This window comes from Parendozoicomonas sp. 2304DJ65-17 (assembly GCF_058148445.1).
In genome coordinates this window covers 1-57,671 of the sequence record NZ_JBYVJV010000014.1, presented here as the reverse complement: position 1 = coordinate 57,671, position 57,671 = coordinate 1, and the positions used below count along the sequence as shown (strand labels likewise).

General features: G+C 48.4%; 56 protein-coding genes (1 of these 56 running past the window's edge). 23 read left to right on the top strand and 33 right to left on the bottom strand.

Features of this window, described 5'->3' with window-relative positions:
- Both ACY2RR_RS23220 and ACY2RR_RS23215 read right to left on the bottom strand, forming a co-directional pair.
- On the bottom strand, positions 1-3,200 hold the 5' portion of the coding sequence (locus ACY2RR_RS23220; RefSeq protein ID WP_490110585.1) for a transporter substrate-binding domain-containing protein. The gene continues 2,194 nt to the left of window position 1, outside the view; 3,200 of the gene's 5,394 nt are visible here — the first part of the coding sequence; the start codon lies at positions 3,198-3,200; its stop codon lies off the left edge, out of view.
- Between the two features lie 118 nt (positions 3,201-3,318).
- A complete protein-coding gene (locus tag ACY2RR_RS23215; RefSeq protein WP_490110584.1) occupies positions 3,319-4,437 on the bottom strand; it encodes an enoyl-CoA hydratase/isomerase family protein in 1,119 nt (372 codons plus the stop codon).
- A gap of 148 nt (positions 4,438-4,585) precedes the next feature.
- Between ACY2RR_RS23215 and ACY2RR_RS23210 the strand changes: the two genes are divergently transcribed.
- Genes ACY2RR_RS23210 through ACY2RR_RS23200 form a run of 3 tightly spaced genes read left to right on the top strand, consistent with a single transcriptional unit; the run spans position 4,586 to position 6,357 of the window.
- Positions 4,586-4,969, top strand: coding sequence for a hypothetical protein (locus ACY2RR_RS23210; protein WP_490110583.1), 384 nt, complete (start codon positions 4,586-4,588; stop codon positions 4,967-4,969).
- Positions 4,970-4,984: 15 nt separating this feature from the next.
- Positions 4,985-6,049 (top strand): DUF1521 domain-containing protein, encoded by a 1,065-nt coding sequence (locus ACY2RR_RS23205; RefSeq protein WP_490110582.1) that lies wholly within the window; start codon positions 4,985-4,987, stop codon positions 6,047-6,049.
- Positions 6,049-6,357 carry a hypothetical protein gene (locus ACY2RR_RS23200; RefSeq protein ID WP_490110581.1) on the top strand — a complete coding sequence of 103 codons (309 nt, stop codon included), beginning with the start codon at positions 6,049-6,051 and terminating at the stop codon, positions 6,355-6,357. The genes ACY2RR_RS23205 and ACY2RR_RS23200 overlap by 1 nt, the downstream gene beginning before the upstream one ends.
- Before the next feature lie 14 nt (positions 6,358-6,371).
- Here the strand turns inward: ACY2RR_RS23200 and ung are convergent, their stop codons facing one another.
- The 16 genes from ung to ffh all read right to left on the bottom strand — a co-directional run bounded on the left by ung (position 6,372) and on the right by ffh (position 22,295).
- The gene (gene ung / locus ACY2RR_RS23195; protein ID WP_490110580.1) at positions 6,372-7,091 is read right to left on the bottom strand and encodes a uracil-DNA glycosylase; all 720 of its coding nucleotides are present in this window, start codon (positions 7,089-7,091) and stop codon (positions 6,372-6,374) included.
- 24 nt (positions 7,092-7,115) lie between these two features.
- Positions 7,116-7,424: a PA3694 family proteiin gene (locus tag ACY2RR_RS23190; RefSeq protein ID WP_490110579.1), complete on the bottom strand. Its 309-nt coding sequence runs from the start codon at positions 7,422-7,424 to the stop codon at positions 7,116-7,118.
- Between the two features lie 61 nt (positions 7,425-7,485).
- Positions 7,486-8,202, bottom strand: coding sequence for a TetR/AcrR family transcriptional regulator (locus ACY2RR_RS23185; RefSeq protein ID WP_490110578.1), 717 nt, complete (start codon positions 8,200-8,202; stop codon positions 7,486-7,488).
- A 114-nt stretch (positions 8,203-8,316) separates the two neighbouring features.
- Entirely contained in the window at positions 8,317-9,852 is a 1,536-nt protein-coding gene (gene lysS, locus ACY2RR_RS23180; protein WP_490110577.1) for a lysine--tRNA ligase, read from the bottom strand.
- Between the two features lie 154 nt (positions 9,853-10,006).
- A protein-coding gene (gene prfB, locus ACY2RR_RS23175) for a peptide chain release factor 2 (RefSeq protein WP_490110576.1) occupies positions 10,007-11,102 on the bottom strand; the annotation gives its coding sequence in 2 pieces (ribosomal slippage) (positions 10,007-11,029 and positions 11,031-11,102; 1,095 coding nt in all).
- A 137-nt stretch (positions 11,103-11,239) separates the two neighbouring features.
- Positions 11,240-13,003, bottom strand: a complete 1,764-nt coding sequence (recJ, locus tag ACY2RR_RS23170) for a single-stranded-DNA-specific exonuclease RecJ (RefSeq protein WP_490110575.1) — start codon at positions 13,001-13,003, stop codon at positions 11,240-11,242.
- Between the two features lie 137 nt (positions 13,004-13,140).
- The gene (thrC, locus tag ACY2RR_RS23165; protein WP_490110574.1) at positions 13,141-14,541 is read right to left on the bottom strand and encodes a threonine synthase; all 1,401 of its coding nucleotides are present in this window, start codon (positions 14,539-14,541) and stop codon (positions 13,141-13,143) included.
- Between the two features lie 33 nt (positions 14,542-14,574).
- On the bottom strand, positions 14,575-15,876 hold the full coding sequence (locus ACY2RR_RS23160) for a homoserine dehydrogenase (RefSeq protein ID WP_490110573.1): 1,302 nt from the start codon (positions 15,874-15,876) through the stop codon (positions 14,575-14,577).
- Positions 15,877-16,087: 211 nt separating this feature from the next.
- On the bottom strand, positions 16,088-16,867 hold the full coding sequence (locus ACY2RR_RS23155; RefSeq protein WP_490110572.1) for a DsbC family protein: 780 nt from the start codon (positions 16,865-16,867) through the stop codon (positions 16,088-16,090).
- Positions 16,868-16,946: 79 nt separating this feature from the next.
- Complete coding sequence (gene xerD / locus ACY2RR_RS23150; protein WP_490110603.1) at positions 16,947-17,819, bottom strand: site-specific tyrosine recombinase XerD; 873 nt, start codon at positions 17,817-17,819, stop codon at positions 16,947-16,949.
- 112 nt (positions 17,820-17,931) lie between these two features.
- A complete protein-coding gene (locus ACY2RR_RS23145; protein ID WP_490110571.1) occupies positions 17,932-18,345 on the bottom strand; it encodes a nuclear transport factor 2-like protein in 414 nt (137 codons plus the stop codon).
- Between the two features lie 164 nt (positions 18,346-18,509).
- Entirely contained in the window at positions 18,510-18,863 is a 354-nt protein-coding gene (gene rplS / locus ACY2RR_RS23140; RefSeq protein WP_490110570.1) for a 50S ribosomal protein L19, read from the bottom strand.
- Positions 18,864-18,956: 93 nt separating this feature from the next.
- Positions 18,957-19,724: a tRNA (guanosine(37)-N1)-methyltransferase TrmD gene (gene trmD / locus ACY2RR_RS23135; protein WP_490110569.1), complete on the bottom strand. Its 768-nt coding sequence runs from the start codon at positions 19,722-19,724 to the stop codon at positions 18,957-18,959.
- Positions 19,725-19,741: 17 nt separating this feature from the next.
- On the bottom strand, positions 19,742-20,302 hold the full coding sequence (rimM, locus tag ACY2RR_RS23130; protein ID WP_490110568.1) for a ribosome maturation factor RimM: 561 nt from the start codon (positions 20,300-20,302) through the stop codon (positions 19,742-19,744).
- Positions 20,302-20,538 (bottom strand): 30S ribosomal protein S16, encoded by a 237-nt coding sequence (rpsP, locus tag ACY2RR_RS23125; protein ID WP_281646037.1) that lies wholly within the window; start codon positions 20,536-20,538, stop codon positions 20,302-20,304. The genes rimM and rpsP overlap by 1 nt, the downstream gene beginning before the upstream one ends.
- Positions 20,539-20,861: 323 nt before the next feature.
- Positions 20,862-22,295: a signal recognition particle protein gene (gene ffh, locus ACY2RR_RS23120; protein WP_490110567.1), complete on the bottom strand. Its 1,434-nt coding sequence runs from the start codon at positions 22,293-22,295 to the stop codon at positions 20,862-20,864.
- A 352-nt stretch (positions 22,296-22,647) separates the two neighbouring features.
- Here ffh and ACY2RR_RS23115 point away from each other — a divergent pair, with 352 nt between their 5' ends.
- The 4 genes from ACY2RR_RS23115 to ACY2RR_RS23100 all read left to right on the top strand — a co-directional run bounded on the left by ACY2RR_RS23115 (position 22,648) and on the right by ACY2RR_RS23100 (position 26,630).
- Positions 22,648-23,976 carry an AAA family ATPase gene (locus tag ACY2RR_RS23115; RefSeq protein ID WP_490110566.1) on the top strand — a complete coding sequence of 443 codons (1,329 nt, stop codon included), beginning with the start codon at positions 22,648-22,650 and terminating at the stop codon, positions 23,974-23,976.
- A 101-nt stretch (positions 23,977-24,077) separates the two neighbouring features.
- Entirely contained in the window at positions 24,078-24,872 is a 795-nt protein-coding gene (locus ACY2RR_RS23110) for a cytochrome C assembly family protein (RefSeq protein WP_490110565.1), read from the top strand.
- Positions 24,873-24,884: 12 nt separating this feature from the next.
- Positions 24,885-26,141, top strand: a complete 1,257-nt coding sequence (locus ACY2RR_RS23105; RefSeq protein WP_490110564.1) for an HlyC/CorC family transporter — start codon at positions 24,885-24,887, stop codon at positions 26,139-26,141.
- Positions 26,142-26,201: 60 nt separating this feature from the next.
- Entirely contained in the window at positions 26,202-26,630 is a 429-nt protein-coding gene (locus ACY2RR_RS23100; protein ID WP_490110563.1) for a hypothetical protein, read from the top strand.
- Positions 26,631-26,638: 8 nt separating this feature from the next.
- Here ACY2RR_RS23100 and ACY2RR_RS23095 read toward each other — a convergent pair whose 3' ends face one another.
- Positions 26,639-27,172 (bottom strand): gamma carbonic anhydrase family protein, encoded by a 534-nt coding sequence (locus tag ACY2RR_RS23095; RefSeq protein ID WP_490110562.1) that lies wholly within the window; start codon positions 27,170-27,172, stop codon positions 26,639-26,641.
- Between the two features lie 165 nt (positions 27,173-27,337).
- Here ACY2RR_RS23095 and ACY2RR_RS23090 point away from each other — a divergent pair, with 165 nt between their 5' ends.
- Positions 27,338-27,904 (top strand): hypothetical protein, encoded by a 567-nt coding sequence (locus ACY2RR_RS23090; RefSeq protein WP_490110561.1) that lies wholly within the window; start codon positions 27,338-27,340, stop codon positions 27,902-27,904.
- A gap of 15 nt (positions 27,905-27,919) precedes the next feature.
- On the opposite strand, the gene ACY2RR_RS23085 is transcribed toward ACY2RR_RS23090, so the two are convergent.
- From ACY2RR_RS23085 to ACY2RR_RS23075, 3 genes are all read right to left on the bottom strand, one after another.
- Positions 27,920-29,308, bottom strand: a complete 1,389-nt coding sequence (locus ACY2RR_RS23085) for an outer membrane protein transport protein (RefSeq protein WP_490110560.1) — start codon at positions 29,306-29,308, stop codon at positions 27,920-27,922.
- Between the two features lie 180 nt (positions 29,309-29,488).
- Positions 29,489-30,112, bottom strand: a complete 624-nt coding sequence (locus ACY2RR_RS23080; protein ID WP_490110559.1) for an NUDIX hydrolase — start codon at positions 30,110-30,112, stop codon at positions 29,489-29,491.
- 133 nt (positions 30,113-30,245) lie between these two features.
- Entirely contained in the window at positions 30,246-31,142 is an 897-nt protein-coding gene (locus ACY2RR_RS23075) for a class I SAM-dependent methyltransferase (RefSeq protein WP_490110558.1), read from the bottom strand.
- Positions 31,143-31,275: 133 nt separating this feature from the next.
- Here ACY2RR_RS23075 and ACY2RR_RS23070 point away from each other — a divergent pair, with 133 nt between their 5' ends.
- Complete coding sequence (locus ACY2RR_RS23070) at positions 31,276-31,806, top strand: NUDIX hydrolase (RefSeq protein ID WP_490110557.1); 531 nt, start codon at positions 31,276-31,278, stop codon at positions 31,804-31,806.
- A 9-nt stretch (positions 31,807-31,815) separates the two neighbouring features.
- On the opposite strand, the gene ACY2RR_RS23065 is transcribed toward ACY2RR_RS23070, so the two are convergent.
- On the bottom strand, positions 31,816-32,136 hold the full coding sequence (locus ACY2RR_RS23065) for an NGG1p interacting factor NIF3 (protein WP_490110556.1): 321 nt from the start codon (positions 32,134-32,136) through the stop codon (positions 31,816-31,818).
- Positions 32,137-32,153: 17 nt separating this feature from the next.
- Positions 32,154-33,293, bottom strand: coding sequence for a 1-acyl-sn-glycerol-3-phosphate acyltransferase (locus ACY2RR_RS23060; protein ID WP_490110555.1), 1,140 nt, complete (start codon positions 33,291-33,293; stop codon positions 32,154-32,156).
- 286 nt (positions 33,294-33,579) lie between these two features.
- On the opposite strand from ACY2RR_RS23060, the gene ACY2RR_RS23055 reads away from it, so the two are divergent.
- Both ACY2RR_RS23055 and ACY2RR_RS23050 read left to right on the top strand, forming a co-directional pair.
- A complete protein-coding gene (locus ACY2RR_RS23055) occupies positions 33,580-34,068 on the top strand; it encodes a tetratricopeptide repeat protein (protein WP_490110554.1) in 489 nt (162 codons plus the stop codon).
- Positions 34,065-34,298: a putative signal transducing protein gene (locus ACY2RR_RS23050; protein ID WP_490110553.1), complete on the top strand. Its 234-nt coding sequence runs from the start codon at positions 34,065-34,067 to the stop codon at positions 34,296-34,298. Before ACY2RR_RS23055 ends, ACY2RR_RS23050 begins: the two co-directional genes overlap by 4 nt.
- Before the next feature lie 37 nt (positions 34,299-34,335).
- On the opposite strand, the gene ACY2RR_RS23045 is transcribed toward ACY2RR_RS23050, so the two are convergent.
- Positions 34,336-35,112, bottom strand: coding sequence for an MBL fold metallo-hydrolase (locus tag ACY2RR_RS23045; RefSeq protein WP_490110552.1), 777 nt, complete (start codon positions 35,110-35,112; stop codon positions 34,336-34,338).
- A 202-nt stretch (positions 35,113-35,314) separates the two neighbouring features.
- Here ACY2RR_RS23045 and ACY2RR_RS23040 point away from each other — a divergent pair, with 202 nt between their 5' ends.
- On the top strand, positions 35,315-37,306 hold the full coding sequence (locus tag ACY2RR_RS23040; protein WP_490110551.1) for a DUF2939 domain-containing protein: 1,992 nt from the start codon (positions 35,315-35,317) through the stop codon (positions 37,304-37,306).
- A gap of 153 nt (positions 37,307-37,459) precedes the next feature.
- Positions 37,460-38,083 carry a LysE family translocator gene (locus ACY2RR_RS23035; RefSeq protein ID WP_490110550.1) on the top strand — a complete coding sequence of 208 codons (624 nt, stop codon included), beginning with the start codon at positions 37,460-37,462 and terminating at the stop codon, positions 38,081-38,083.
- A 16-nt stretch (positions 38,084-38,099) separates the two neighbouring features.
- Here ACY2RR_RS23035 and dinG read toward each other — a convergent pair whose 3' ends face one another.
- Together dinG and ACY2RR_RS23025 are read right to left on the bottom strand one after the other, a co-directional pair.
- Positions 38,100-40,247, bottom strand: a complete 2,148-nt coding sequence (dinG, locus tag ACY2RR_RS23030) for an ATP-dependent DNA helicase DinG (RefSeq protein ID WP_490110549.1) — start codon at positions 40,245-40,247, stop codon at positions 38,100-38,102.
- Positions 40,248-40,358: 111 nt separating this feature from the next.
- Positions 40,359-40,649, bottom strand: coding sequence for a DUF1145 domain-containing protein (locus ACY2RR_RS23025; protein ID WP_490110548.1), 291 nt, complete (start codon positions 40,647-40,649; stop codon positions 40,359-40,361).
- A 125-nt stretch (positions 40,650-40,774) separates the two neighbouring features.
- Between ACY2RR_RS23025 and ACY2RR_RS23020 the strand changes: the two genes are divergently transcribed.
- From ACY2RR_RS23020 to ACY2RR_RS23010, 3 genes are all read left to right on the top strand, one after another.
- Positions 40,775-41,260, top strand: a complete 486-nt coding sequence (locus tag ACY2RR_RS23020) for a YchJ family protein (RefSeq protein ID WP_490110547.1) — start codon at positions 40,775-40,777, stop codon at positions 41,258-41,260.
- Positions 41,261-41,699: 439 nt separating this feature from the next.
- On the top strand, positions 41,700-42,683 hold the full coding sequence (locus tag ACY2RR_RS23015) for a TAXI family TRAP transporter solute-binding subunit (RefSeq protein ID WP_490110546.1): 984 nt from the start codon (positions 41,700-41,702) through the stop codon (positions 42,681-42,683).
- A gap of 194 nt (positions 42,684-42,877) precedes the next feature.
- Entirely contained in the window at positions 42,878-45,472 is a 2,595-nt protein-coding gene (locus ACY2RR_RS23010) for a TRAP transporter permease (protein WP_490110545.1), read from the top strand.
- Here the strand turns inward: ACY2RR_RS23010 and ACY2RR_RS23005 are convergent.
- Positions 45,469-45,912: a hypothetical protein gene (locus ACY2RR_RS23005; RefSeq protein ID WP_490110544.1), complete on the bottom strand. Its 444-nt coding sequence runs from the start codon at positions 45,910-45,912 to the stop codon at positions 45,469-45,471. The genes ACY2RR_RS23010 and ACY2RR_RS23005 overlap by 4 nt on opposite strands.
- 263 nt (positions 45,913-46,175) lie before the next feature.
- On the opposite strand from ACY2RR_RS23005, the gene ACY2RR_RS23000 reads away from it, so the two are divergent.
- Positions 46,176-47,153 carry an NADPH:quinone reductase gene (locus tag ACY2RR_RS23000; RefSeq protein ID WP_490110543.1) on the top strand — a complete coding sequence of 326 codons (978 nt, stop codon included), beginning with the start codon at positions 46,176-46,178 and terminating at the stop codon, positions 47,151-47,153.
- Complete coding sequence (locus tag ACY2RR_RS22995) at positions 47,146-47,529, top strand: SemiSWEET transporter (RefSeq protein WP_490110542.1); 384 nt, start codon at positions 47,146-47,148, stop codon at positions 47,527-47,529. Before ACY2RR_RS23000 ends, ACY2RR_RS22995 begins: the two co-directional genes overlap by 8 nt.
- On the opposite strand, the gene dinB is transcribed toward ACY2RR_RS22995, so the two are convergent.
- A complete protein-coding gene (gene dinB, locus ACY2RR_RS22990; RefSeq protein WP_490110541.1) occupies positions 47,504-48,616 on the bottom strand; it encodes a DNA polymerase IV in 1,113 nt (370 codons plus the stop codon). The genes ACY2RR_RS22995 and dinB overlap by 26 nt on opposite strands.
- Positions 48,617-48,724: 108 nt before the next feature.
- Here dinB and ACY2RR_RS22985 point away from each other — a divergent pair, with 108 nt between their 5' ends.
- From ACY2RR_RS22985 to ACY2RR_RS22975, 3 genes are all read left to right on the top strand, one after another.
- Positions 48,725-49,336 carry a lysophospholipid acyltransferase family protein gene (locus ACY2RR_RS22985; RefSeq protein ID WP_490110540.1) on the top strand — a complete coding sequence of 204 codons (612 nt, stop codon included), beginning with the start codon at positions 48,725-48,727 and terminating at the stop codon, positions 49,334-49,336.
- A 53-nt stretch (positions 49,337-49,389) separates the two neighbouring features.
- Complete coding sequence (locus ACY2RR_RS22980) at positions 49,390-50,070, top strand: response regulator (protein ID WP_490110539.1); 681 nt, start codon at positions 49,390-49,392, stop codon at positions 50,068-50,070.
- 97 nt (positions 50,071-50,167) lie between these two features.
- Positions 50,168-50,641, top strand: a complete 474-nt coding sequence (locus ACY2RR_RS22975) for a YfjT/YkfB family phage-associated protein (protein WP_490110538.1) — start codon at positions 50,168-50,170, stop codon at positions 50,639-50,641.
- Here ACY2RR_RS22975 and ACY2RR_RS22970 read toward each other — a convergent pair.
- The gene (locus ACY2RR_RS22970; protein ID WP_490110537.1) at positions 50,635-51,063 is read right to left on the bottom strand and encodes a hypothetical protein; all 429 of its coding nucleotides are present in this window, start codon (positions 51,061-51,063) and stop codon (positions 50,635-50,637) included. The two genes, ACY2RR_RS22975 and ACY2RR_RS22970, sit on opposite strands and share 7 nt — an antisense overlap.
- Before the next feature lie 258 nt (positions 51,064-51,321).
- On the opposite strand from ACY2RR_RS22970, the gene acs reads away from it, so the two are divergent.
- The gene (acs, locus tag ACY2RR_RS22965; RefSeq protein WP_490110536.1) at positions 51,322-53,274 is read left to right on the top strand and encodes an acetate--CoA ligase; all 1,953 of its coding nucleotides are present in this window, start codon (positions 51,322-51,324) and stop codon (positions 53,272-53,274) included.
- Here the strand turns inward: acs and ACY2RR_RS22960 are convergent.
- Positions 53,263-54,522, bottom strand: a complete 1,260-nt coding sequence (locus tag ACY2RR_RS22960; RefSeq protein ID WP_490110535.1) for a hypothetical protein — start codon at positions 54,520-54,522, stop codon at positions 53,263-53,265. The two genes, acs and ACY2RR_RS22960, sit on opposite strands and share 12 nt — an antisense overlap.
- A 122-nt stretch (positions 54,523-54,644) precedes the next feature.
- Here ACY2RR_RS22960 and ACY2RR_RS22955 point away from each other — a divergent pair, with 122 nt between their 5' ends.
- Positions 54,645-55,436: a PaaX family transcriptional regulator gene (locus ACY2RR_RS22955; protein ID WP_490110534.1), complete on the top strand. Its 792-nt coding sequence runs from the start codon at positions 54,645-54,647 to the stop codon at positions 55,434-55,436.
- 3 nt (positions 55,437-55,439) lie between these two features.
- On the opposite strand, the gene ACY2RR_RS22950 is transcribed toward ACY2RR_RS22955, so the two are convergent.
- The gene (locus ACY2RR_RS22950; RefSeq protein ID WP_490110533.1) at positions 55,440-56,258 is read right to left on the bottom strand and encodes an amidohydrolase family protein; all 819 of its coding nucleotides are present in this window, start codon (positions 56,256-56,258) and stop codon (positions 55,440-55,442) included.
- A 21-nt stretch (positions 56,259-56,279) separates the two neighbouring features.
- Positions 56,280-57,311, bottom strand: a complete 1,032-nt coding sequence (locus ACY2RR_RS22945) for a fatty acid desaturase family protein (RefSeq protein ID WP_490110532.1) — start codon at positions 57,309-57,311, stop codon at positions 56,280-56,282.
- Positions 57,312-57,671 lie beyond the last annotated feature (360 nt).

The window sequence follows — 57,671 nt, the reverse complement described above, 5'->3', positions numbered from 1 at the left end:
CTTTCCCACTCCTTCTGCTCTGTTATATCGATAATTGTCCCGATAGCCCGAAGTGGGTTTCCGGTCACGTCACGGCTGATGACCTTACCTTTCATACTGACCGTGGCATAACTCCCACTTCTGCACCGAAGACGGAAAACCAGCTGAAAAGGCAAATTACTGGAGCTGAAAACCCGCTGTATATATTGAACGACTTCCGTTTTATCTCCCGGATGAATCATCCGCCTCCAGGCAACTTCCGTTTCAGCAATATCACCCGGTCTATACCCAAGCATCGCCATATAGCGCGCGCTGTAATAAATACAATTGTCGGCAAGATCCCAATCCCACAAACCATCCGTAGCAGCATCCATTGCCAGTTGATAACGCTCTTCACTGGTTCGAAGGGCATCTTCTGCCTGCTTCCGGGAATAACTGATGGCCACAAGCTCACCCACCCGGCGCATGAGCATAACTTCATCTGCTCCCCAAACCCGGTCATAGGTACAAGTCTGGGCAAGAAAACCAATAACCTTGCCAGCCTGAAGCATAGGCACATGGATAACAGAGTGAGCACCCAACGTGCTCATTGCTTTGATAAATTTCGGGAAGTTGTTATTCAGCTGAGAAACCCGTACCTGACAAACACTGCCCAGCAACGGAGTTTTATAAAGATCGGTGTAATCTGAGCGGGTTAACAGACAAAGTTGCTCACTTTTGTCTTCGTTCAAATCGTGAAAACTTCCCACCCAGGGGACAGACAGACGAGAGCCTGAATTATCAATCATCACCACCCAACTGTATAACGAACTCTGGAAAGCGGTCAGTGTTTCCAGCGTCTCGTAAACAGCATTGTCGAGGGGACAATCCATAAACTGCCGGGTTATAGAGCTGAGAATCCGGTCATTTTCCGCCCGGGTGCGCAACATTCCTTCTACACGCTGACGTTCTGTGACTTCGCGGAATAATCTCCTGTTCCAGTACACAAACATAACCAGCACAGCCAAAACCAAAGCAATGGCAGCAAGCACTCCGGGATGAAGTTTGGCTGGAGCAACAGGGATATTGATCCATTTGTCTCTTATTGCCTGTTTTTCCTCTTGGGAAAAATCATTCAATGTTTTGTTGATAATCTGGGCAAAAACCGGATAGCCCCGGGTTGAGGCCAATTTTAATGTGTGTTGCAGCCCAGTGTCTCTGGCAACTTTTAAGTTGGTGATATTCAGCTGCTCAATCAGGTAGCTGGCCGAAGACAGGTTTGTAACCAAAACATCAATAGAGCCGACTGAAACCATAGTCAGCCCATCAGCTACGTTTTTTACTTCTGTCAGAACCAGATCTGGATACTTGGCTGCCAGATAAGTCTTCGTCCGATAACTTTTGACATACCCCAGATTTATACCTTTTAAATCCGTACCAGGAGCTATAGCAGGAAATGAATCTCTGGTTATGACAACGGTAGGAACATTCATCAGTGGCACTGAATACTCAACATCGTCATTCTGTCTGACAGCATCAAGACTCAGTACAGGGGCAATGGTTGCTTCGCCAAAGAACAGTCGTCGCTTACTCTCTTCCCAGCCGTGACTGAATTGAAAAGAGAATCTCACCCCAAGCTTCTTTTCAATAGCTTTCAGGTAGTCAACAGCTATGCCGTCAAGCTTCCCGTCCTCACTGGTAAACGACAATGGTGGCAAATCTGTCTCGACAACAACAGGGATAATAGGATTTTCACGCAACCACTGCTGCTCAGTATCCGACAACTGAAGAGATTTATCTGGCCCCCGAAAAAAGCGATATCGGTCCTCTTCAATCCAGCGAGCTTCAATTGCAACAAGCTCTGAAGGTGAAAGCTGGCTAAACCCTTTGTTTATTAAAGTTTTTAATTGATCCTGCTCAGTGCGAATGGCTGGACTCAGATCTTCCCTCAGCAGACTACTATCCACACTGGCAATATTTCGATTCAGGGAAGATTGCTTCAGAAGGTGTGAAATAGCGATTTCTTCAGCAACAAATGTTCGTATGGAGCCACTCGATAGAGCACGCACCATATCCTGATTTGACTCGAAAGGAACCAGTATCGATCCTGGCAACCACTTCTCAACAAACTCAGCCTGAGCAGACCCACCAACAACACCTATGCGCTGCCCGCTTAATGTGTTGTATCCACCAACAGGGCCAATATCTTTCCGGTAGTAAAACGTTGAAGCGATCACATAAGCCGGGTTGAGAAAACGAAGCCAGTCCCTTTGCTCTCTGGTTTTAGACATGGAGGCATAAATATCAACCTCACCATTCTCCAATGCCTGAATATTATGGCTGGCAGTTCCGGCCTTGAAGACAACAGTTGTTCCTGTTTTCTTAGCCCAGTTACGCCAGAGGTCTACAAACAATCCACTTGGTTCGCCAAGGGCATCAATAAAAGACAGCGGAGGAATATCTGAATCAACAGCAACAATAATGGGTTTAGCACTCTTATCCGGGTAGATAAGAGCATGGATCGTATCCCTCTGGTAAGCATCCCCCCACTTTGTCTCACCACTGTGTATGAAAGATTTGAGCCGTTCCTTCAATGCAATACTGTTGTCAGGGACTTTAACCACGTAGTTCAATCTGAGGCGAGCAGAAGGTACAGGTATAAAATCCTTCGTCAGACCACTTTCACCCAAAAAGGCGTCAGTGGAGTTGCGGTTACCAAAAAGCCACTGGACTTTCCTTTGCTGAATACTATCCCACAGTTCCTCAACACTGGAGACTTCCAGGAGCTGCCATTCGGGATGGTTTTTCTTTAACCAAAGAGAGGCCGGGCCTCCCGTCCATACAGCAACAGTATCATTGTGCTCTGGCGTAGAACGCTGCAGGTAATTCTCTCTATAGAGTTCAAGAGGGGTAGTGGCCAGAACTGTCTGCCCATTACAGTGCCCCTCTTCGCAGAACATCGTTTGAAGATCACTCCCCCCGGAGCGGACTGACTCTCCCGCCAGCTCCCATGTGGCAAACGCTTTCTGATGCACCGGCTGATTGTACTTACTGGTCCACTGCTGCCAGTAACCATCCATCATACCCAGAGTAATCGTTACCTGGTCATCAGTAGAAAGAAAACCATTAGTAAAAGCGACCCTAAGAGGGGGATTGCTCTCAGCCCCTACAAGGCAGGAACTCACAAGAAGAGTCAGGAAAACAAAATACCGAAAAGGGAAACGGACACGCCCAGCCCCCATTCTGCTCTTTTTTATCATCAGAACCACAGGCAGAATCACAATAATCGCAGGCTAGTTTATAAGAAACTCGCCACCTGCTGGTTTAATAGAGATCAATAAACCAACAGGTGACTTTGTTTTACATTTCTTTCAAAGGATGCTGACCGCCGGACCAGGGGGAAGAAAAGTAGGGGGAAAGGTCAGAGGCCTTCACGTCATTCAGGCTCGCAGGAGTCCATTTGGGAGAACTGCCTCTTTCCAGCAGCAGTGCCCTGACACCTTCAGCAAAGTTAGGACCTCTCAAACAACCAACAGCCATTTCCAGCTCCATCCTGAAAACATCAGCAAGAGACAGGTGCTTTGACCGTTCCAGCTGTTCGAACACAAGACCAGCCGTTAGCGGGCACCCTTTTTCAAGGGAATCTCCCGCCCGCTGCCACCAATCTCCAGACTGGTTTCTGATGTTGCTCAAGACTTCATTAGGCGTTTCGGCATCCGTAACCTTTTGAAGATCATCAAAATTTTCCTGAATCGGCGAAACAGGCTTGGCCACAGATTGCTGCTTTTCCAACGCCCGGAGTAAACTTGTCAAAGCCCGGTGGTTAGCCTGCTCCGCGCTCTGCCACTCTGTGCTCTTCATCAGATTAATAACTTCCGGTAAAGAGTCGCTCTCAAGCAAGCGGTCAGCAATTCCACAGAACAGTGCATCACTGGCATTCATACGTGTTCCAGTCAGACCAAGGAACAATCCTGTACGGCCAGGCATTCTCCCGAGAATCCAACTCCCACCAACATCCGGGAACAAGCCGATAGATACTTCCGGCATTGCCAGCTTTGATGAGGGTGTGACCACCCGGTGCGATGCTCCAGCCATCAGGCCTATACCACCACCCATGACAATACCGCTACCCCAGCAGAGTACAGGCTTTGGAAATGTATGAATCAGATGGTCCAGCCGATATTCCCGGGAGAAAAATGCCTCCCCATAAGGGTTTGGTCCAAAGTCGCTTTCAATGACAGAAGCGTGAAGCTGGCGGATATCCCCACCGGCACAGAACGCCTTTTCGCCCGCGCCATCAAGTACAACCACAGCGACATCGTTATCATTTTCCCATTGCTGGAATTGTTCATGCAGAGCATCAATCATATCCAGTGTCAGAGCATTCAAACTGGCCTGAGCATCTAGAGTGGCCCGTACAATTTTGTGCCCGGAGACACTGGCATATTCCTGAAATTGAACCTGACAGTTTTTTGTCATTTTTAAAACCTCTCCCCCTCTACGGCAACCATGTGCCATTAGGCCAGTCACACCATAGCCTTTCAAGGTCGGAACCGGCCAAGCCATTAAAGAGCTGCCGTAGAAACGCGATAAATGATTGAGAATCCAAAACTGGAGCTGTAGGACAATGCCTGTTTCCTGCGAGATGAGTCAGGAGAAGACCAAATCAAAGTCAGAGCTTCTCTGTGATCAGATTGACGAAATAATCAAGCAAGCCCAGAAGCAGGTCACTTCCTTTGAAAAAACCAAGGAAGAGTTCGAGTTTGAACCCGGCCTGCTTAAAAAAGCGATGAGCATGAAGCTGGGCTCTGAAGAAGATATCAAGCAGGTTGCCTCTGAAATGAAGGCCTGGAAGACGGAAGTCAAAACTGAAGTCAAATCCGCGGTTATGGCCAAGAAGCAAGAGCTGAGGCTTGAACGCAAAGAGCGTCGCAAAAATCTCAAGCAACCTTTGGCGGAAAAGAAAGCCACAACCAAGCGCACCAAGAAGAAGCGCGGCGGTTTCATTTAATCAGGAGACAGTGGCATGAGCGGTATTCAGACTGGCGGCCAGAATATTGGTGGCATTCAGCAGACAGGGCTGCAGGGTGTTGACCTTAATGACAAACACCTCAGCATCGGTGACCTGAATACACTGGTTATGCTGGAGCGCTCAGAAATTCTGGATAAACAGATCAGGGACCAGATTGGCCTGGTCCACAAGAAAAACGAACAAATCCGTTCACTGAATCAGATTCAGTCGAAACTCCTGAATCACAAAACCACCACCACAGCAGTGAGTGAAAACACCTGGACCGTTGACCACAATAAAGATCCCAAAGAAATAGCCCTGGATAACGGTTACAAGATTCAGATTCATGGCAAGGACGAAAGTTTCACTATCATGGACGCCAACGGTAATACGACCAAGATCTGGGGAGACCCACACGTAAATGAGGGCGATCGCAGCGGTAACAAGCAGTGGGACTTCCAGGAAGATGCCACATTTATGCTGGATGACGGTACCAAAATCACAGTAAAAACCAAGGACATTGGCCGTAGGGATAAAAACGTTTTTGCTGATGAACTCATTATCACCAAAGCGAACCAGTCCATTCACGTAACAGGCATAACAGCGAATGATCCCCAGATAGGAAAACCGGAATTGAACGGTGCACAGCTGGATGCGGCCACCAATGATGGATATATTTTCAAAATGGGTGATCAGGCTGATGACTGGCTCTTCAATGGTGAAGAGATCAGTGGAGGCTTTAAGAACGTAACGGAAGGGCAAGGCGACTTAACTCACGAAGAGGTCGTGGAAGCTAACCAAACCATTCAGCAATTGCTCACGCCAGAGGAGCAGGCTCTTTTAGATGAATTGGGCATCACTGTTTACGACGCCAGTGGTTCAGGCATGCTGACCCCAGAAGAAATCTCCAACCTGACCGAACAGTTAAAGAGTACAAAAGAATCTCTCACCAGTACCTCTCAGCTGGATATGGTGCAGCTTCAATCCCTGACCGGTAAGTATGAGCAAACCAACTCACTGGCTTCCCAGGTTATGAAGCAGCAGTACAGCCAGGCCAAGGAAATCATACGGAATATCTGATGGCGACCGAAGGCAAGGATATCAGGGACGTTCTCGCAGACAGCGACAAGCTGATCAAAACCGGCGAGAACAGCCTCAAAAGAATGGAAAAGGTTCGCAAAGAACTTGGCTTGCAGGCTGGTGCCAGCAAAGAGTTTCTTGAGCATATTCCTGCCAACGCCGAAGAACGCCAGAAAGCCCAGAAAGAACTCAAAGAGTTTATGGACGGCGCAAACCTTGAACCCAATGAGGATTCAAAAGGCAATAAGAAAAAGAACAAAAAACGCAGCCGCCTAGCCAAAGCTATGAACAAACAGCTGCGTATCTGATCAATTCAACCTTTTTAAGCCATTACTGGCTGCTGCCCACCTTCCTCTACAGCGACTTCACTTAACTGCCAGTTCACTGGTGCCTGACCATGTTGCACCAGGTACTCATTGGCGCGGGAAAAAGGACGGCTGCCAAAGAATCCCCGATAAGAAGACAGCGGTGAAGGATGTGGTGATTTAATTACGCAATGGCGAGATGCATCGATAAAGTTACCTTTACGCTGCGCGTAACTGCCCCAAAGAATAAAGACAAGATTATCCCGGCTATCGTTCAGCTCCCGAATAATCCGGTCAGTAAACTCTTCCCAACCCTGCCCTTGATGGGATGCCGCCTGCTTATGCTGCACAGATAACACGGCATTCAGAAGCAGAACACCTTCACGAGCCCACTGCTCAAGAAAACCATGCCTGACCGGAGGAATACCAAGATCACTTTCCAGTTCTTTATAAATATTAATAAGAGACGGTGGCGGCTGAACACCCGGACGAACAGAGAAGCTAAGACCATGAGCCTGACCAGGGCCGTGATAAGGGTCCTGCCCCAGAATCACAACCTTTACGGATTCGAAAGGCGTCAGATCCATAGCCCGAAAATATTCCGAACCTTTAGGATATACGACCTTCCCAGACTGTTTCTCACTTACCAGAAAAGCCCGCAGACGCTGCATATACTCTTTTGAGAATTCGTCACCAATACGGTTCTTCCAGCTGTCTGCCAACCTGATATCAGGCATGCCTCTCTCCAAAAACAAGTACGCTTAATTTGAAATACAGGCCACTAGTCGTTTTTTTTGATCAACAACCATTCCTGTCAGACTCTTCGAAACCTTATCCACAGCATCCATCACCAGATATCCCTGCTCACAACGGGCAACAAAGTCTGCGGGCTTTGTAGAAACAGTCTGAGCAAGGCCAGGAGTATTAGCAAGCAGGGAAAATTCAGAAACATATAGAGCATCTTCAATAGAAGAATGCTTCACATAGCCGTTATTGTGAAGAACAAAGACGGTTCCCACAATCGAGATCAGCGCAACTAGAATTAATTGTATGGTGTTGTTTATTTTCATAAGGCCCTGCCTGAAATTCTGCAGGGCCATTTTATATGAGTGTAGGACTGGCAGGAAATATCTACTTTGCAACAGGCTCTTCGAAAACACCATGCAGCATATGCTGAAGGCCACGTCCGATAAAGTTGCGAATAGCGACTTCATCAAACTCACCGACTGGTCTCATCAAACCCTGATACTCGGCCGCAAAAATCAGCTCAGTCATCAAAGCAGCATCAACATCAGGTGCTTTGGAACCAGCCTCCGAGAACATCTTTCTCAGATCTGCATGAAGATACTCAGAGTGCTTACTGGCTATGGCTTTAAGGTTTTCATTACGCAAACATTCCAGACGAAATGCCTGTTCTGCCAGAAGGTAATCCCGGTGCTCCAGCAACTGGGTTCGCAAATATTGAACAACCAGATCAAGAATACCGCCAAGAACTGCTGAGCGTTTCTCTGGTACATTTCTGAGTTGGTGCAAAGCACCAATAAGAGTTTCTTCTGACTCATTCCAGAAGAAACGATATTTCTCAACGCCAACCTCTACAAACAGGGTAAAGGTGTCTGTAATCAGATCGGAAATATCTTTGAAATAATATGTTGTAGCCGATAAAGGAACATCAGCTTCCTTAGCCACAGCCCGGTGTCGAACGCCCCGTACACCTTCGCGAACAACAATCCGCAATGCTGCTTCAAGAATAGCTCTGCGGCGTTGTTCACTGCCTGCACGACTTGTTTTGCGACCCTGATACTTCAGGGACGGCGCTTTTTCAGATGCTTCTTTGGTTGCTTCCATCGGAAAAGCCTTTGTTATGCTGTGGTGCCCGACCCCCACACCTGGCCACCTGAGTGTTTTTATACCAGTCCTTCATCAAAGAAGGACTGGCAGATTCAGTCTCTGTTACCTGCTTTATGCTTCAGGACGCATATGGGGGAACAGAATCACATCACGGATAGACGGAGAATCAGTAAACAACATGGCCAGACGGTCAATACCAATACCTTCACCGGCAGTTGGTGGCAGACCGTATTCCAGTGCACGTACGTAGTCTGCATCGTAATGCATCGCTTCGTCGTCACCGGCATCCTTTTCGTTCACCTGCTGCATGAAACGTTCATGCTGGTCTTCCGGGTCGTTCAGCTCGGAGAAGCCATTGGCCAGTTCGCGACCACCGACAAAGAACTCAAAGCGGTCTGTTACGTGATGGTTGTCATCATTGCGACGAGCCAGCGGAGATACTTCAGCAGGGTACTCAGTGATAAAGGTTGGCTGCATCAGGCGATGCTCAGCAACCTCTTCAAAGATTTCCGTCTGCAGCTTGCCCAGCCCCCAGGTTGGCTTCACTTCGATACCCAGATCTTTTGCGACAGCTTTCGCCTGCTCAAAATCTGTTACCTGCTCCTCAGTCAGAGCGGGATTATAGTGCAAAATGGACTCAACCATAGTCATGCGCACAAAAGGCTTACCGAAGTCATATTCGTGAGTTTCAGTCACTTCACCTTCGCTGTTGCGAACAGTGTTAGTGATAACAGCTGTGCCCAGAATATCCTGCGCCACAGTACGCAGCATGTCTTCAGTCAGATCCATCAGATCCTTGTAGTCCGCATAAGACTGGTAGAACTCCAGCATGGTGAACTCAGGGTTGTGACGAACAGACAGACCTTCGTTACGGAAGTTACGGTTAATTTCGAACACACGCTCAAAACCACCTACAACCAGACGCTTCAGGTACAGTTCTGGAGCGATACGCATGTACATATCGATATCCAGGCTGTTGTGATGAGTAATGAATGGACGAGCAGAAGCACCACCAGGAATCACCTGCAGCATGGGAGTTTCTACTTCCATGAAATCACGGTCGGCCAAGTAGCGACGAATGCCTTCCACCAACTGAGAACGCACACGGAACACTTCCCGGGACTTTTCGTTGGTGATCAGGTCAACGTAGCGCTGACGATAGCGCATTTCGATATCGGCCAGACCTTTGTGCTTTTCTGGCAGAGGACGCAGAGACTTGGTCAGTAGTTCGAAGGTTTCAATTTCTACGAACAGGTCACCTTTGCCGGAACGCTGCAGATTACCGGAAATACCGATAATGTCGCCCAGGTCCAGAGTCTTGATCTCGGCCAGAACGTCTTTGTCCAGAGTCTTACGGTTTACGTAAGCCTGGATACGGCCAGTCATATCCTGCAGAACCATGAAAGCGCCACGGTTCAGTACGATACGGCCAGCAACACTGGCACGTTTACCCGCAGCTTCCAGGTCTGGTTTGCTCAGATCCTTGCACTCTTCCTGCAGGTTGGCAGCGTAGCTATCGCGACGGAAGGTGTTTGGGTAAGCATTGCGCTCTTTACGAATGGCTCCCAGCTTCTCACGACGCAGAGCAATCAGCTTGTTCTCGTCCTGCTGTTCACTGGAAACATCAGTTACATTTTCGTTAGACATTGACTCAGACCTGAAATCACGAAGCGGGGCTGCAGCTACAGCCCCGCTTCAGTAGATAAATTTCCTAATGGACAACATATTAAGCCGTCTTGGCATTCACTGCCATTACAACTCACTGTTATCCGGTAACACACCCGGCATTACAAAAGCCGGGTTACAGTCCCTGTTTGAGACTGGCTTCAATAAAGCGGTCAAGATCACCATCCAGAACCGACTGGGTATTCCGGTTTTCAACGCCGGTACGCAGATCCTTGATTCTGGAGTCATCCAGCACGTAAGAACGGATCTGGCTACCCCAGCCTATATCGGCCTTGGTCTCTTCCAGCGCCTGTGCTTCGGCGGAACGCTTCTGCATCTCCAGCTCATACAGTTTGGCCTTCAGCTGCTGCATGGCCTTATCTTTGTTCTGATGCTGGGAACGCTGATTCTGACACGCCGCCACAATACCTGTCGGCTCGTGGGTAATACGTACAGCGGAGTCGGTGGTGTTTACGTGCTGACCACCCGCGCCACTGGAGCGATAGGTATCGATGCGCAGATCCGCCGGATTAATTTCAATCTCAATGTTGTCATCAATCTCAGGGGATACAAACACAGAAGTAAACGACGTATGGCGACGACCACTGGAATCGAAAGGTGATTTACGTACCAGACGATGCACACCAGTTTCTGTACGCAACCAGCCAAAGGCGTATTCGCCAGTGAACTGAACAGTCGCGGATTTCAAACCTGCCACTTCACCAGCGGAAGCTTCAATGATTTCACATTTGAAACCTTTTGCTTCACCCCAGCGCAGGTACATACGCAGCAGCATATTGGCCCAATCCTGAGCTTCGGTACCACCGGAGCCGGACTGAATATCCAGATAAGCGTTGTTAGGGTCCATCTCGCCGGAGAACATACGACGGAATTCCAGTGTTTCCAATTGCGCTTTCAAGCTTTCAAGCTCGGCAACAACCTCTTCCACACCATCTTCGTCGTCTTCTTCAACAGCCATATCCAGCAGCTCGCGAGAATCCGCCAAGCCCTGATCCATGTTGTCGATAGTTCCAACTACACCTTCGAGCTGAGAGCGCTCACGTCCCAGAGCCTGGGCATTTTCCGGATTATTCCAGACAGCGGGATCTTCAAGTTCCCGCTCAACTTCTACCAGCCGGTCTTTCTTTCCGGCATAGTCAAAGATACCCCCTAAGAACGTCAGTACGCTCCGTCATATCCTTGATATCATTCAGGATCGGATTAATTTCCATTGCTGCTTCCAGAAACTCAGGATGGGTATTTTTGCAAATACCCTATTAGTAAAAATTAAGAGCGTAAATCTAACAGATCATAAACCCTGAAAAAATAGTCGTTTTTTCAACAACCATTATTTTTCAATAAATTGGGGCTATACGGGCTCCAAATGCTCAATCATCAACTGTACGCTTCTGCGTCCGCGAAACTCGTTAATGTCCAGTCGGTAAACAACCCTGACCTTGCCAGCAGAGGTATCCGGCCAGATTCGGGTATCAATATTGAACCAGATACCATCGACCCACTCTTCGCCGTGCTCGGGAACAAGTACAACCTTTAGATGCTTGCCGCCAACAAGTCGCTGATCTTTGAGAGTAAAAACACCATCAAACACCGGTTCAGGGAAGTTCTGCCCCCATGGACCAGCCTCCCTTAACACCTCAGCCGTTCCCAGGCTGATTTCAGATTCAGACAGCCCACCGTCGGTATAAAGAGAGGATTCCAGCTGTTCAGGTTTCAGCAGCCGTCTCGCTTCCTGATCAAAAGCTTCGGAAAACTGTTGATAGTCTTTTTCCAGAATCGACAAGCCCGCCGCCATAGCATGACCACCAAACTTAAGAATCAGCCCGGGATGGCGGGTAGAAACGGCATCCAAAGCATCCCGAACATGAAAGCCAGGGATGGAGCGGGCCGAACCTTTGATCTCTCCATCGTTCCCCGGAGCAAAAGCAATCACAGGGCGATGCATTTTTTCCTTTACCCGTGAGGCCAGAATACCAATCACGCCCTGATGCCAGTCATCCTGAAACAAGCACACTCCCCATGGCATTGCCGCACCATTAGTTTCAGATTTTTCTTCCAGCTCCAGTTTGGCTAAATCTCTCAGCGCCTCTTCTTTCATGCTGTCTTCAATTTCACGGCGCTCACGGTTTAAGCCATCAAGCTGACTGGCCAGATGACGCGCATGAAGAGGATCGTCAGTAATAAGCAGCTCAATACCAAGAGACATATCATCCAGTCGTCCGGCAGCATTCAGGCGGGGAGCCAGGGCAAAGCCCATGTCAGAAGCGATCAACCGGGCAGGCTCACGTTTTGCCACTTCGGCCAAAGCCAGGATTCCCGGACGTGCCCGGCCAGCCCGAATCCGGCCAATTCCCTGATGCACCAGAATACGATTATTAGCATCAAGCCCAACCACATCAGCCACAGTACCCAGTGCAACAAGATCCAGAAACGAAGCCATATTGGGTTTTGGCCGGGATTGAAACCAGCCTCTGGTTTCCAACACATTGCGAAGTTCACAGAGCACATAAAAAATCACCCCCACGCCAGCAGTGCTTTTGCAGGGAAAATCACATCCGGGCTGGTTGGGATTCACAATGGCATTTGCTTCTGGCAACTCATCCCCGGCCAGGTGATGATCCGTTACCAGAACTTTCATACCTGCAGCTTTGGCAGCCTTTACACCATCGATACTGGAAATACCGTTATCAACGGTTACCAAAAGATCGGGCTGTTGCTGCTTGGCAACATCAACAATGGCAGGAGACAAACCATAGCCATACTCAAAACGATTGGGCACCAGAAAGTCTACAAATGCAGCTCCCATTGATCGCAGTGCCAAAACTCCCAGAGCGGAACTGGTGGCACCATCAGCATCAAAGTCGCCAACAATTAGTATCCGCTGCCCACCGGTAATAGCATCAGCCAATAACCCTGCAGCCCTATCAATATCTTTCAGGCTTTGTCCGCTTTCCAGGTTTTGCAGATTACGCTGCAGCTCCTGCTCACTGGAGATACCACGAGCCTCATAGATACGCTTTAGAAGCGGGGAGATATTATCTGAAAAGTGAGTGGTTGCAGAACAAGGCTCAACCTTGCGGCGAACGATCGCAACGGATCGGGTGGTTACCGACATAGTGACAGGGTTTTCTCTGGAATCATGGATGCCTCACCATACTAACATGAACATATTTTATTTCCTGAGCAGGCACCTTCTAAAAGAAAAAAGGCGCAACTCAAAAAGAGTCACGCCTTTAGAGAGAACATAACACCTTAAAGATTCAGGGTGTTCTGAATATAACCATGCACCCCCTGCATATCATTTTTCAGGACATCGTACTTTTCAGGCCGGTCATGGAGATCTGCCAACCAAACAGGCAGCTCAGGTTCGCTCAACCCTGCACGAACAATCGCCTCCGGAAATTTCACCGGGTGCGCTGTAGCAAGAGTAACCATTGGGCTACCAGCATCAACGGTGCAAACACGGGAGGCCTTCACACCGATAGCTGTGTGTGGATCAAGCAGATAACCACTGCACTCATCAGACACCTGCTTGATCGTTGATACTACTTCTTCGTCAGAAGAGCGGTCACTATCAAACAAAGCTTTCACTGCCTGCCAGCGATTATTGTCGATAGAAATGGAACCAGTCTTATCGAACGCTTCCATCATCAACTTCAGCTGCGCGCCGTTGCGATCATGAACATCAAACAACAGTCGTTCAAAGTTGCTGGATACCATGATATCCATACTTGGTGACAGCGTTGGAGCAAGCTGTTCCTTGCTATAGCTGTTATCTGCAAAGAAGCGGTGGAGGATATCGTTGCAGTTAGTGGCAACAATCAATTTCTTAACCGGCAGCCCCATCTTCTTGGCAATGTAGCCGGCGAAGATATCGCCAAAATTACCTGTAGGTACGGAGAAAGAGATTTCTTTCTCTGGCGCACCAAGGGAAAGCGCAGCGTGGAAGTAGTAAACAACCTGGGCCATGATTCGCGCCCAGTTAATAGAGTTCACTGCCACAAGGCGACGCTTCTCGCCCAAAAACGCCTGATCAGCGAAGCTGGCTTTTACCAGCGCCTGACAATCATCAAAGGTGCCTTCAATAGCAATATTGTGAACATTGCCTGCCAACACCGTGGTCATCTGGCGGCGCTGCACTTCTGAAACGCGGTTATGAGGATGCATGATAAAAATATCTACATGCTCACAAGCACGGCAGCCTTCAATAGCAGCAGAACCAGTATCTCCAGACGTTGCACCAAGAATTACTGCTTTTTCACCACGACGCCCAAGAGATTCATCAAGAAGGCGCCCCAGAAGCTGCAGAGCAAAATCTTTAAAGGCCAGAGTTGGACCATGGAACAACTCCATCACCCACTCATTGGTATCTATCTGTGTAAGAGGAGCAACTGCTTTATGGCGAAATACGCTGTAAGTCTCGCCAACAATCTTTTGCAACTTTTCTTCGCTCAGGAAATCAGCAACAAAAGGACGAATAATTTCTACTGCCAGAGCGGGATAATCCAGCGCCGCCAGCTTTTTCATGTCCTCAGCAGAGAATTGAGGCAAAGATTCTGGGATATACAGGCCACCATCACTGGCCAGACCGGTCAGCATAACATCTTCAAAACCGAGTGCGGGAGCCTCCCCGCGAGTACTGATATATTTCATTATTATTTCCGGTATAAAACGTGTCTCTGAGGCTTAACCACTCAAATGCTCAACCCGAATATGTGCCACGGGGCCAGCAATATCATCCAACGCTTCCAGCTCTTTCAGAGCTGTGCTCAAAAGGCTTTCTTTAATTTCATGGGTGAGCAACACAATATCTGCCGTCCCATCACTTTCCCGCGCTTCTTTCTGCAACAGGGCATCAATATTAATACCGTGCTGCCCAAGAATTTCTGTCACACGCATCAATACGCCTGGGTGATCTTTTGCTCTCATTCGCAGATAGCAGGCAGCATTCACATCGGTAATTGGCAGTACAGGAACATCTTCCCCGCCGCTTAAAGCCGCTACGGGAGGAACAGCAGCACTCGGCGCATCAATCAGGCGAGCAATGTCGGCTATATCAGCAACCACGGCAGAAGCCGTTGGCTCACTGCCCGCACCGGCCCCGTAATAAAGAGTCTGACCAACAGCATCACCATCAATCAATACACTGTTCATCACTCCATCAACACTGGCCAGCAGGTGACTTTCTGGAATAAGGGTTGGATGAACTCTCAACTCAACACCCTGTTCTGTACGACGGGCGATACCAAGATGTTTAATGCGATAACCCAGCTCCTGAGCGTACTGCAGATCATCAGGCGTCACCTGACTGATACCTTGGGTGTAGGTTTTATCAAACGCCAGTGGTGTACCAAAAGCATTGGCAGCAAGAATGGCCAACTTATGAGCCGCATCAATACCTTCTACATCAAAGGTCGGGTCAGCTTCCGCGTAACCAAGATCCTGAGCCTTTTTCAGTACCTCAGAAAAAGGACTGCCCTTTTCCTTCATCTCGGTAAGAATAAAGTTACCAGTGCCGTTAATAATTCCGGCCAGCCAGTTAATACGATTACCAACCAGACCTTCGCGCAATGCTTTAATGGCAGGAATACCACCTGCGACACCGGCTTCATAGGCGACAACTACATTCTTTTCTCGTGCCGCAGCAAAGATTTCATTGCCATGCTCAGCAATCAGGGCTTTATTAGCAGTAACAACATGCTTGCCGTTTTCGATCGCGGTAAGCACCAGCTTTTTAGCAACATCATAGCCGCCAATCAGCTCAACAAGAATATCAATTTCAGGGTTGGTAGCGACTTCAAAAATATCATTGGTAACAGGTATACCCGTGGTGTCACAGGACGGATTAGGACGACGTGCTGCAATCTGTGCAACCTGCAGCTCTCGACCAGTACGGCTGGCAAGAATATCGGCATTACGAACAAGTACGTTGACCGTACCGCTGCCGACAGTTCCCAGTCCGCAAATTCCTACTTTCACAGGTTTCAAACTGATACCCCTCATATAGATAGCTTTGTTATTGCCTGACCGGATGTCTTCTGATTTTGAGCCGGTTGAGCTGTCGATGGTGCCAGATTATAGCGTTCACTGCAGAGGCACGATAGCCCGCAAATAAGGGATATAAAGCGTAAAAAAGAAAAAAAGCCTGCAAAATTCTTTGCAGGCTTTATAAAAAGACGTATTTACAAAACTCTAAGGTTTATAAACCCATCAACTTCAACAAAGAGCTGGCAGGCTGATAACCAGGAATGGAACGACCATCTTCCAGATAAATAGCCGGTGTACCACGAACCCCCAAAGAGATGCCCAGCTGATACTGATCCTCTACAGGGTTAGTGCAGCTTAATGTTGGAATTGAACCACCACTTTTAAGGGTGGTCATCGCCTGCTTGCGATCTTTAGCACACCAGGCCGAAACCATCTTGCCAAACGCAGGAGCTCGCTCACCACCACGAGGGAAGGCCAGATAACGCACCTCTACCCCCTTCTCATTCAACTCAGGAACTTCCTGGTGCAATTTACGGCAGTAACCGCAATCCACATCGGTGAACACATAAAGAATGCCTTTTCTCTCACCCTTAGGAGAAAACACAATCATATCTTTTGGATCAACAGCGGCCAAACGCTTGCGTACCTGCTGCTCGCGCACCTTCTCAGTCAGGTTATCCAGCCCGCCTTTGCGGATTTTCATCAAATCGCCGCCAAAAACATACTGACCATCGCCAGACACATACAGCAGCTCACCTGACTTCATTTGCACCTGATAGATTCCGCCAACAGGAGTCGCCTCAATGCTTTCCAGCACCAAGCCTTCATTAACCTGTTTCAGCCCTGCCTGAATAACCATTTCAACGGCAGCCAGCTTTTTCTTATCTGCCGGACTTTTCGCATCCTCCGCGACACTCAAGCCCGACATCAGCAGAGCCGGAATGATCAGAACCCGCAACGCTATTCTTTTTAAAATTGGCCCATTAAACATTGGCAACCTCGTTGTTATGCCGAAATCATTTTCAATTTTCTAACCATAGCAGGCTTAGGGACTATTGATGTTGAATGCCCTAACCCCGTGGATGATGCTCTGAATGCAACTGCTGCAATCTATGTTGCGCTACATGGGTATAAATCTGGGTGGTAGAAAGGTCACTGTGCCCCAGCAACATCTGCACAACCCGCAAATCCGCCCCGTGATTTAATAAATGTGTCGCAAAAGCATGTCGTAACACATGGGGGGAAAGCGGTTTATTAATCCCAGCGATCACCGCATATTTCTTAATTCTGTGCCAGAAGGTCTGCCGGGTCATAGCCTTGCCGCCACGCCCCGGGAAAAGCACATCACTCTGCACATCCTTTAAAAATCCGCCCCGGGATGAAACCAGATAGCGCTCCAGCCATTCACAGGCCGCCTGCCCCATCGGCACAAGCCGCTCTTTACTGCCCTTCCCATATATACGCAGAACTCCCTGCCGCAGATTCACCCTGGATAATTCCAATCCCACCAGCTCTGTAACACGCAAACCACAAGCGTATAAGAGTTCAAGCATGGCCCGATCCCTAAGGCCAAGATCAGTGCGCAAATCGGGAGCCTTTAACAAGGAATCAACATCATCTTCACTCAGCGTTTTGGGAAGAGAACGCCCATGACCGGGAGACTCAATTAACTGTGTGGGATTGGAAGAAATTCGCTCATTGCGCTGCAACCATCCATAAAACCCTCGAACAGAAGAGAGCAACCTCGCCGTTGAACGGGCACTGTAACCCTGCTCCGCACGCCAAGCCAGAAAGTTCTGCAATTGATCATGGGACAAATCGAGAAGAACAAGATCATTTTGTTTCAGCCACGAAGAAAGCTGAACAAGATCCCGCCGATAGGCCTGCCGACTGTTGTCGCTAAGCCCTTTTTCCAGCCATAAAAAATCAAGATAATCCGCCACCTCGTGAGAAAGACTTTCCTTACGAGCTGACGATGGTGAAAGAGTACTCTCAGGCACAATAGGCCCCGCCATTAGCAAGTGAGACTATTGTGCCTTATTTTCCAAAAAAACGTCAGGCAGGAACCACAACCTTGCCCTGCTGAACCAGCTTCAGCATTTCACCCATTTTCTGGTGCACAAGGTTGACGGCTTTGAGTGGGCGAAGCATCACTTTAAATTCAGTGATCAGGCCATCGGCATTCCAGCTGATCATGTCCACACCGTTAATCTGGATGCCATCAATCTCGGTGACAAATTCCAGCACAGCAAAGTCGTCACCCACCAGTTCTTTTTCATACTTAAACGGACCGGCAAGCAATACATGGGCTGCGCCCATAAGATACATACGGGTCAGTGCCTTGCCTTTTTGTGGTGTATGAACAACCGGGGAATAGAAAACCACATCATCCGCAAGAATCTCACCCAGGATGGATGGATTTTTAGTTTTGATGATTTCGTGCCACTTATCAATAACAGTCGCAGACATAAGAGAACCTGTTTTGTTCTGGTTATTACAGGAAGGTTCATTCTATGGCAGCAGGACAGGATTACCACACAAATATTCAATACAAAGAAAAAGCCGAAAAAGAAAAAGGCAGCCAATTGGCTGCCTTTTTCCCGTCGTTCTGTCGCAAAGCGATTAAAAATAAATTAGTTAAGCTTCTCTTTGATGCGAGCCGCTTTACCGCTCAGTTCGCGCAGGTAGTACAGCTTAGCCTGACGAACGTCACCACGACGCTTAACTTCGATGTTTGCTACCAGAGGGCTGTAAGTCTGGAAAGTACGCTCAACACCAACACCGTTGGAGATCTTACGTACAGTAAAGGCAGAGTTCAGGCCACGGTTACGCTTACCGATAACTACACCTTCGTACGCCTGCAGACGCTCACGGGTGCCTTCCTTAACGCGAACCTGTACTACTACAGTGTCGCCAGGTGCAAAAGAAGGAACTTCCTTTTGCATTTGTTCAGCTTCAAGCTGCTGAATGATCTTGTTCTTGCTCATTTGCTCTGTTGCTCCCAAGTCAGTCGAAATCGAGAACCCGCTCTTTAGTCAAGCGAGGATTTCAAAATTTGGATTTCAAAATCCACTGTCGGATCATTCACTGATTACCGGATCGTTATCCGCATCATGATAGTCACGAATAAACTCAGCCAGCAGCTGCTCTTCTTCACCAATCATCGTCCGACCTTCAAGAAGGTCTGGTCGTCTCAACCATGTGCGTCCCAATGACTGCATAAGCCGCCACTTACGGATACGCTCGTGGTTGCCGGAAAGTAAAACCTCCGGAACCGGTTTGCCTTCAAACACCTCAGGTCGGGTGTAATGAGGGCAGTCAAGCAAGCCTTCAGCAAATGAATCTTCCTGAGCGGAATCCTGATGACCCAGGGTGCCCGGTACAAAGCGCGATACGGCATCGATAAGTGTCATGGCAGGCAGTTCGCCGCCACTCAGGACAAAATCACCAAGAGACCATTCTTCATCAATCTCTTCGGCGACCAGCCGTTCATCTATGCCTTCGTACCGTCCTGCGACCAACACCAGCTTTTTCCTTTCAGCCAGTTCCTTCACTCCCGCCTGATCGAGTCTGCGACCCTGAGGCGAAAGATAGATTACAGTCGTATCAGGACCAGCAGCTTCCTTTGCTGCCTGTATTGCATCACGCAGAGGTTGAATTTTCATCAACATGCCGGGACCACCGCCATAAGGCCGGTCATCCACTGTCCGATGTTTGTCATGAGTGTAATCCCTGGGATTCCAGGTATTCACTTCAATCAGTTCATTCCTGACTGCCCGCCCGCTGACACCATGCTCGGTAATCGCAGACAGCATTTCAGGAAAGAGCGTTACAACATCGAACCTCATTTGCACTGGTTTATAACTCAAAAGTCCGGGTCCCAGTCGACCCGCATGAACCCTTCTTCAAGGTTCACTTCAGTTATCACCTGATCTTCCAGCCAGGGAATCAGACGTTCCCGCCTGTCGATGCTACCGCTGGCGCCACGCACCACCATCACATCATTAGCCCCGGTTTCCATCAAATGATGAACCTTACCCAGATTGACTTCGTTTCCGTCTTCATTCCGGGCTAAAACTGTCAGACCTTCAAGCTGGTGCCAATAGAACTCATCAGCCTTCGGTTCTGGCAGATCCTGACTGCTGACCAGGATTTCAGCGCCGATAAAAGTTTCGGCCTGAGTCCGGTCTACCGTCCCTTCAACAAGAGCTATAAGCCCTTTGCCGTGGGGGCGGCCGCCGTCAAGTTTAACGGTCTTTTCACGACCGTTAGGGTATCGCAATCGCCACTGCCGGTAGTTCAGGATGTTAGTCATGGGGTCAGTAAAGGAATACACCTTCACCCATCCCTTGATCCCGTATACCGCCGTGATACGCCCCATGACCAGAAGGTCTTCGGACGTTACAGCATCACCGGCAACAGTCATCAAGCGCTTTTCAGCAGTTGCTTAACGCGATCGCTCATCTGAGCACCCTGCTCAACCCAGTGGTTAACACGGTCAGTGTCAACACGCAGACGCTCTTCCTGACCACGAGCTTGTGGGTTAAAGAAACCTACACGCTCGATGAAACGGCCAGTGCTGGCGTTACGGCTGTCAGCAACGGTCAGATGGTAAAAAGGACGCTTCTTAGAGCCGCCCCGGGCAAGACGAATAGTTACCATGGAATAATCTCTTCCTGTGTAAGCATGCTTTGCAGCAAACAGCTTTTCGGCAGAACGACGTAAACCACCGCCAGAAAGTTTTTTAGCTTTTTACTTCAGGCAGCCATAGGCGCCTTAGGCAATCCGCTGAAATTCTCTCCGGACGAAAGAAGACCCGAGCCTTCTCCCGTAAAGGCGCAGTATTCTACGGTAATTTCAGCTTTATGCAATATAGGGAGTAAACCCGATAAAAACGAGTAGGACGAAAGGAGAATGTAGCAGAGATAAGTTGGGTTAGATGCGAAGCATCGTAACCCAACATTAAGGCAGGAAAGGTTCAGAGATTAGAAGGGGAACTTCTTACCACCACCGGGAGGCAGCATGCCGCCGGGGCCACCCATTCCTCCCATACCGCCCATACCACCGGGCATTTGACCTTTCAGACCACCAAGGCCGCGCATCATCTTGGCCATGCCGCCTTTGCCGGTCATTTTCTTCATCATCTTGGCCATCTGCTTGTGCTGCTTGATCAAGCGATTGATGTCCTGAATCTGAGTACCGGAACCTGCGGCAATACGCTTCTTGCGGGAACCGTTGATTACGTCAGGCTGGCGACGCTCTTTTGGAGTCATGGAGTTGATGATGGCTTCCATCTGAACAAACATTTTGTCTGTCTGTGGATTCTGAGCCATCTGAGCCATATTGCCCATGCCAGGCAGTTTATCCATCAGACCGCCGATGCCGCCCATGGTTTTCATCTGCTGCAGCTGATCCCGGAAATCTTCCAGGTCGAAACCCTTACCCTTCTTGAGCTTGGTGACCAGCTTGTCGGCTTTTTTCTTGTCGAGCTTACGTTCCGCCTCTTCAACCAGAGACAGAATGTCACCCATACCCAGAATACGAGAAGCGATACGATCAGGGTGGAAAGGTTCCAACGCCTCGATCTTTTCACCCATACCCAGGAATTTGATAGGCTTGCCAGTGATATGACGAACAGACAGCGCCGCACCACCACGGGCATCACCATCAGCCTTGGTCAAAATCACACCGGTCAGAGGCAGGGCATCATTAAAGGCTTTGGCGGTGTTTGCCGCATCCTGACCTGTCATGGCATCAACCACAAACAGGGTTTCAATAGGATTGATGGACGCGTGCAGATCCTTGATCTCACCCATCATGTCTTCATCGACATGGAGACGACCGGCAGTATCGATGATGACTACATCAACATGCTTCTTGCGAGCATCTTCGATAGCGTTACGGGCGATATCAACCGGCTTTTGATCTGAGGTAGATGGGAAGAATTCAGCACCCACTTCACCAGCCAGAGTTTCCAGCTGCTTGATTGCCGCAGGACGATAAACGTCAGCAGAAGCCACCATCACGGACTTCTTCTTGCGTTCCTGCAACCATTTAGACAGCTTGGCCACAGAAGTGGTTTTACCCGCGCCCTGCAGACCAGCCATCAGAATAACCGCTGGAGGCTGGGTGGCCAGATTCAGTTCATCATTGGCCGCACCCATCACTTCGATCAGTTCGTTGTTAACGATCTTGACGAAGATCTGGCCCGGGCTCAGGCTTTGCTGGACCTCGTGACCGATAGCCCGCTCACGGACACGGCTAACGAAATCCTTGACCACTGGCAGGGCTACATCAGCCTCCAGCAGGGCCATACGGACTTCCCGAAGGGTGTCCCTGATATTATCTTCAGTAAGCTTCGCCTGGCCGGTGACATGTTGGAGTGTCTTTGACAGGCGATCAGAAAGGTTCTCGAACATCCGGCGCTCTCTTGATCCTGGCGTTCATACAAAGCAGGGGATTATACCGCGACCTTAACCATTCCTGCACCCCGAATAACAATCACACACCCTTTGGATACAGGGAATACAACTATTACGCTCCTTATTACCAATACACACAGCAACTGAACACCCTAAGAAACAGAATGTGACTATGATTCCCACCTGATTTTCACCATCGGGAAAGTGAATGGTAAATAATGCGCCCCTGCTGCGAATTCTGGTGTGCCTGCTTTTTATAGGCAGTGTGCCTGCCCAGGCATTAAACCTGGATAAGTCCCCTAACCTTTCAGGCAAGCATACAAATGTGGTGGCAACCACCCGATACTTTATGTCTGCACAGCGTTTTTTTGATCAGCTGACACCACCCCAGATGGAAGAAGGAGCCGCGCGAGTTGTAACATATGAAGACGTCCTCGCTGCACGGAAAAAAACCAAAGAGCTCTTTGAAAGAAGGTGGGATGAATATTGGGAAAAGGCTCAATTTAAAACAGAGTCTAATTATATACTTCTGACATTCATGGCCATCCCCGCTTTTTTTATCGCCGGCCAAAATTACCCACAAATAAAGACACCAGCTTACCTTGCCTCTCTGGCAGTTGCCGGCATAGCAATTGCCAAATATATTTTCAGACACATACCAACCTTCGAAGCCGAAGAGGCCAGTCTGGTTTACGAGTACGGCAGCATCAAGCACTTTTTACCTGCCAATATACAAGCAACAGCTGAAAACGATCTGTTCTATGAGTTCTGGCAAACTCCTAATCAAGAACGGCTTACAAAGCTACACACTGCCATAAAAGTTATTTCAGGTTTTCCTCTTTACCGGAAATCTCTGGCCTACAATGACACCGCCGTATCATCTGCATTAAAGAATTACCCTGATGAGCTGCAGGGACAACTCAAACGCTTCACCCGCCAGGAAATTAAAAGGCAAAAAGCCGATACAGACGATCATAAGCATTTCCCTGGTTATTTCTATGGACCACCGGGCACAGGTAAAACCTTTGCAGCAAAAAAACTGGCTAAAGCCCTAGATGCAGAACTTATCTCCATTGACCTGGATGGCGCCGACCTCAGAGACATTATGGGTACGGATCTGCACTCAGAATCTCCTCGCCCGGGAAGACTACTGGCAGCCTTAACCGCTAAATCAGAGAACTCCGATATTAATTACGAGAACAAAATCGTGCTCTTTGATGAGCTCGACCGCCTACTAATCAGTGACGACAAAAGCTCAAGAGAGATCATCGGCTTTTTATTGAAACTGTTAGATCCGGACAGCAGAAAGTTTTACAGTCCTTACCTGAGAACCTATGTTGAACTGCCCGGAACCATCATCCTTACCGGCAATCACAGCCCGGAAGAACTGGTAGAAGCAAACCCTAAAACAGCCGCGCTTATATCACGCCTGAGCCCATTCCTTTTTTCAGGGTTTGAATCCGAAGCCAAAGAGGACATTGCCTTCAATTCAATTATCCCAAAACTGGAAATGAACCTGCTCGATGAAGGACATATGCCAGGGCATTACCTCTTCACTGAAACAGGAAGAGATCTTGTCCGGGCTTTTATTGCTACCGATGAAGATCCGGGACTAAGAAGCCTCAACAAATACATTCTCTCTATTTTCGAAGACAACCTGACCCACCCACTCCCCTAGTGGTGGGTCTACCCCCTCATAAATACACTTTCGTACACTGCACCTCTTCACCCCTGACACGGCTTATGCCAAACTCTCAAAACTATGGATAAGGTGAGCCAATGTCAGTAGAAGCGCCCAGCGCCCTAGCAATCATTCTGTATACTCTTAGCGCGCTTAGCCAATGGCTACGCATTAAGGGCAAGGACATAAATAAATTAGCTGTTCAGTTACTTGCCTTGGGTGGAGCCATCGCTCAGGCTTTCAGCATTTATTATGTTGTTCATACTAATGCGGGCATAAACCTGAACTTCTTTGCTGTAGGCTCTCTCAGCTCATGGATGGTTATTCTTATTATCCTGCTCAGCAGCATTCGCAAGCCCGTTGAAAACCTTCTTGTTGTACTGCTGCCGATGGCTATTGCTGCCATCGCTACCAGCGACCTGATTCCTGCAGAGTCAACCATTCTATCTAATCGCTCTGCCGGCATGGTTGCCCATATTATTGTTTCCATTCTCGCTTACAGCACATTAACTGTGGCAGCCTTCCAGGCTCTGCTGCTGGCGTACCAGGAAAATCATCTCAAACACCATCACCCCGTTGGCATCATTCGGGCATTCCCTCCCATGCAAACCATGGAGAAGCTGCTGTTTGAATTCCTGTGGGCAGGCCTCATCCTTCTGACTTTGTGTTTAGGCAGCGGATTTGCTTACCTGAATGATATGTTCGCTCAACATTTAGCTCACAAAACCATTCTGGCGGTTATGGCATGGATAATGTTCGCCATTCTCCTTGCCGGACGCAGCTTTATGGGATGGCGCGGACGCACCGCTATACGCCTGACCCTGAGCGGTTTCGCATTTCTGATGCTGGCATTTTTTGGCAGCAAGTTTGTCCTTGATCTGGTTATTAACTGAGAGCGCACCACCTTGAACGAAGCACCCATCGGCATACTGCTGGGCGTACTGGTTTTTCTACTGTTACTTTCCGCATTCTTTTCCGGCTCCGAAACCGGAATGATGGCCCTGAACCGCTACCGCCTGCGCCATATGGCTCGCAGCGGCAACAAAGGCGCCATTCGCACCAGTGAACTTCTTAAACGCCCTGACCGTTTGATTGGCGTCATCCTGATCGGCAATAACTTTGTTAACAACCTGTCTGCAGCCATCACCACCGTTATTGCCATTCGAGTGTGGGGTGACAGCGGTATAGCCGCAGCAACCCTTTTGCTGACACTGGCCGTTTTGATTTTCAGTGAAGTCACACCAAAAACACTGGCAGCCCTGCACCCGGAACGTTTTGCTTTTCCTTCATCGCTGATTTTGAAGCCACTGCTGTGGCTGCTGTACCCCATGGTGTGGGTTGCCAACACAATTTCCAATGGTTTACTTCGCCTGATGCGGGTTAACCCTGACAATGCAACAGGGGATCAGCTCAGCCACGAAGAGTTGCGTACCGTGGTAAACGAAGCCAGCACACTTATCCCCACACGCCACAAAGGTATGCTGAGCAACATTCTCGATCTGGAGAATGTGACGGTGGATGACATTATGATTCCCCGTAACGAGATTGTGGGCATCGATATCGAAGAAGGCATTGACGATATTCTCGACCAGCTGCGAACAGCACAGCACACCCGCATTCCGGTCTACAAAGGTGATATCAACAATATCATCGGCATTCTGCATATGCGCAATGTTGCCAAATTGCTGAACCTTGAAGAGATCACCCGTGCGGTTCTCCTCAATGAAACTTCCGATCCTTACTTTGTACCGGAAATCACTCCTCTGCATACGCAGATGATGAACTTCCAGAAGAAAAAACTCCGTTCAGCCTTCGTGGTTGATGAGTATGGAGATGTGATAGGTCTTGTGACACTGGAAGATATTCTGGAGGAAATTGTTGGCGACTTTACCACTGATGTAGACGACATCAGCCAGGATATCACCCCCCAGAAAGATGGCACCTATATTATCGACGGTTCAGCCAGCATTCGGGAAACCAACAAGTCTCTGTCATGGGAGCTCCCCATTGATGGCCCTAAAACCTTGAATGGCTTGATTACAGAGCATCTGGAAGAAATTCCGGAATCTGGTGTTTGCCTGCAAATAGACAGCTACCGCATGGAGATTCTGCAAATTCGGGATAACATGGTGAAAACTGTCAAGGTCTGGATGAAAGAATAAATCCAGAACAACGGGATCCCATCGGCTATTTTGAACTCTTTCACCAAAGAGCATCATGTCATGGTATCCCGTCAAACCCTCGTTTCATTCGCCTTACTTCTTGGCGCTTTTCTCTGCATCGGTTCTACCGCCTATGGCAGTGAAAAAACCTTTACCCATCAGGGGCTTGTTTCTTCAGAATGCAAAGAAGCCAGCTGTCCTGTCCATATTGTTGGCACCGAAGCGACCGTAGACTTCCACTTCCCGCTCTCCGGCAACACTACAAATAAAGGCGATACTCTTCACTTGTTTGCCGACCATAGCGGCCCCAGCTTTACGGTGGAAGACATCCATAAAGACCATATTCCCGGCTATCACTCCCTGAAGCTGGTTACGCCCCATATTCGTTCATTCTCAAAACATGCGGACGCATCCTGCAGCTGCTGTGAAGAGAATCGTAAGTGTATTACTTACAATCCTACCGGGTGCTACGGCCATCACTGCCTGTAAGGATTCAATCACAAAAAACGCTCATCAACTTTCAGCTGTTGCTTGAAGCGCTTGAAGTTCTGCACATAGTGCGCCGCAGACAGTTCCAGCATGGTTTTCTGCGGCGCCCCCACCTCTTTAACAATCTTGCCTGGGGAGCCCATCACAACAGAACCATCCGGAATAACCTTGCCTTCAGGAATCAGAGCGTTCGCCCCGATAATACAATGCTTACCGATTTTGGCACCATTCAAAATCACAGCATTAATGCCAATCAGGCTGTAATCACCAACCTCACACCCGTGAAGCATGACTTTATGACCAATGGTGACGCCTGTACCGATAGTGAGAGGGATACCTGCATCGGTATGAAGCACTGAGCCATCCTGTACGTTACTGTTTTCACCGATAGTGATGAGATCGTTATCACCACGCACAACCGCGTTGTACCAGATACTGGCATTATTCTTCAAAACAACAGACCCAATAACCGTGGCATTATCCGCCACGAACCAGTCCTCACCCTGAATATCAACAGCCTTCTCACCCAAACGATAGATCACGGTTACACTCCACCTTTCATTGCTCTCATGACGTTACACGACTTGCACTAAGGTCACAAACCTTCCATCTCAGACACAAAACAAGAACCCCGAAAGCACATCTACAACAGATAAATACCAGCGAATCGCTATCTTTGCAGCTCTTGCTGAAAGGGGCTGCCCGCGATGAAAAAACTGGTTACTGCTATCGCCGCATTATGCCTATCCAGCTTTGCCGCCGGGGGGATTGTTAATTTCGAAGAGATCGCCCGACAACCACTAAAGATTTGTTCCGGAAACGAAGAGCGCAACAGAGGCTATTTTGAGTCACGCATTTTGGCAAAGGATCATCAGGTTCATATCAATGAAGGCCGAAAGGGTTTTACCCTGTTTCCAGATTACAGTTTGAGAACTGTGGATGTTTTAAACCTTTATACCGGAAGCCCTGGCGGCTATATCGCCTGTTATAGCCATGAGAGAGAAGGCAGCGCCTATCAAGTGCCCCGTACAAATATTTTTATTCATGGATTAATCAGAACAGCTGGCGTTTATGACCGATATACCTTCCGTCCATTTGCCGACCCCAGCGATAATATTGGGACATATGATTCCCATGCCAGCCAACTGTGCCGCCAGCATATTAAAAGCTGTGTAGATTGCTGGGCTGGGGGAGATACGGGAAGTTTTGTAGGAATTAAGGGAACAATTAATTCTGGCAAGCCATGTAAAACTGATGATCACCCAAAAGAGTGATCATCAGTTTCATTATCAAAAGCTCCAGGCAACCCCTAGACGCCCTTGCATAATATTCACATCAGCATCAACGTAAGCCAGCTGTGCAGTTAGCTCAATATCCTGATAAACAGGGTAGCTACCAAATATTGAGACACCCACGATGTTACCGCTGGTTTCAGCCTGAGAACTTCCAGTTGAATAATGGGAAACAGCGGCCTGCTGACCTGTTAACTCACCACCCAGACGCCAGCCAGAATCCGCAAGGTAGATGCCACCAAGAGCAAGGCCAAATGTATCTCGATAAGATACAGAGGCCTTCTGCTCGCCACCTGTAATATTCGCAACTTCTGCGGGGGAGAAAATTCTAGCGATCCTTAAATATTGGAGGTCAGGATCAACCTTAGCCTTTGTGCGATTATATGCACTGGAATCCGTCCATTTTATACGTCCCCACACCTCATAAGACTCATCTAAAACATGATCAATTCTCAACTGAAGCGATTGAGGAATAATCACTCTATAATCAACACTCCCACGTCTCACAGGGTCAAAACTTGCACTCCCCAACAAGGCTTGTCCAAAGACAGAAGGAAGCCCTGAATTACCTATATATCCTTCAAGAAACTCTACAAACTCTGTTTCAAAAACTTCTGAGTAGTGCCCTGTCATTTTATAGCGCTGCTCTGCAGAATAATCAGCACTCAGTCGAGTGCTATCATTTAGCTGCCAGGATGCGCCCAGCTCAGCACCAAACAATTCATCGGAAAGTTTATCAAAGCGAACATCAACATCATCGCCAGTGATACGCCCCTCACAGATATTTACTGGTACCCCCGGAGTAGAACAAAGGATAGCTCGTATCGCCTCATTATTAACGATCTCAAAATCTGCAGTGCTCGCATCTAACTTATTGCCTGAGTCGATTGTTAATTTCTGATAGAGAAGCTTTGCTGACAAGGACAGTGTATCTAAAGGCTGCCAAACAACACCCACAGACAGACCATAATCATCGCCACTATTTCCTTTTCCAGCATCAATTATTCCGGAGCCAGCTGGCAATACCAGATCATAAGCACCACTACCCTGCCCTGTCTGCACTTCCTGATCCTGACGATACAACGATGCATTTACAGCCCACTGGGAGTTCAAGGTGTGCTGCCAATCCAGAGACAGACGCACTCCCTTTTCCTGGAAGGAGTCTCCAGAAGTGCTGTCACCATATTTTGAATCTAACGAAACGCGAAAGCCTTCATAGTTATTATCAAAACGCGCCAGCGGCTGTTCCGCCAGTACCTGCGCAATTTGAGGCTCTGCCCCTTGCAATATGTAGTGTACGGTTTGACTGTTATCAGACGCTGCAACGCCAAAGGAAAGAGAGAAAAAGGAGGCAAGGCTTCCAAATGCCTTGAGAGAATACTTCACAATAGAGTCCATTTATTATTCTTGATCTTTAGTCGCAAATAAACGACCACAGACATCTATTTTAATTAGTTCAAAAAGAGTGGCATTGGCTGAATCAATCTTCCGGAATATTATTTTACGTCAATCAACAATTAAGCACTTCTTATAAAGTCGCCAAAAGGGCTTCACTGAACCATAAGCTCAGGCCCTGCGCGACCAGAGCCCATTTTCCACACGATCCCCATTAATCTGGGGAACATCCAGCGGAATCCCTGCATCGAGAGCCACATTCAGAAACTCCACCAGCATAATCGCAGTAAGGCCCCAGATCTGGTACTCGCCGTATTGCCACGCGGGAACGTGGAAAGTCATGTGGCGATAACTGAGCTTGTCGGTTCGCAAAGTATCCGCTTCGAGAAAATAGCTGACCGGCACCCGGAAGATACGATCCAGCTCATCAGGATTAGCCACCAGCTCAACACCAGAATCCACCACCCCAACGTAAGGGGTCACTTTAATGCCAAAGCGGGAGATTACGTCCCCTACAGGACCAATAAGATCAACACGCTCGGAAGGCAGGCCAATCTCTTCATGGGATTCTCTGAGGGCGGTATGGGAAAGATCATTATCTTCCGGATCTCTCTTCCCACCAGGAAACGCCACTTCACCGCTGTGTGTTTTCAAACGGCTTGAACGGCGAGTAAAAATAATCTCAGGCTCTTTCTCACTGCGAGTCAGCGCAATAAGAACCGCAGCCTCCGGCATATCCAGAGCCAGCTTTCTGGGAGAGTGTTCAGTTAACTGTTGTCTAATTGTATTTAACATATGATCGCGTGCTTCCGTGCCCGTCTTATTATAGTTGTCTTTTCTACTGCGCGGAGTGTGCAAAACTCTCCCCAATGATTCACTTCTTGAAAACATACTATCACCTTAACATGCCGATTCTGTGACAGCGACTTCAGATTCCCATCACCCGATACTCTCCAGCAACCATCGGGTCAATAAACCGAATAAATGAGAAGCCAGCGTTCGCCCTTTGATCCAGCTTTCGTGCCCGCTCCCGGAACACCAGCGGATTAACAATTTGCCGGCGCTTTACCGCAGCCAGTACAACACTGCCTTCTTCCGGCCCGTCCCATACAAACACATGAGGGAACTCCTGAATCACCTGATCGATATCTCTTTCGATACTTCTGCGGTCTCCGCGGAGTACCGCCATCATCACACCAGTCTCATTCAACCGTTCTCGAACAGAACGCAAAACCCCGGGCTCCCGAAGAGTTGGAAAAATGCCTGATAACCTGCGCCCTTTATCATCTGCAGAGAGTTGATCCAGATAAACAACATCATAGGTGCCTTCTGGACGACTGAGCAGATAATCCAGGTTTATATCCTGACGAACCGTTAACCGGTCATCAGAGCGCAAACCAAAATAAGTGTCTGCTGCTGAGATAATAGAGGGGTCGCTGTCGGTCACATCAATAAACTGTGCGGGGGTGAAACTACGAAGAAATTTGATCAAACCGATATTTTTCATGCCCACCACCATCACATGCCCCTGTTCAGGAGTAAGCAGAAAGGATGCCAACAATTCTCTGGTGTCGGACAACACCGGAACTTCCGGCTGCATAAGGTTGATCTGACTACCCAGTAACTCATCGCCATCGGCATGACGAAAGAACAGGGAGCGATAAACACCATCATCCACCACTCTCAATTTGTTCTCATTCAGTGCACTCTGCAGCGTAACACCATCGTCAGGCAGCCCTTTAAACCCATTAATACAGGCAGGACTCCCCGCGAACAGCGCTACAGGGAAAAACAGAACAACAAGAGCAAAAAACCTGGCCAACATACGGATAGGCACATCAACTGAAAGAACCGGAAACCTTGGACAACAACTTAACTCCGTGGTTCCCAGTCAACGGTATTGCCAATCTATTCGAATCTGGCACACTGAAATGGGGAGACAGGAGAACAGGGAAACCATGAATTTCTGCAGTGAATGCGGCACCCGGGTAACACTGATTGTTCCGGAAGGTGATGATAGGGAACGGCATGTATGCACCGCATGCCAGACAATCCACTACCAGAATCCAAAAATCATTGCCGGAACATTACCCGTAGTAGGTGACCAGATTCTGCTTTGCCGCAGGGCTATAGAACCCCGCAAGGGACTATGGACACTGCCAGCGGGCTTTATGGAAAATGATGAGTCCACGCTCGAAGCGGCCCGGAGAGAAACCTGGGAAGAGGCCTGTGCGCGCACCTGCCGTGAAGAGCTGTATACAGTTATCAGCATTCCTCTTATCAGCCAGGTTTATATGTTTTATCGTGCCGAGCTGGAAAGGCCGGAATTTTCCCCTGGGGAGGAAAGCCTGGAAGTTGCACTGTTCAGTGAAGATGAAATTCCCTGGGATGATCTGGCATTCCGGACAGTATCCCGAACACTGGAGTTCTTTTTTGCAGACAGAAACCGGGAACAGTTTGTTTTGCGGGATGAAGTTATAAGCTTTTAAAGCTCAGGATTAAACACAACTCCGGTCGTCGACTTTCCACACTTCAAAGGCCGGAGTTTCGTAGGGGTGTGTTTCTCGCAGAGCTGCTATTGCTGCATCTATCTTGTCATCCACACACACCATTTCTACCTTATATTCTGAAACTGTTTCCAGAGTGCCGCTCTGGCCGGTGTGCGGAAGACTCCCCTCAAGTGGGCGAAACTGCGAAACACCTTTGGTTTGCCAGCAGCCTTTGTCATAACGTCCGACATGACCAGCGCCAGCAGTAAACACTGCTTCCTTCACACTTTCCAAATGTTCTTCCGGAACAAGAAAGCAAAGTTTATACATAAGAAAAGTGCAGTACTTTACAGCCCAAGACTATTGATAGCCGGGTTTGCATAGATTTTTAAAAACCAGTGTTTGGCCTCTTCCGGGCACCTGTTCAGTTGTTGCTGGAACAAGGCTTCATGCTTGGCGAGCTCGGCCTCACCGAAATTATCACGCCAGCCGTCATGAACATCACGACTTTCCAGAATATCTTTGGCCAGCCAGTTAGAGGGCCAGAGATGGTAGAGAGAATGCATTTGCTGATCGATAGCCGTTGCAACATCCTGAGGTGTATCCAGCTCTGCAGATATCGGCTTGCCGAAAGCCACATGCATACGCCCTTTAAATCCTTCGATCCCGGTGACAATGCTGTTCAGATCTTCATCCTCCGCCTTACTGTACTCACCTTTCTCTTCCCGCTCCTGAAGCTCTGTCGCTTTAGCGACGGCACAGGGATCGTATTCGTAAGAGATAGAGACGGGGACAATATTCAGATGTTCAAGAAGCTCATTGAAGCTGCGTTTATCATGACGGAAGCTCATGTGGAGCATTTTCAGGATTGCGGTATCAGTACGGTCATCACCATCTTTCGCCCTCCCTTCACGGTGAGCCATCCAGACATCATGACCTTCAGCAATGGAGTGACTGATATAGGCTGACAGATTATGCAGAGCAAGCAACTTTTCTTTCCGCCCGGAGACAGAACGCTTAACAATAAAGCTTTTGTTAAGGCGCATAAGGTCACTGACATAAGGCCGGCTTAGCAGGTTGTCCCCTATCGCTATACGCGCCGTATCTCTTCCCGCTTTGAACAACGCATAGTTAACCAGCGCGGGGTCCATCACTATGTCACGGTGGTTACTTAAAAACAGGCAGGGTTTGTTATCGGTGAGATTTTCCAAACCAGACCAACTCAGGCCATTGGCGGTTTTCTCAACAACCTGCTCCAGGAAAGGGGCAATGCTTTGTTGCAGGCTATACACATCCTTTACATCAGCAACCATTTTCCGCACCTTCCAGCCAACCAGAGGCTGAAGCAGGTTGCGCAAAATAGCCGGCACATCGGGAAAATAAAAATGCCCAATAGCACCCAGCAGTTGGCGATTACTCACCAGCTGATTCAGTACTGGCGCCACCTCATGATCATCATAGGGGCGAATATCTTCAAAGGATTGCATAGGAAGCAAGGGGATCTGTGTCAGCTGTAACCAGCGCGTATTATATGGCTACCGACGTACAAGTTCTGTTTCAGCCAGTAGCCTTTGAGTATCCTTTGTAACAGTATGCAGTTAAGGCGTACACCCTTTTGCATGCACACGAACAGAAGGTACATGCTTAACGCCTGCTGCACAAATAGAAAGAACTGTTCACTCCTGCCGTTAGAGTTATAATCCCAGCAGGCTAAAACAGTCGCACAACAATGGTGCGCAATTAACAAGTCTTATAAGCCGTTGAGAGGGATTAATGAAATATCGCAACCGGTTTTTCGGTACGGCATCCAGCGTTACATTCACACTAGCACTTGGATTGACTCTGGCTACACCATCCCAGGCGGTTGATACCTCAAAGCAGCCTTCTGCAGAGGTAGTAGAGCTTAAAGCTGCTTCCAATAATGGTGATGTCGTCTCTACTCGCAAACTGGCTGATGCTTACCGCACAGGTCAGGGTATCGGTAAAAACCTGGAAACCGCTTTCAACCTCTATGCTGAAGCAGCACGTGCCGGAGATGCTGAAGCCCGTTACCGGGTTGGTAACGCTTACCACCGGGGTGAAGGAACTGACAGCAACCAGATTTCCGCATGGGTGTGGCTGACCCTGGCCACCGATAAAGATTCCTCAATCAAAGAGCAGGCTCTTACCTTAAGAGACAAAGTTCAGAACTCTCTGTCGGAAGCTCAGCAGAGCAGAGCTAGACTTCTGGTAGAAAACCTCGAGCAGATGTTGCCAAAATGATTAAAATCTATAGCCCTAAAGATGCGATGGAAGCAGAGTGTCTGAAAGATATGCTCACAAGCCATCATATTCACTGCCATGTGGGCGGTACCTTTCTTCAGGGAGCAACGGGTGAACTTCCCGCTCACGATCTGATTGGCTTATACGCAGATATTGCTGATGCTGACAGAGCCAAAGAGCTGATTGATGAGTGGCTGAAAGCCAGTCCCATTATGGATGATGACCAGTAAAGGGAAGCATTCTTCTGTTTCCCTTACAGCCAAACATTTACAAAGACACCTTCAGAGCTTCACGGATAAGATTCCGTCGGCTGATGTTGTAACCCGACAACCAAGACACCATTTCTTCTCTGCCAAGAATCCTGCGGGTTATGGCTGCCAGAGATAATCCGGCTTTATCCAGCTTTTGCGATTCGCTGCAAAGCCAGACCAGGTTCTGCAGCTTTTCTTCCATCGCTTTTCTTCCATCTTCCACAATACCGCGATGGGGGCAGAACAAGATTTCAAAATCCAGATCCAGAACCCGTCTGATACTGTCCATCAACTGATTCAGGTTTTCATCATTGCGAAACATTTTCAACGACTTGGAAACATAGAGATCGCCGCTGAACAGCCACTTCTGCTTCGGCAAAAAGAAAACCGTAAGATCTTTGGCATGACCCGGAACATGAACAGGAATGATTGGGCTGCCATCACTCAGAGTCATTTCTTCAGGGTAAGAAATCGTTTCCACTGGAATAGGCGAGCCCCAGATATACCGCTGTAGCGGCGGCACCTTATAACCCGCGGCCAATTTAGCCTGCGCCAGTTCTGGAGCAAAAGGGGTCACTCCGGTCATTTCCTTTATTCGGGAGCCATTACCACTATGGTCTTCATGGTGGTGGGTAATCAATAACTGACGAACAGGGCCACGCCCAATAAAAGCCTTTACCTCTTCCCACTGATTAGGGGGTCCACAATCAATCACGGTGTCGCCAATACGATAAATAATGAATGTGGTATTAATGCCCGCATCTATACGCCCTATGCGGATCCCTTCAACCACATGAGTTCCATCATCAAAATTATATTGTCCTCGGACCGGCATAGATTTCACTCATAAAACAGAATGCTGGCATCCTGAAGGATGACCAAACCAACAACAATGACTGAAAAGGTGAACAACAATGGCAGAACAGTTCACTTCTTTTCTTTGAAATCATGGCACCATTAACTACCAAAAATAACACACCACAAAGGATTGACCGATGCTCAAGAAAGGCAGTTTGCTATTGATAGTTATCGTCGCAATAGCATTAGTAACTCCCTACATTCTCACTTGGAGTTTTGTAAAAAGTCTTCCTGATATGACAGAGGAAGAAGTTTCACAACGGATTGATATTCCAAGATTCAAAGGCAGCTTAAAAGAATCACTGACCGGGTACATGTCACAGCAGACTGAAGATGCAGATCCAATGGCTCGTGCACTTATGTCCGCAATGCTCACTCCGATAGTCAATAAAACAGTTGATGCTTTTATGCAGCCCAGTGTTCTGGCAAAGCTGTTTGAAACAGGAAACATTAAGCAAACCGCCCAGAATTCAAAAAACCAGCCACCTTCAAATGATCAGGTAAACGAGCAAACTAAATCATCCAATCTTGAAATTCCATTGATTTATTTCACCAGCCTGAGCAGCTACAGAGTAAAAGTTGGCGAAGTGTTTTTAGATTTCCACTTAAACAACAACCATTGGCAATTAAGTGAGTTCCATATCGCTTCGGTAAAGACATCTCAAGAACCTGCGAATAGCCCTCAGTTAACTCCTGTGACTGCGACACAACCAATACAGGCACCGACGGATGAAATTGTCGATCAAGCTCTGCCTGCAACTATTTCACCAGAGCAAGTTGATAAAGCCTTCTCTTTATTGCAAACCTCTTTCTTCAACAGAATGCAGTTTAACAACGAGCTGAGCGTTGAAATTGATACCCTCTATATACCTAATGCATCAGGGTTGTCGGTATCTGCGAACTGGCAGCGAGTACTGGATAAAGCGGGCAATAATATTTTGCAGAGCGGAGAAACTACAGAGTTCACCTCCTGGAGCTTTAGTAACACGTCTATGACTGGTGATATCAAGCTGACAGCAAATCCCGGTTCATCCCAGATTGATAAAGCTGAAGGCATGGCAACCATTACTCTGCCAACCAGATTTCACACACTAAGGCTTACTGATAGCGATGCAGGAAACAGTCACTCTCTCGGTACCCTTGAAGTGATTATGCAAAATAACCGAGGCACTGGATCTCTTAGTCTGACAGTCAAAGGCAACAAAGAAGACCTAGACAACCTGAACGTTTTCGCCCTGAATAAAAACGGAAAACCACTGAAGCAAACATCAAGGATGACTGGTTCGTCACCAGCTTCACCTGATAACCCTGAGCTCATCAAAAGGGATATGAACTTTGAGTACAAAGGCACAATTGCCAGTGTTGCCTTGTTTTTAGCAGACAAAGCTGTAACCAAAACATTGCCAGTTCAAACTCATAACAAGCCAGAGACATTCTTTGGTGAACTGCGCAGCACCATAACAACAAGTCGTTACCAGGAAAAATACCAGCCGGCATTCTGCAGTTCTGCACAGCAAGCCGATTTAAATACACTCAAAGCTATTGCGGGAAGAAGTCATGCTGTTTTTGGGTTTAACACTCCTGAAGTCAGTCTCGATATGCCTGACTGCACTAATAGCAGCTATGCGAAAATCAAATGGGATGTTGAACTGTTTGATAAGCAGGGGCAAAAGATTGATTACTCTCCGGAAAATGGCATTCAAGAATATCGCTTTAAGCCTGTGGATATGACCGATAAGAGTCCAATCGACTTTCATAACGCTAAGGGAAAGTTCACTGTGGATTACCCTCTCACCATGGCGACACAGAGTTATGACCTGTCTTCAAACAATTCTTCTGTGACAAACCCAAGCAAAGACATTTATAGAGTAGAAATTAAGTCGGGGCAGCCTGCCAATGTTTTCAGCAGTGATGTTTTTCCTGTGCGCGGATATGACAGTGAAAACCGCATGCTGCAAACTCTGGACAAGCAGTATAAAAACAACAGCGTAACAGCTATTTTCTGGGGTACTCCAGCCAGAATTGAAGTTGATGTGATAAGTCAGCGCGAAACATTCACAGGGAATTTTGAGCTGCCACCAGCGCCTCTTCTCCCTGAAAAGTGCCAAGGCTTAGCAAACTGTTCCTGATAAAAGCAATTGAAGAACCAGAGCTTTATACTTTGGCTCTTCAATAGTTACCGATGAAAATATTCAGACAGACGAAACAAAGAATAAGTTTCTATTCTCTCGCCAATCGGCATATTCTCTAAACTTGTTCTCACATCAAATAAAGCACCCGATATGTCTGCCGAAGCTGCCATTACCTTTTTCATCGCCATTTTCATTTTCGGTATAACACCAGGTCCCGGTGTCTTTGCAATTCTGGCAAGAGCCATGGTGATGGGAAGCCGCAGCTGTTTCTTTCTCGCCCTTGGCATGTCGATAAGCGATATTATTTATTTAATATTCGCCTGCCTCGGCCTGGCGGCTGTTGCTCAGCACTGGGGGGAACTATTTACGGTTATTCGTATCGTTGGTGCTGCTTATCTTCTTTATCTGGGATACAAGCTTATCCGCGCTTCTGCTAATCCTGCCGAGGTGGCAGAGAACGCTTATAAAACCAAAAGATCCCAAGCCGCAAGTTTTATACAGGGAGCCTTGATTTCAGCGTCCAACCCAAAGGTCATTCTCTTTTATATAGCCTTCTTGCCAACATTTATGGATTTGACTGCACTCACTGCTGGAGATATTGCACTGGCAGCAGTTCTCACAATGATTGCGCTTATGTGTGGGCTGATGCTGATAGCTTTCTCAGCAGCAAAGGCGGCAAAACTTCTTAAAACTGAGAAAGCTGTAAAGCGGCTGAACTATTCAGCAGGCGGCATTATGATGGGTGCAGGTCTCTATCTGGCAGCCAGCCGTTAATCTACGAATAAAACTGTCAGGCAATTTCCCGGCGGTAGGGCGGCAGAGAATTTAACAGCGCCTGTCCATAACGCCGGGTCACCAGACGACGATCCAAAACAGTTATACGGCCTTTGTCTTGCTCCGTACGTAACAAACGACCACTGGCCTGCACGAGACGAACTGCCGCGTCTGGCACAGAAATTTCCATAAACGGATTACCACCACGAGCTTCAACCCATTCAGCAAGAGACGCTTCTACCGGGTCATCAGGAACAGCGAAAGGAATTTTGGCAATCACTACATGCTCACAGTACTTACCTGGTAAATCAATACCCTCCGCAAGGCTGGCCAAACCAAAGATAGTGTTCGGCTTGCCCTCATCAATACGCTCCCTGTGCAAACGCAACAACTCCTGTTTCGAGTAATCATCCTGCATCATTACCCGCTCGCGCTCCTCCCGACTGAGTCCGAAGAACACATCCTTCATCTGCCTGCGTGAAGAGAACAACACCAGAGTTCCCTGTGCGAGTTCCATCAATTTGGGAAGAGTTTCTATCAATTCATCGGTGTGATCACTGGCACGACTTGGATCTGAACTCATATCCGGAATCACCAGCGTACCGGCCTCATTATGATGAAAAGGACTTGGCACACTTTCACAGCGGCTTTCCGAAGGAACCCCGGAACGAATGCGATAACGGTCAAAACGCCCAAGGGCTGCCAGTGTTGCTGAAGTGACTACCGCTCCCCAGGCATGATTCCAAAGCACATCTCGCAACAAGCTACCAGCAAGAATCAAACTGCTGGCTACTGTTAAATCCTGTGCTCCGTTATATTCATTGTGCTCAATCCACCGGGCTGATGGTGGTTGCCCTTCCACATCAGGCTGACTCCAGGATAACCAGAGTTCCTGATTACCCTGCAAACGAGCAAGAAGAGAGCCAATAGGAGGAAGAATCTGCTCCGCCTGTAACGAGTCGACACCGGGGTCATCACCATCCAGAGCCGCCTTCAGCTCACTGACAATTCGATCCGCAAGATCGGAAGAGGCACTGAAACCAGCTTTCATCTTGCCGGCCATTTCCCGAATACTTTCTGGTACTACACCATCCGGCAAACGGTAAACCATAGATCGACCAGTTTCTGACTCATTCGCCGATTTGAAATCTGCAATAGATAGCAGAGCTTCACGCATTAAAGCCTGCTCGTCTTTTAATTCCTGAAACTTACCTTCCAGCTGCTCAAACCATTCACCAATCTTTCCGGGCAGAGCATGGGAACCCAGGATTTTCCCTAGCAATTTGGCCGATTGATCCAGCCAGCGAGCCGTGTCGTTTAACCGGGATTCATGGGCAAAGTGGCTGATAGCCTTATCTGGCAGGTGGTGGCCTTCATCAAAAATATAGAGACAATCTTTGGGAGCAGGAAGAATTGCGCCGCCGCCGAGCATCAAATCCGAGAGCACTAAGTCATGGTTGGTGATAATGACATCAACCTTATCCAGTGATGCTCGCGCCCGATAAAACGGACAACCATTAAAGTGCGGACATTTAGGCCCCGTACATTGAGCATGAGTGGAGGTCAGGGCCATCCAGTCCTGCTCATCTATGGTGTCTTTCCAGCTGTCACGGTCTCCATCCCAGGTACCGGAAGCCAGGTGGGTAACCATAGTTTCGTAAAACTGGGTGGATTCTTCATCCAGATCAATCTTAAAACCTTCCTCAGCAAACAAAGCCATTGTCGCCGAATTAGCCTGGGTGCTCTGAAGCAATGTGTCGAGTTTTTGGACACAGATATAACGCCGCCGGCCTTTTGCCAAGGCTACTGTGAATTTCAACCCGCTATGCTGACTGATTTCAGGAAGATCTTTATTAAGAATCTGTTCCTGCAACGCCACCGTGGCTGTGGCAATCACGAGGGTTTTATCTGCTGCCTGAGCGAGGGGAATGCCGGCAAGGGTATAGCCCACAGTTTTACCGGTACCGGTTCCTGCTTCAATCACACAGACCGCAGACTCTGAAGTGCGCTTGCCTTCATCATCCATATCAATCACGCCGATTGTCTTGGCAATTTCAGCAATCATGATTTTCTGTCCAAGGCGAGGCTTCAGTTCTTTTTTATCTAGGAACTGACTGTAGGCTTTCTGGATTGTCTGGCGAAGAGCCGGTGCCACCTGGGACATGAAGGAAACCGCAACTATGTAATCGAACGGGGAGGTAGCAGTATACCTCCACTGTATAAATGTGCAGTAGTAAATAATTTAAAAACCTGCCCGGAAAGGCAGGTTGGAAAACTAGGAAGAGGCTTCCATTGCTTTAACATCAGTCTGCTTTTGCAACATGACAGCCATGTGGAAAAAGCCAAAAATAAGAATCTTGATGTTATCTGATGCCAGATGTTCACTCATTTGGCGAATACGCTTTTGCCAGATAACCACCTCCAGCAAATGAGCGACGAAAACCAAACCGCCCAGGGCTGGAACAATCGTATCCAAAGGGGCTGGCCAGGAAGTAAAACCAGTGGAAATAACAGCTCCCCAAAAGAAAATGGTAACCAGCTGCCCAATCGCCAGCATTATCTTCATATATCCCCCGTAATCACTACCAATTTGTCGTTTTATTCCATCTCAACTCTGTACTGCTGCGCTGACTATAACCCGTGCATTATCCGTTTCACAAATGCATACCATCTGCTGTTATTCTTATAACTATGACTGAATTATCTTCATGCCCCTGTGGCTCAGAAACCGCTTACGACACATGCTGTGGCCCTCTTCACAAAGGGGAAGCCCGTGCGAAAACAGCTGAGCAGCTGATGCGCTCTCGTTATGCTGGCTGGTCCCTCGGTTTAATTGATTATTTGTTCAATACCACCTGGCCCAAGCAGCAGGCAGGCTTGAAACGGGATGAAATGCAGGACTGGGCAGACCGCACCCAATGGGTCAGCCTGTCAATTCTCGATACTATTGACGGTACAGAAAACGATGTTAACGGTGAAGTGGAGTTTCTGGCTCGCTTCCAGCTTCCTCCGGTTGAGGCCATCCAGGAACATAAAGAACGCTCCAGTTTTGTAAAAGAAAATGGCATCTGGTTTTTTGTTGATCCAACCCTGCCAATACAGTCAGTAAAAGCCCCAGGTCGCAATGATCCTTGCCCGTGCGGCAGTGGCAAGAAACACAAAAAATGCTGTGGATAAACTGACTTCCATCAACATTTCAAAAAAATAGTCCACGTACTATCCACCAGGGAGGATTATTTCCTCCTACTAGCATCCTGACTGTGGTCAGTGCCACGTTGAAAACGCAACAAAAAGTTGTATTTTGTACCTCACCCAATCAGCTTTTTGTTTGTTTTTTAAACACTTTACAGGCATCTGAAAACAGCCCGAGTATTCACTCTAGGTACTGCTTACTGTTAGGATGCAGGCATGGGTCAACATAGACCTAATTCAAAATTAGCGAAGATAGCGTTATTTAGGGTGCACATTTGGCATCAGCTCTTCGCAGACAAAGAGATACAGAGATCATTCTCAGCGCTCTCCGGAATTAGTCAGTATGCAGCACGAATGGATACTGACTGGATAACAAGCTTCAACCGGGAGCGAAATAACCATTAAAAAAACCGGGGGACATTATATGTCTTTACTGAAGAAACTCTCATTTGCGGCCATCGGTGCAGGTTTATCCGTTGCTGCTATTAGCACCCCTGCCACTGCGGCACAACAGCAATTTGTCACCATTGGTACCGGCGGCGTAACCGGCGTTTACTACCCTACTGGTGGTGCTATCTGCCGTTTGGTTAACAAAGGGCGTAAAGAGCATGGTATTCGTTGCTCTGTTGAAAGTACCGGCGGTTCTGTATACAACCTGAACACGATTCGCGCTGGCGAAATGGATATGGGCATTGCTCAGTCCGACTGGCAATACCATGCCTTTAACGGCACCAGCAAATTTGAACAGAATGGTGCAAACAAAGACCTGCGTGCTGTCTTCTCCATCCACGCAGAACCTTTCACAGTTGTTGCCCGTAAAGATTCCGGCATCAAGAACTTTGAAGACCTGAAAGGCAAGCGCGTAAACATCGGTAACCCAGGTTCCGGTCAGCGTGGCACTATGGAAGTGGTTCTGGATGCCTGGGGCATGAAAACCTCTGACTTCAAACTGGCCACTGAGCTGAAAGCTGCTGAGCAGTCCAAGGCTCTGTGTGACAACAAGATCGACGCCATGGTTTACGTGGTTGGTCACCCAAATGGCTCCATTAAGGAAGCAACTTCTTCCTGCGACACCGTTCTGGTTAATGTTCAGGGCCCAGCCATCACTAAGCTGATTAACGATGCTCCTTACTATCGTGTAGCCACTATTCCTGGCGGCATGTATCAGGGCAACCCTGAAGACACCACCACCTTTGGTGTGGGCGCAACTTTCGTTTCATCCACTAACACTCCCGATGCATCTATCTACCAGATCGTGAAGTCTGTATTTGATAACTTTGATGATTTCCGCAAGCTGCACCCTGCCTTTGCCAACCTGAAGAAAGAGGAGATGGTCAAAGATGGCCTCTCTGCACCTCTCCATGCCGGCGCTGCCCGGTACTACAAAGAAGCCGGTCTGCTGAAGTAACCCCGGTAATGGTTCCGGGATTAACCCCGGAACCATCTGCTCCTCATGCCCCCGACCTGCATGAAGGATTCACCAGTAACTGATCTGGATAACCTCCTCAGAGGTTACTGATGTCAACCTGGATTACCGATCTGACACGGTGCCATAAGCACTGTTTATTGCTTTTCGGTAACCCCTGGCCAGGGTAACGAACTATGTCTGACATACCCCTATCAGGACAAGAACATTTGCCTGACAACAAAACAGTTGAAAAAAGCGCGTCTGAGATTGTTAACGATGCTGACACCGGGGCTCGCAATCCCAGAGGTGTTGCTGCCCGCATTCTGACTGCTACAGCTCTTTGCTGGTCTTTATTCCAGCTGTGGTACGCATCCCCCTTACCTTTTGAGCTGAACTTTTTCATCCTGAACGACACTGAAGCACGCTCCATTCATCTTGCTTTTGCCGTGTTCCTGTCGTTTACCGCATTTCCTGCGTTCAAGCGCTCTCCCAAGAGACACATACCTATTCATGACTGGGTGCTGGCACTATTGGGAAGTTTTGCCGCCGCTTATATTTATATTTTTTATAACTCTCTTGCCGAGCGCCCCGGAGCGCCAATCACCGTTGATATTGTTTTTGCGGTTATTGGTATAGTTCTACTTCTGGAAGCAACTCGCCGGGCTCTTGGACCACCACTTATGATGGTTGCCGGTATTTTCCTTCTGTACACCTTTGCCGGCCCTTATATGCCGGATGTCATTTCTCACAAAGGTGCCAGCCTGAATAAAGCCATGTCTCATTTCTGGCTAACTACAGAAGGGGTTTTTGGCGTTGCTCTTGGTGTATCTACAAACTTTGTCTTCCTGTTTGTATTGTTTGGTGCCTTGCTGGAACAGGCTGGCGCAGGTCAATATTTCATTCGGTTATCTTTCTCTCTACTCGGACATTTGAAAGGCGGGCCAGCTAAAGCGGCTGTTGTATCTTCCGGTTTAAGTGGCGTGATTTCCGGCTCCAGTATTGCCAATGTTGTAACTACCGGAACGTTCACCATTCCGCTGATGAAGCGGGTAGGATTCCCAGCCACCAAAGCAGGTGCCATTGAAGTGGCAGCTTCCACCAATGGTCAGCTGACACCACCAATTATGGGTGCTGCGGCTTTCCTGATGGTGGAATATGTTGGTATTCCTTATATCGACGTTATCAAGCATGCCATCCTGCCAGCAGCTATTTCCTATATAGCATTGTTCTACATTGTGCACTTGGAAGCAGTGAAAGCAGGCATGGAAGGCATGCCTCGTGAACGCAGCCTGAGCCGTGCAGAATGGCTGCTGGTGTTTATGGGCAGCTTCCTGACCATGTGTCTTGTTGGCGCACTGGTTTATTTCGGCATTGGCTGGATAAAAGACGTTGCTGGCGATGCATCCCTGTGGGTTATCGGTGCACTGGTTTCTGCAACCTACATTATGTTGCTGTGGCTGGCTGCCAAATTCCCGGATCACCATGAAGATCATGAGCTGACCATCGCGCCACGCATTCGTACGACAGCCCTCAGCGGCCTGCACTTCCTGTTACCGGTTGTTGTGCTGATCTGGTGTATTGGTAAGGAGCGCTTGTCTCCTGGCCTGTCAGCGTTCTGGGCAACCATGTTTATGATTGTCATCATTCTTACCCAACACCCTATTCTTCGCTTCTTCAGTGGCGAATCTGAGGTGCTATCTGGGATTAGGCAAGGGATGATCGATCTGTTTAATGGCATGGTTTCCGGTGCCCGCAACATGATTGGTATCGGTGTTGCCACAGCAGCAGCCGGCATTGTTGTCGGTACCGTCACCCTGACCGGCATCGGCCAGGTTATGACCGAATTTGTTGAGTTGGTTTCTGGCGGCAGCGTGCTGTTAATGCTGATATTTACCGCAGTTATCAGCCTGATTCTGGGCATGGGTCTGCCAACAACAGCCAACTATATTGTTGTATCCAGTCTTATGGCACCGGTGATTGTCAGCCTCGGAGCTTCCCACGGACTGATCGTACCACTTATTGCGGTGCATCTATTTGTGTTCTATTTCGGAATACTGGCTGACGATACACCGCCGGTTGGCCTTGCAGCTTATGCTGCTGCAGCCATCGCCAAAGGCAATCCAATCCAGACCGGTATACAGGGCTTCACCTACGATATCCGTACCGCCATTTTGCCGTTTATGTTTATCTTCAACACTCAGCTGCTGTTGATTGATATTGGCAGTATCTGGGAACTGCTACTGACCATATTCAGCGCACTCGGTGCCATGCTGGTATTTGCAGCAGCAACTCAGGGTTTCTGGCTGACCAAAACCAAATGGTACGAAACTATTGGTTTGCTGTTGATTGCCTTTACCTTATTCCGTCCAGGCTTCTGGTGGGATATGGCTTGGCCGGAATACGAACAGCATCCGGGCAGCGCAATTACCCAACAGGTGATGGCTGTTAACCCAGGAGAAAACATGCGTTTGCGGGTTGCCGGTGAAGACTTTACGGGTAAGTATCAAGAGAAGACCGTTCTTCTGCCTGTGGGCGAAGAGGCTACTGGTGAAGACAGGTTGTTCACCATGGGATTGGAGCTGATCACCAGCGATGATGGCAAGACCATTGTTGATAATATCGGTTTCTCCAGCCCTGCTGAGAAAGCCGGTATCGACTTCGACTGGGAAATTCTCAACATTGAGACTGTCAACGACCGACCACCACGCCAGCTGATGTTTATTCCTGCACTTCTGCTATTGCTTGGTATCGCACTGATGCAAAAGCGCAGGAAAAACCAAACCGCTTAACGGTTTTCTGAAGCGACAATGTCCAGACGACAGACAGTGGAGTCTCCCTCCACTGTCAGTCTGGGAGTTATTACAACCCCCTGATTCAACGCCCCTTTACCGACTTCTATACGGTGTTGATTCTGATAATCTTTACAGCGAAAAATTGAACTGATCAGTGTGAGATTCACTGCAATCCATTCCCCCACTACAACAGACTGAACCCCGATATCTCCTGAGAACACCCGGGTGCTGACGTCAGATGTCATATCAACCGGCTCATCGTAAACAAGCATAAAGCCTTTCAGACGAGCTTCCTGGGCTTCACTCATATTGAGATAAACAGGCATGGTTTTCGGAGGGATAGATCCATCCGCCCGAACAAGATTTCCCAGAAACATAAAACAGAGGACAAACCCACACAGGGTAAACAGATATGGATGGCGCACTTCCCTTTCCATGGCAACTCCTCGACGTCATTCTGCCATTTTCTTTGCCATTGCCGGAGACTGCGCTACACCGGTCAAGTATTAATGACACCGCTCTCCAGAGCGGTCTACTTCTACTGTAGACGGCATTTTTCACACGTAAACCCCGGGTTCATATCCAGGGTGAGCGATGACAGGCAAACTGCTGATGAGATTGAAAATATTGATTCAATCACCATTTGCTTCCACATCTGTCACAGGTATTCTCAACACAATCCGGGACAGGTATCAAAATCATGACAATGAAAACTATCCGTCAGCATGAACACGGCAATATTGATCTTCTCAAGCTGGAAACCGTTGAAATACCCACCCCATCTACCGATCAGATACTGGTCAAAATGCACGCAGCAGGCGTGAATCCTGTAGACACCTATATTCGTGCCGGCACCAACGGCTATACCGCCCAGATGCCCCATACTCCGGGAATTGATGGAGCGGGTGTTGTCGAGGCTCTTGGTGATACCGGTCATCACCATTTCCAGATCGGTGACCGGGTTTACATCACCGGTAGCCTGACAGGCTCCAGCGCTGAATATGCGCTGTGTGAAACCTCTCAGGTTCATCCTCTACCAGACAACAGCAGCTTTATCGAAGGTGCCTGTGTTGGCATTCCCTGCGCTACAGCCTGGCGGGCACTGTTTCAGCGTGGGCAGGCCCAACCCGGAGAAATTTTACTGGTTCACGGTGCCAGCGGCGGTGTTGGCCTGGCAGCTGTACAGCTAGCCGTAGCTGCGGGTTTAACGGTTATTGGCACAGCCAGCACTGAATCCGGTCGACAACTTATTAAAGATCAGGGTGCCCATCTTGTACTGGATCATAATGATGACAGCCATATTGATGATCTGCTGGAGTGGACTCACGGTAAGGGGGTAAACATTGCCCTTGAAATGCTGGCCAATGTAAACCTTGGACATGATCTCAGCGCCCTTAGCCACGGTGGGCGAGTAGTAGTGATTGGCAGCAAAGGGACCGTCACAATAAATCCCAGAGATCTAATGAAGCGGGATGCCGATATCAGGGGAATGTCTCTGTTCAATACCAGCCCAGAGGACATGAAAGCAGTTCACTCAGCCCTTTATGCCGGGCTGGCCAGCGGTAGCCTGAAACCCTTAGTTGCCAGAACCTTTTCTCTGGTGGAACTGGGCGATGCGCATACGGCAGCCCTGAAACCCGGGGCAACGGGAAACATTGTGATAACCATCGATGCATAAACTGATACTCACAGGTCTTCTCTTCTTATGCTGTGGAACCATAATCTGGCTGATCACGCCTTATATGGTTTCCGGCATTGGTTTTCTGGCGGCCTGTTGCACCACATTCTCTTTTATCCCTCAGGTTCTGCACACACTCAGAACCCGTGATACCTCAGGTATTTCTTTAAGAATGTACCTGATGTTTGTGTTCGGGGTTATGTGCTGGCTGATCTACGGGGTCCATATAGAAGACACTCCTGTAGTACTGGCCAATGCCGTTACACTTGTGCTGGCTGGCATAGTGTTGGCTTTAAAGCTTCAGGAAAAGGAACCACCAGCGGTGGTGGAGAGTGAAGTAGAAACAGAGGTTATCCAAAAAGATCGAGCTGCCTAACTGTCTCTTTTGGCTTAAGGTCATGGAGCCGTACACCGGCTCCCAGCAAACGGACACTTTTCTGCCCTCTCTCCCAGGCTTTTTCCATCAGTCTTTTAAAGGCCAGTTCCTTGAAAGGTTCTTTATCACTCAGGGCACAGGGTTCTTCCATGGTGGTCTGAGTGAAGTCTCCGAACTTCACTTTCACAAACCGCTTGGTGATAGCGTATTCATCACGAATTTTTTCATAGCGCTCCGCCAGCTCCTCAAGCAATTCCGGAACCTTATCTAACACGGCAGAATCATCGAGAAGATCTTCATCGTAAGTGTGCTCGACGGAAAGGGACTTACGACGATGACTGGTTACAACCGGGCGATTATCGATCCCCCTGGATAACTGATAAAGCCGTTCGCCAAAAACTCCAAAACGTTTGCATAGTTCTGCCTGTTCCCAGTTTCGAATATCTGCACAGGTTTCAATACCCAGCTTGGCCAAGCGTTTCGACGTTGCCTTGCCCACCCCAAAGAGCTTTTTTACCGGCAGCCCGGCAACAAACTCATCGACTTCAGCCGGAGTTATAACTTTTAAACCATCAGGTTTGTTCCAGTCGCTGGCAACCTTGGCCAGAAATTTGTTGGAAGCCACTCCGGCAGAAACAGTAATGCCAATATCTTCTTTAACCCGCCTGCTGATTTCCTGCGCCATCAAAGTTGCACTACCACGACACATTCCGCTTTCGGTCACATCCAGAAAAGCCTCATCCAGAGAAAGCGGTTCAATAATATCGGTGTAGTCGGCAAAGATTTCATGGAGCTGACGTGACACCTGCCGGTAAAGATCAAAATGAGGTTTAAGAATATTTAGTGTGGGGCAAAGGCGAACAGCATACGCAGATGCCATAGCCGAACGCACACCGTAATCCCTCGCCTCATAATTACAGGTAGCAATCACACCCCGTCTTTCGGGCGATCCACCAACAGCTACGGGAGTTCCCTGCAACCGGGGATTTTCCCGTATTTCAACAGCCGCATAGAAGCAGTCACAATCCACATGAATAATTTTACGCTGTGGCTGGCTGCTCTTCTTATGGCCAGATGAAGATGACACGTTAGAGATTTCCTGCACGGTTTTCTGATGACGATTCCATTCTACCGATCTTCATGATCTCCCACATTTCCCGATTTTGAAACAGAGACCGGACGTTCCGGATTATTTATGCGTATTACTGTATTTGATACTCCTGTTGTCTGTCAGATTCTCAGTGGTCTTGCCTGGCTGCTGCTTAAACTGACTGGCTGGAAGGTTGAAGGACAGAAACCTGTAACCCGGCGCTTTGTGATGATTGGTGCTCCGCACACCAGCAACTGGGACTTCGCTATCTTTATGGGCGTCGCCCTGCAGATGCGCATGCCAATATTCTGGCTGGGGAAAAGCTCTCTGTTCAAAGGGCCAATGGGGCGCATTATGCGCTATCTCGGCGGCATTCCTGTGTACCGGGAGCGTAAAACCAACCTTGTTGGCCAAGCTGCGGCGGCTTTCTGCTGCCATAAGAACTTTGTTCTGGCACTGGCTCCTGAAGGCACCCGCTCCCACGTGACCGAATGGAAAACCGGTTTCTGGCATATTGCCGATGAAGCCAAGGTTCCGGTGATTCCTGCCTATGTGGACTTCTCCCGCAAGCTGGCCGGAATTGGCTCAGTTTATAAACTGACCGGAGATAAGCAGCAGGATATCGCCAATCTGCAGGCGTTTTACGCCCCCTTTAAAGGTAAAATCCCTCAGCAACAACCTTCTCTGGTCACAAATCTCAAGGCTGGCACCCACTAAGAACAGAAAAGGCTATAGTCGGAGAAGATCGCTTTTCAGGGAAGAGAAGTACCATGGATACCAGAGTTATCATTGCTGAAGACCACCCTCTATTCCGGGCTGCTCTGCAGACAGCCGTGAACCAGGCTCTGGATTCTTCTCCAGACGTGACCGAAGCCGACACAATTGACTCCCTTCAAGATGCTCTTGAGAACAAACAGAGTCCAGATCTGGTACTGCTGGACCTGAATATGCCAGGTGCCCATGGTTTCTCCGGCCTGCTCTATATCCGCGGTCAGCACCCCAAGGTGCCAGTGGTAGTGATTTCCGCCCAGGATGATGAAGTCGTTATCCGTAAAGCTCTTGGCTATGGCGCTGCCGGATTTATCCCGAAATCATCATCCATGTCAGTGATCAAAGAGGCTATCCAAGGCGTAATGAAGGGCGAGAACTGGATTCCTGACAACATCGACATGTCCAAAGATGTTGAGCTGGGCAAGAGCGATCTTGAAGAAAAGATTGCCACCCTGACACCTCAACAGTTCCGGGTTCTGGGCATGATTGGCGAAGGCATGCTGAACAAGCAGATTGCCTGGGAGCTCAATATTTCCGAAGCCACTATAAAGGCTCACGTAACAGCGATTTTCCGAAAGTTGGGGGTTCGCAACAGAACTCAGGCTGTGATTGCTTTGAAGCAGCTTGAACTGGATGAACCTAACGCCGATGAATCTGGTTCCGAATCCAGTCCTGAATAACTCCTACACCTCCTGAATATTGCTCAGCGAGTTGCCCTTGCCGCGCAGACCTTCCGTGTTATGATCCTGAGCTATAAAATAAGTACAGGCTCCGGTAATGTCTTCACGCCTAAGAACACTTCCCCTGCTTTTATCTTTACTTTTCTGTGCCGGACAAGCATCTGCCATTTGGGAATACAAAACCTTTAAGAGTGGCTCACTGCAACATCTTGTGGCTGTTTCTGATACTCAAAAGAATGGCCGGGAACTGGAAATATTCTGCAGTTCAGAAGACCCCCGCCTAACCCTCGCGCTCTATCTTCCAGGCCAGCGATACCGCAAACGGGAACAGATTGAGCTGAAGGTGCGGGTAGATCAGGAACGCATCTGGACACTTGTCGCGTCCAGACACGCCATGGCTATTACCTCACCAGATATTCCGAAAGAACTGATCACGGATCTCGCTTCCGGCAACAGAGTTCAGATCACCTTTCCACTTTCATCCAAAAAAACAGGCAGTGAAACCTTTCCCCTGAGCCGTTCGGCAAAAGCATTGGACCGTGTAGAAAAGAGCTGTCAGTCGGATTACTGATAAGCCTTATACAAATAGAAGCTTCCGCAGTTACCCACCTGCCCTTCTATGGAATCGGTTCCAGGAGGAAACTTCCATACATCCCAGGCTTTTAGTGGCGCAGGAGAACCTGTGTGCCGGGATGCACTAAACCATTCAAAATTGGTTTCCGGGTTGAACTGAATCCTGCCGGACATTGGCTCGAAGTTAATATATCCACCATAAAAACCATCTTGAGGCGGATAGCCAAATGTAGTGCGGGCTCTCAAGACATAACGGGCATCGTCATAGATATTGACATCCAGATTCATTCGCCCATGACCACAGCCAGTAAAATACCCTGTCCATCGGGTTCCCCTCATCCATTGAGGAACATCCTTCATTCCGGCCTCTGCCACTCCTGAAAACACCAGCATTAACATCGCTACTTTAACAGCGCGCATATTCATCACCATTTCAATAAAGTGGATAAAAAATAGCAGTGAAATTCAGTTAAAAAGTCGAGATATGTAGCTTTTTTGTATGAAGACGTTTTTTTATTAAACCGTGGAAACTATCTGAAACGACACGAGTCAAAGACTTCTTTTTCAGCTGATAACCGCCCTATCTTCCCATTATTTTGAAGGCGCATTCACAACCATAAACATCGGTACTGCTGACTATACTTCCCATCCCCGAAACCAGCCCCAATGGGTGATGATATGCCAGAGTACCCTACCTATCCGGTTGAGCCGGAAACGGCCAGCCAGGCCTGGGTTGATGATGCCCGCTACCGGGAAATGTATCAGCAATCTGTGGTCAATCCGGAAGGCTTCTGGCATGAGCATGGCAAACGTATCCACTGGTTCCATCCCTATTCAAAAGTGAAAGATGTCTCTTTTGATGATCACCGGGTTGATATCAACTGGTATCAGGATGGAACCACCAATGTTTCCTACAACTGCCTTGATCGTCACCTTGAAAGCAAAGGTGATCAGATTGCAATCTACTGGGAAGGTGATGATCCATCCGAGAGCAAACAGGTCACTTACCGTGAACTTCATGAACAAGTATGCCGTTTTGCCAACGCACTGAAATCCCAGGGCGTTCGACAAGGGGATGTTGTCGCTATTTATATGCCCATGGTTATAGAAGCCGCTGCTGCCATGTTGGCCTGCACCCGTATTGGCGCTGTTCACTCGGTTATTTTTGGCGGTTTTTCTCCAGAAGCCGTTGCCGGGCGCATTATCGACAGCGGTGCCCGGGTAATTATCACCGCAGATGAAGGTATCCGTGGTGGTAAGAAAATTCCCCTGAAAGCCAATGTGGACGAAGCCTTAACCCATACTGAAATCACTACTCTTGAGAAGGTCATTGTTTATCGCCGTACCGGTGCAGACATTGACTGGTATCGCCACCGGGATGTCTGGTGGCATGAACTGGAACCAGTTGCGTCACCTCACTGCGAAGCCCGGGAAATGAATGCCGAAGCCCCGCTGTTTATTCTCTATACCTCTGGCTCAACCGGCAAACCCAAAGGCGTTTTGCACACTACGGGCGGCTATCTGGTTTACGCCTCAATGACTCACCAATTTGTTTTTGATTACAAGGATGGCGACGTTTACTGGTGCAATGCAGATGTGGGCTGGATAACCGGGCACTCCTATGTGGTTTACGGACCACTGGCCAATGGCTCCACAATTGTGATGCACGAAGGATTGCCTAGCTACCCAGGCGTAAATCGGGTCAGTGAGATTGTTGATAAGTATCAGGTCAATATTCTCTATACAGCTCCTACCGCTATCCGTGCCCTGATGGCTCATGGAGACAGAGCTATAGATGGTACCCAGCGCAGCAGCTTAAAATTACTGGGCAGTGTTGGTGAACCCATCAATCCAGAAGCCTGGACCTGGTATCGCCAAACCATCGGCAACGACAATTGTCCGATTGTTGATACCTGGTGGCAGACAGAGACCGGCGGCATTATGATCACCCCCCTGCCCGGTGCAACAGTCCTGAAACCCGGTTCCGCGACCCGCCCTTTCTTTGGTATTCTTCCAGCCATTGTCGACAAACTTGGTCATATCCAGGAAGGAGCCTGTTCCGGCAATCTGGTGATGATTGATAGCTGGCCCGGTCAGGCCCGCACCATTTATGGTGACCACCAACGCTTTGTAGAAACCTACTTCAGCACCTTCCGCGGCATGTACTTTACTGGTGATGGCGCTCGCCGGGATGAAGATGGTTACTACTGGATTACCGGCCGAGTAGATGATGTTCTAAACGTTTCCGGTCATCGCATGGGCACTGCAGAAATTGAGAGCGCTATGGTTTCCCATCAACAGGTGGCGGAAGCCGCGGTGGTTGGGTATCCCCACGAAATCAAAGGCCAGGGTATTTATGTTTATGTCACGCTGAACCAAGGTGTGAATTATTCCGATGATCTGGCCAGCGATCTGCGTGACTGGGTACGGAAAGAGATTGGCCCTATTGCCACTCCGGATATTATTCAGAATGCTCCGGGGCTACCCAAAACCCGTTCAGGAAAAATCATGCGCCGCATTCTGCGAAAAATTGCGGCAGGGGAATTTGAAAACCTGGGAGATACATCAACTCTGGCCGACCCATCGGTGGTCAATAATCTGATCGACAACAGAGTGGATCTAAGTGCTTAAAGAGTGAGAAGAACTCTGGTTTTTCAGCTGCTCAAGCTGGGCTTGCACCTCTGCAAGTTCAGCTTTGAGCATACCCACCAACTCTTTGTCATGCTCCAGCTTTTCAATTCTAACCAAATACTGTTTGGCCGCTTGGAACATATCTTTAGCATCAGAGTAATTACCTTGTTTAATGAAGTGCTGGGTTTGTCGCCCGCTGTTAACCAGTGACCATGACTGCAGCGGTGCAACCAATTCCTCCAGCCGGGGAGCACCCTTCAGCTCTTCAATATCAGAATGGAGGAAATCCCATGCCCGATCAGCCGCTGCAAATAATGAAGAGCCTACAAAAGGGCCTGTCAACCGTGGCGTTTTTAATGCTTCCTGAGCATGGAAGCATTCCCTGTCTATCTGGGTAGCGGTCATCCTTTTCTCAAGATGCCTGACTTTACCTGCAAACGAATCAGTTACCGAGTCAGCCAACAGAACATCACGGGCACTTTCCGCATACTTCAGCCGTTTACTGATTTCTTCTCGCTCCGTAGCCTTTGATAATAAATCGATTTGATCGGAAAGAATTGTCAGGTAACAGGCATTGCGGCGCATAATAATTTCTGCGGTTTCCATATCGGTAAAATTATTATCTGGCGACCTTTGCATACGGTGGAGTTGATGCCCCAGAACAAAAGCATCGTTGCTAAGAGAACCGGCTCGTTTCTCATTGAGAACTTCCTGAAGCTCATTCCAGCGAACCCGACTCCGGGCCAGATCAACTCGCTCCCTGCGGTGGTGCATCGCTGCAGAAACAGGGCTTTTACCCGCACTCTCTCTCACCCAAAGCTCCAGATAAACTTTGGCTAACATGTGAATCAGGGCCTTTTCGGCCTCGCTGTAGTCACTGTCTTCTTCCAGATTCTCAAAATCATTCCAGGCTCTATCTGCAATAGACTCCAGATCATCTTGATCAATATTGGAAATATCCTTCAAAGAAGAGTCAGTCCCTGGCAGCCACTCAAATCCATCCTCTCCCCCACTCAGGTATTGGAGGAACAGCTTATCTTCGGGCGAGGACGGCATAACCTTACGCAGGTGAAGAGGGACAGCCTCATCAAATTCTGCAAAGGTGTTCTTTCTGCCACCGAGGGAAAAGTACCGGGTAACCTTTAACAACTTTTTAATCACCCGGCTGGAGAATATCGCCCGGGTTAATCGCTCAAAACCGGCTCTGAAATTCTCAACTCTTTGAGTCCCAAGAATCTTGTCAAGCACTTGCTGCTTCCTTGCACGCTTATCTACCGGAAAAGTATAGAGGTTTGATTCTGATGTGACTGAATTGAGAACCATTCACCGATCAAATAAACTAACCCAGCAGATAATCCGGAAGAAGTCCCTTGGCAATCAAACCCAAAACCCTCATTCTGAACTTGCTGATGGAAGCCGTAGAGCCGGTTTCTTCGCAGGTCATCATTCAAGTCAGCCGGTTATTTGATATCACCGAAAACAGCACACGGGTGACTCTGGCTCGTCTTCTGGCAGATAAAATGCTGGAAACCCCTTCCCGTGGTCATTACCAGTTAGGCCCTGCCGCCCGAAATCTTGCTGATGACCTGTCTCACTGGCGGGATATGGAAGAAAAAGTCTGCCCCTGGGATGGTCGGTGGATTGGTGTTTTTGTGGCCCATCTTGGCCGGGGAGATCGTTCTGCCTTTCGTCAGCGTATGAGAATTCTGCATCTCGCTGGCTTTGCTGAACTGGAACAGGGCTTGCTCGTTCGCCCAAATAATCTTGCAGGTGGTGTTAAAACACTGCGGGAACGTCTTGCGAAGATTGGTCTGGAGCCAGAAGCCAAACTCATGGTACTCACCGATCTTGATAAAGAAACCAGCCATAAAGTCATGTCTCTATGGGATTGCGAGCAGCTCTCCAGTCATTACCTGGAAGCCTGCAAAATTATGGAAGATTGGATGAGCCGGGCAAACAGTATGGATGCCCAGACAGCAGCAAAAGAGTCCTACCTTATTGGTGATGAAAGCCTGCGCTGCATTGCTTTCGATCCACTGCTGCCGGAAGAGATGGTCGACGTAGCGGCAAGGCACCGCTACGTTCAAACCATGGTTCGCTTTGATCAACTGGGCAAATCTATCTGGCAGAAGCTTTATAAGAACTATAAAACTGCCGCCTGAAGATTAAATCTCAAACACCCGCTGAGCATTACCCGAAAGGAACAACTGCCTAACCTCTTCATCCAGCTCGAGAGTATCTAAATCCCGCAGGCACTTCTCGGGAGTGATCATTGGGTAGTTGGTTCCGAACATCACCTTCTTTCGTCCATGGCCTTTCATAAAGGCCACAAGTTCTGGTGGGAAACGGTTGGCAGAGTAAGCCGAAGTGTCGATATAAACATTCTCATGCTTGGTGGCAACGGCAATCATTTCTGTTGTCCATGGATAACCAATATGCCCGCCCACAATTTTCAGCTCAGGAAAATCCAGAGCCACTTCATCAATATATGGAATTGGACGCCCAGGCTCTGAAGGACAGAGCGGTCCGGTATGGCCAACCTGCAGGCAAACTGGAATACCAAGATTCACACACTCTGCAAACAGCGGATAATAATGACGATCTGTCGGTGGCAGGTTCCACAGCCACTGCACAATACGCAGAGCTTTAAATCCGTGATCATTTACCCAGTGTCGTAAGTCCCTCACAGCTTCCATTGGCTTATATAGGTTTGCAGAAGCAACTCCCACAAAACGATCGGGAAACTTGTTTACAATTTCGGCGACTTCTTCATTGGTAATCAGCGCACCCTGTGGGCCATGCCAGGCACAGGCCATAGCTTTAGTGACCCCCGCCTGATTCATTGCAGCAATCGTCCACTCCGGAGGAATCGGTTGCTCGAATTTTTCTATTTTGTTCCAGCGCCGCAACGACGCGAACATATCATGATTAGCAAAACCCGGATTGGGGTGCTGCATCCACGCATCAATAATAACTTCTGACATTACCTTTCCCCCTTTTACATCTTATGCCGTACGCGAAGAAACCAGTTTTAAAACATCCCAGTACCCCGGTGGCTTCGGTACAGCCTTTTTTTCCTGCAAAAGTTTATGCAACCGCGGCAGTTGCCAGTAAGGCACAGAAACCAGTGCATGGTGTTCTATATGGTGATTCACGTGATAAGGCGCAACCAGCGCTCTGGCAATCCAGCCAGCTCGCGTTGAACGAGTGTTTTTCAACATATCCGGCACCTGTTCAGTCATGGCATGTTCAGCCATAGACCGAACACGCATAAACAGCGGGTAAGGAATCAGGTACGCCACTATCCAGGCCAGATAAAGCTCGGGGTGGCCAAGGACAGCCACCAAAGTAAACAGAATCACATTACACAGCAGCGTTGGCCAGATTTCCAAAAAAAACTGAGAGAGATAATCAACGGGCTTCCTGTCATTTTTCGCTAAACGCTCAACATCTGCTGCAACAGTCCACTTCAACACGCCAGCATGCATTAAAAACAAACCATAGGTATTTTTAATGCCGGTAATACCAAGAATATCTCTGGTAAATTTTCTTCTCAGGGATTTGTGTGTGATGGGAAAGTTACGAACCAACGAGTAATCAATATCTTCCTGTGAACCGGTTTTGGTGTGATGTTGCGCGTGATGTTTCCGGTATTTATCGAGATGAAGCATGATGGGGTAACCGCATAGCCAGCTAGTCACCAAATCATTCAAACGGGCATTTTTAAATAAGGAACGGTGGGAGGCTTCATGCATCAAGATAGCCAACCCCAGCTGTCGACCGCCGATAATGGCCAGTGCTGCCACAACTACAGGAATGGCTATCCATAACGCTTGCCCCTGCGCCCAGACGAGTGCTGTCATCGCCGCAAAAATCACCGCCCAACAGGAGAGAACGGCTCTCCAGCCCATGAAATCAGAGCGAGTCTGCAAACCGTTGACGGTTTCTTCACCCAGAAGCTCAGTCAGCTGCTTACGTGCATTCTGCCTTTGCAGTCCCTCTTCGAACGGATTTTGAGGATCTTTATTGTTATTCATATTCAGTTATCCCATACAATCGCCACAAACATTACACTTATAGCGCAAATAGAACAACACTGTAATATGAAGATTTTATAAAGAAGCTACATCATTCACCAAAACGCAGATAATGGCATTCGCTCTGAAATTAATTCAAAGGTAAGTAACAAGCTTTTCTCGATTTGAAGAGCTGGCGGTATCAGCCAAAAAGTGAAGAGATAGAAGAAAGAAAAATTTATTTCAGAAACAGGAAAACCTGCAACAAGCAGGATATAAGACAACATAAGAAATAAAATAAGGAAGTTGGTAGCGGGGGCCAGATTTGAACTGACGACCTTCGGGTTATGAGCCCGACGAGCTACCAGGCTGCTCCACCCC

Excerpts from the sequence above, each read along its gene's own strand:
- ACY2RR_RS23050 (WP_490110553.1), top strand. The coding sequence starts at position 34,065 with ATGATTAAAATCTATAGCCCTAAAGATGCGATGGAAGCAGAGTGTCTG.
- ACY2RR_RS23145 (WP_490110571.1), bottom strand. The coding sequence starts at position 18,345 with ATGTCTGCGACTGTTATTGATAAGTGGCACGAAATCATCAAAACTAAA.
- ACY2RR_RS22970 (WP_490110537.1), bottom strand. The coding sequence starts at position 51,063 with ATGCGCGCTGTTAAAGTAGCGATGTTAATGCTGGTGTTTTCAGGAGTG.
- rimM (WP_490110568.1), bottom strand. The coding sequence starts at position 20,302 with ATGACTGTTGCCGGTGATGCTGTAACGTCCGAAGACCTTCTGGTCATG.
- ACY2RR_RS23075 (WP_490110558.1), bottom strand. The coding sequence starts at position 31,142 with ATGTTGGCCAGGTTTTTTGCTCTTGTTGTTCTGTTTTTCCCTGTAGCG.
- dinG (WP_490110549.1), bottom strand. The coding sequence starts at position 40,247 with ATGTCCCAGGTGGCACCGGCTCTTCGCCAGACAATCCAGAAAGCCTAC.
- ACY2RR_RS23060 (WP_490110555.1), bottom strand. The coding sequence starts at position 33,293 with ATGCAATCCTTTGAAGATATTCGCCCCTATGATGATCATGAGGTGGCG.
- ACY2RR_RS23000 (WP_490110543.1), top strand. The coding sequence starts at position 46,176 with ATGACAATGAAAACTATCCGTCAGCATGAACACGGCAATATTGATCTT.
- ACY2RR_RS23110 (WP_490110565.1), top strand. The coding sequence starts at position 24,078 with ATGTCAGTAGAAGCGCCCAGCGCCCTAGCAATCATTCTGTATACTCTT.
- ACY2RR_RS23065 (WP_490110556.1), bottom strand. The coding sequence starts at position 32,136 with ATGTATAAACTTTGCTTTCTTGTTCCGGAAGAACATTTGGAAAGTGTG.
- ACY2RR_RS23035 (WP_490110550.1), top strand. The coding sequence starts at position 37,460 with ATGTCTGCCGAAGCTGCCATTACCTTTTTCATCGCCATTTTCATTTTC.
- trmD (WP_490110569.1), bottom strand. The coding sequence starts at position 19,724 with ATGAGGTTCGATGTTGTAACGCTCTTTCCTGAAATGCTGTCTGCGATT.
- lysS (WP_490110577.1), bottom strand. The coding sequence starts at position 9,852 with ATGTCTAACGAAAATGTAACTGATGTTTCCAGTGAACAGCAGGACGAG.
- ACY2RR_RS23015 (WP_490110546.1), top strand. The coding sequence starts at position 41,700 with ATGTCTTTACTGAAGAAACTCTCATTTGCGGCCATCGGTGCAGGTTTA.
- ACY2RR_RS23020 (WP_490110547.1), top strand. The coding sequence starts at position 40,775 with ATGACTGAATTATCTTCATGCCCCTGTGGCTCAGAAACCGCTTACGAC.
- ACY2RR_RS22945 (WP_490110532.1), bottom strand. The coding sequence starts at position 57,311 with ATGAATAACAATAAAGATCCTCAAAATCCGTTCGAAGAGGGACTGCAA.
- ACY2RR_RS23040 (WP_490110551.1), top strand. The coding sequence starts at position 35,315 with ATGCTCAAGAAAGGCAGTTTGCTATTGATAGTTATCGTCGCAATAGCA.
- ffh (WP_490110567.1), bottom strand. The coding sequence starts at position 22,295 with ATGTTCGAGAACCTTTCTGATCGCCTGTCAAAGACACTCCAACATGTC.
- ACY2RR_RS23100 (WP_490110563.1), top strand. The coding sequence starts at position 26,202 with ATGGTATCCCGTCAAACCCTCGTTTCATTCGCCTTACTTCTTGGCGCT.
- thrC (WP_490110574.1), bottom strand. The coding sequence starts at position 14,541 with ATGAAATATATCAGTACTCGCGGGGAGGCTCCCGCACTCGGTTTTGAA.
- ACY2RR_RS22975 (WP_490110538.1), top strand. The coding sequence starts at position 50,168 with ATGTCTTCACGCCTAAGAACACTTCCCCTGCTTTTATCTTTACTTTTC.
- ACY2RR_RS23070 (WP_490110557.1), top strand. The coding sequence starts at position 31,276 with ATGAATTTCTGCAGTGAATGCGGCACCCGGGTAACACTGATTGTTCCG.
- ACY2RR_RS23155 (WP_490110572.1), bottom strand. The coding sequence starts at position 16,867 with ATGTTTAATGGGCCAATTTTAAAAAGAATAGCGTTGCGGGTTCTGATC.
- rpsP (WP_281646037.1), bottom strand. The coding sequence starts at position 20,538 with ATGGTAACTATTCGTCTTGCCCGGGGCGGCTCTAAGAAGCGTCCTTTT.
- ACY2RR_RS23115 (WP_490110566.1), top strand. The coding sequence starts at position 22,648 with ATGTCTGCACAGCGTTTTTTTGATCAGCTGACACCACCCCAGATGGAA.
- ACY2RR_RS23190 (WP_490110579.1), bottom strand. The coding sequence starts at position 7,424 with ATGAAAATAAACAACACCATACAATTAATTCTAGTTGCGCTGATCTCG.
- ACY2RR_RS22985 (WP_490110540.1), top strand. The coding sequence starts at position 48,725 with ATGCGTATTACTGTATTTGATACTCCTGTTGTCTGTCAGATTCTCAGT.
- ACY2RR_RS23185 (WP_490110578.1), bottom strand. The coding sequence starts at position 8,202 with ATGGAAGCAACCAAAGAAGCATCTGAAAAAGCGCCGTCCCTGAAGTAT.
- recJ (WP_490110575.1), bottom strand. The coding sequence starts at position 13,003 with ATGTCGGTAACCACCCGATCCGTTGCGATCGTTCGCCGCAAGGTTGAG.
- ACY2RR_RS23215 (WP_490110584.1), bottom strand. The coding sequence starts at position 4,437 with ATGACAAAAAACTGTCAGGTTCAATTTCAGGAATATGCCAGTGTCTCC.
- ACY2RR_RS23005 (WP_490110544.1), bottom strand. The coding sequence starts at position 45,912 with ATGGAAAGGGAAGTGCGCCATCCATATCTGTTTACCCTGTGTGGGTTT.
- ACY2RR_RS23055 (WP_490110554.1), top strand. The coding sequence starts at position 33,580 with ATGAAATATCGCAACCGGTTTTTCGGTACGGCATCCAGCGTTACATTC.
- ACY2RR_RS23200 (WP_490110581.1), top strand. The coding sequence starts at position 6,049 with ATGGCGACCGAAGGCAAGGATATCAGGGACGTTCTCGCAGACAGCGAC.
- ung (WP_490110580.1), bottom strand. The coding sequence starts at position 7,091 with ATGCCTGATATCAGGTTGGCAGACAGCTGGAAGAACCGTATTGGTGAC.
- ACY2RR_RS23205 (WP_490110582.1), top strand. The coding sequence starts at position 4,985 with ATGAGCGGTATTCAGACTGGCGGCCAGAATATTGGTGGCATTCAGCAG.
- acs (WP_490110536.1), top strand. The coding sequence starts at position 51,322 with ATGCCAGAGTACCCTACCTATCCGGTTGAGCCGGAAACGGCCAGCCAG.
- ACY2RR_RS23090 (WP_490110561.1), top strand. The coding sequence starts at position 27,338 with ATGAAAAAACTGGTTACTGCTATCGCCGCATTATGCCTATCCAGCTTT.
- rplS (WP_490110570.1), bottom strand. The coding sequence starts at position 18,863 with ATGAGCAAGAACAAGATCATTCAGCAGCTTGAAGCTGAACAAATGCAA.
- ACY2RR_RS22980 (WP_490110539.1), top strand. The coding sequence starts at position 49,390 with ATGGATACCAGAGTTATCATTGCTGAAGACCACCCTCTATTCCGGGCT.
- ACY2RR_RS23010 (WP_490110545.1), top strand. The coding sequence starts at position 42,878 with ATGTCTGACATACCCCTATCAGGACAAGAACATTTGCCTGACAACAAA.
- ACY2RR_RS23080 (WP_490110559.1), bottom strand. The coding sequence starts at position 30,112 with ATGTTAAATACAATTAGACAACAGTTAACTGAACACTCTCCCAGAAAG.
- ACY2RR_RS22995 (WP_490110542.1), top strand. The coding sequence starts at position 47,146 with ATGCATAAACTGATACTCACAGGTCTTCTCTTCTTATGCTGTGGAACC.
- ACY2RR_RS23025 (WP_490110548.1), bottom strand. The coding sequence starts at position 40,649 with ATGAAGATAATGCTGGCGATTGGGCAGCTGGTTACCATTTTCTTTTGG.
- ACY2RR_RS22950 (WP_490110533.1), bottom strand. The coding sequence starts at position 56,258 with ATGTCAGAAGTTATTATTGATGCGTGGATGCAGCACCCCAATCCGGGT.
- ACY2RR_RS23210 (WP_490110583.1), top strand. The coding sequence starts at position 4,586 with ATGCCTGTTTCCTGCGAGATGAGTCAGGAGAAGACCAAATCAAAGTCA.